Source organism: Achromobacter sp. UBA5777 (assembly GCF_002418565.1).
In the GTDB taxonomy this organism is placed as follows: domain Bacteria; phylum Pseudomonadota; class Gammaproteobacteria; order Burkholderiales; family Burkholderiaceae_B; genus Achromobacter; species Achromobacter animicus.
In genome coordinates this window covers 1-56,655 of sequence record NZ_DIEJ01000240.1, presented here as the reverse complement: position 1 = coordinate 56,655, position 56,655 = coordinate 1, and the positions used below count along the sequence as shown (strand labels likewise).

53 protein-coding genes and 2 pseudogenes (1 of these 55 only partly in view) are annotated in these 56,655 nt (G+C 66.8%); 26 read left to right on the top strand and 29 right to left on the bottom strand.

Annotated elements, in window-relative coordinates; translation table 11 throughout:
- A protein-coding gene (locus B3446_RS20285) for a LysR family transcriptional regulator (RefSeq protein ID WP_291384476.1) crosses the window boundary here: on the bottom strand, positions 1-251 show its 5' portion. 757 nt of this gene lie to the left of the window's left edge; only the first 251 of its 1,008 coding nucleotides appear in the window; it begins with the start codon at positions 249-251; the stop codon falls past the left edge of the window.
- 48 nt (positions 252-299) lie between these two features.
- Here B3446_RS20285 and B3446_RS20280 point away from each other — a divergent pair, with 48 nt between their 5' ends.
- The 3 genes from B3446_RS20280 to B3446_RS20270 are packed head-to-tail and all read left to right on the top strand — an operon-like array spanning position 300 to position 5,078.
- Entirely contained in the window at positions 300-1,280 is a 981-nt protein-coding gene (locus tag B3446_RS20280) for a Bug family tripartite tricarboxylate transporter substrate binding protein (RefSeq protein ID WP_291384474.1), read from the top strand.
- 23 nt (positions 1,281-1,303) lie between these two features.
- Entirely contained in the window at positions 1,304-3,367 is a 2,064-nt protein-coding gene (locus B3446_RS20275) for a hydantoinase/oxoprolinase family protein (protein WP_291384472.1), read from the top strand.
- Positions 3,354-5,078, top strand: coding sequence for a hydantoinase B/oxoprolinase family protein (locus tag B3446_RS20270; protein WP_291384471.1), 1,725 nt, complete (start codon positions 3,354-3,356; stop codon positions 5,076-5,078). Before B3446_RS20275 ends, B3446_RS20270 begins: the two co-directional genes overlap by 14 nt.
- 13 nt (positions 5,079-5,091) lie before the next feature.
- Here B3446_RS20270 and B3446_RS20265 read toward each other — a convergent pair whose 3' ends face one another.
- Positions 5,092-5,895 (bottom strand): GntR family transcriptional regulator, encoded by an 804-nt coding sequence (locus B3446_RS20265; RefSeq protein ID WP_291384469.1) that lies wholly within the window; start codon positions 5,893-5,895, stop codon positions 5,092-5,094.
- 185 nt (positions 5,896-6,080) lie between these two features.
- Here B3446_RS20265 and B3446_RS20260 point away from each other — a divergent pair, with 185 nt between their 5' ends.
- From B3446_RS20260 to B3446_RS20225, 8 genes and pseudogenes are all read left to right on the top strand, one after another.
- Complete coding sequence (locus B3446_RS20260; protein WP_291384467.1) at positions 6,081-7,112, top strand: ABC transporter substrate-binding protein; 1,032 nt, start codon at positions 6,081-6,083, stop codon at positions 7,110-7,112.
- Between the two features lie 47 nt (positions 7,113-7,159).
- Positions 7,160-8,227 (top strand): ABC transporter ATP-binding protein, encoded by a 1,068-nt coding sequence (locus B3446_RS20255; RefSeq protein ID WP_291384465.1) that lies wholly within the window; start codon positions 7,160-7,162, stop codon positions 8,225-8,227.
- A complete protein-coding gene (locus B3446_RS20250; RefSeq protein ID WP_191578370.1) occupies positions 8,224-9,090 on the top strand; it encodes an ABC transporter permease in 867 nt (288 codons plus the stop codon). The genes B3446_RS20255 and B3446_RS20250 overlap by 4 nt, the downstream gene beginning before the upstream one ends.
- 1 nt (position 9,091) lies before the next feature.
- The gene (locus B3446_RS20245; protein WP_291384462.1) at positions 9,092-9,892 is read left to right on the top strand and encodes an ABC transporter permease; all 801 of its coding nucleotides are present in this window, start codon (positions 9,092-9,094) and stop codon (positions 9,890-9,892) included.
- Entirely contained in the window at positions 9,892-11,049 is a 1,158-nt protein-coding gene (locus B3446_RS20240) for an NAD(P)/FAD-dependent oxidoreductase (protein WP_291384460.1), read from the top strand. Before B3446_RS20245 ends, B3446_RS20240 begins: the two co-directional genes overlap by 1 nt.
- A complete protein-coding gene (locus tag B3446_RS20235; RefSeq protein WP_056327675.1) occupies positions 11,033-11,341 on the top strand; it encodes a (2Fe-2S)-binding protein in 309 nt (102 codons plus the stop codon). The genes B3446_RS20240 and B3446_RS20235 overlap by 17 nt, the downstream gene beginning before the upstream one ends.
- Positions 11,338-12,057, top strand: a pseudogene (locus tag B3446_RS20230) (FAD-dependent oxidoreductase); the annotation flags it as partial. The gene B3446_RS20235 and the pseudogene B3446_RS20230, both read left to right, overlap by 4 nt.
- A gap of 153 nt (positions 12,058-12,210) precedes the next feature.
- On the top strand, positions 12,211-14,664 hold the full coding sequence (locus B3446_RS20225) for a TonB-dependent siderophore receptor (protein WP_291384456.1): 2,454 nt from the start codon (positions 12,211-12,213) through the stop codon (positions 14,662-14,664).
- Here the strand turns inward: B3446_RS20225 and B3446_RS20220 are convergent.
- From B3446_RS20220 to B3446_RS20190, 7 genes are all read right to left on the bottom strand, one after another.
- A complete protein-coding gene (locus tag B3446_RS20220; protein WP_291384454.1) occupies positions 14,661-15,254 on the bottom strand; it encodes a WG repeat-containing protein in 594 nt (197 codons plus the stop codon). The two genes, B3446_RS20225 and B3446_RS20220, sit on opposite strands and share 4 nt — an antisense overlap.
- 112 nt (positions 15,255-15,366) lie before the next feature.
- Positions 15,367-16,344, bottom strand: a complete 978-nt coding sequence (locus tag B3446_RS20215; RefSeq protein WP_191578025.1) for a Bug family tripartite tricarboxylate transporter substrate binding protein — start codon at positions 16,342-16,344, stop codon at positions 15,367-15,369.
- 74 nt (positions 16,345-16,418) lie between these two features.
- On the bottom strand, positions 16,419-17,660 hold the full coding sequence (gene tcuB / locus B3446_RS20210; protein ID WP_291384451.1) for a tricarballylate utilization 4Fe-4S protein TcuB: 1,242 nt from the start codon (positions 17,658-17,660) through the stop codon (positions 16,419-16,421).
- A complete protein-coding gene (gene tcuA / locus B3446_RS20205) occupies positions 17,647-19,062 on the bottom strand; it encodes an FAD-dependent tricarballylate dehydrogenase TcuA (RefSeq protein ID WP_291384449.1) in 1,416 nt (471 codons plus the stop codon). Before tcuA ends, tcuB begins: the two co-directional genes overlap by 14 nt.
- Positions 19,063-19,139: 77 nt before the next feature.
- Positions 19,140-20,066 carry a LysR family transcriptional regulator gene (locus B3446_RS20200; protein ID WP_191578027.1) on the bottom strand — a complete coding sequence of 309 codons (927 nt, stop codon included), beginning with the start codon at positions 20,064-20,066 and terminating at the stop codon, positions 19,140-19,142.
- Positions 20,067-20,069: 3 nt separating this feature from the next.
- Positions 20,070-20,768, bottom strand: coding sequence for a glutathione binding-like protein (locus tag B3446_RS20195; protein WP_175122464.1), 699 nt, complete (start codon positions 20,766-20,768; stop codon positions 20,070-20,072).
- Between the two features lie 42 nt (positions 20,769-20,810).
- Positions 20,811-21,242: a hypothetical protein gene (locus tag B3446_RS20190; protein ID WP_291384444.1), complete on the bottom strand. Its 432-nt coding sequence runs from the start codon at positions 21,240-21,242 to the stop codon at positions 20,811-20,813.
- A 225-nt stretch (positions 21,243-21,467) separates the two neighbouring features.
- On the opposite strand from B3446_RS20190, the gene B3446_RS20185 reads away from it, so the two are divergent.
- From B3446_RS20185 to B3446_RS20150, 8 genes are all read left to right on the top strand, one after another.
- Positions 21,468-22,877 (top strand): hypothetical protein, encoded by a 1,410-nt coding sequence (locus B3446_RS20185; protein ID WP_291384442.1) that lies wholly within the window; start codon positions 21,468-21,470, stop codon positions 22,875-22,877.
- A 56-nt stretch (positions 22,878-22,933) separates the two neighbouring features.
- On the top strand, positions 22,934-23,098 hold the full coding sequence (locus B3446_RS20180; RefSeq protein ID WP_291384440.1) for a hypothetical protein: 165 nt from the start codon (positions 22,934-22,936) through the stop codon (positions 23,096-23,098).
- Between the two features lie 141 nt (positions 23,099-23,239).
- Positions 23,240-24,460, top strand: coding sequence for a CaiB/BaiF CoA transferase family protein (locus B3446_RS20175; protein WP_291384438.1), 1,221 nt, complete (start codon positions 23,240-23,242; stop codon positions 24,458-24,460).
- 18 nt (positions 24,461-24,478) lie between these two features.
- Complete coding sequence (locus tag B3446_RS20170; RefSeq protein WP_291384436.1) at positions 24,479-25,276, top strand: enoyl-CoA hydratase/isomerase family protein; 798 nt, start codon at positions 24,479-24,481, stop codon at positions 25,274-25,276.
- Between the two features lie 10 nt (positions 25,277-25,286).
- The gene (locus B3446_RS20165) at positions 25,287-26,510 is read left to right on the top strand and encodes a CaiB/BaiF CoA transferase family protein (RefSeq protein ID WP_291384434.1); all 1,224 of its coding nucleotides are present in this window, start codon (positions 25,287-25,289) and stop codon (positions 26,508-26,510) included.
- Complete coding sequence (locus tag B3446_RS20160; protein ID WP_291384432.1) at positions 26,507-28,870, top strand: acyl-CoA dehydrogenase; 2,364 nt, start codon at positions 26,507-26,509, stop codon at positions 28,868-28,870. Before B3446_RS20165 ends, B3446_RS20160 begins: the two co-directional genes overlap by 4 nt.
- A gap of 236 nt (positions 28,871-29,106) precedes the next feature.
- The gene (locus B3446_RS20155) at positions 29,107-29,970 is read left to right on the top strand and encodes a Bug family tripartite tricarboxylate transporter substrate binding protein (RefSeq protein WP_291384430.1); all 864 of its coding nucleotides are present in this window, start codon (positions 29,107-29,109) and stop codon (positions 29,968-29,970) included.
- A 69-nt stretch (positions 29,971-30,039) separates the two neighbouring features.
- The gene (locus B3446_RS20150; RefSeq protein ID WP_175122457.1) at positions 30,040-31,002 is read left to right on the top strand and encodes a LysR family transcriptional regulator; all 963 of its coding nucleotides are present in this window, start codon (positions 30,040-30,042) and stop codon (positions 31,000-31,002) included.
- Between the two features lie 22 nt (positions 31,003-31,024).
- Here the strand turns inward: B3446_RS20150 and B3446_RS20145 are convergent, their stop codons facing one another.
- From B3446_RS20145 to B3446_RS20110, 8 genes are all read right to left on the bottom strand, one after another.
- Positions 31,025-31,948 carry an amidohydrolase family protein gene (locus tag B3446_RS20145; protein WP_291384427.1) on the bottom strand — a complete coding sequence of 308 codons (924 nt, stop codon included), beginning with the start codon at positions 31,946-31,948 and terminating at the stop codon, positions 31,025-31,027.
- A complete protein-coding gene (locus B3446_RS20140) occupies positions 31,945-32,556 on the bottom strand; it encodes a carboxymuconolactone decarboxylase family protein (protein WP_291384483.1) in 612 nt (203 codons plus the stop codon). Before B3446_RS20140 ends, B3446_RS20145 begins: the two co-directional genes overlap by 4 nt.
- Before the next feature lie 13 nt (positions 32,557-32,569).
- A complete protein-coding gene (locus tag B3446_RS20135; RefSeq protein WP_291384425.1) occupies positions 32,570-33,184 on the bottom strand; it encodes a glutathione S-transferase family protein in 615 nt (204 codons plus the stop codon).
- Positions 33,185-33,223: 39 nt separating this feature from the next.
- Positions 33,224-33,868, bottom strand: coding sequence for a flavin reductase family protein (locus tag B3446_RS20130; protein ID WP_191578041.1), 645 nt, complete (start codon positions 33,866-33,868; stop codon positions 33,224-33,226).
- Positions 33,869-33,905: 37 nt separating this feature from the next.
- A complete protein-coding gene (locus B3446_RS20125; protein ID WP_291384481.1) occupies positions 33,906-34,865 on the bottom strand; it encodes a tripartite tricarboxylate transporter substrate binding protein in 960 nt (319 codons plus the stop codon).
- 54 nt (positions 34,866-34,919) lie between these two features.
- The gene (locus B3446_RS20120; protein WP_175184697.1) at positions 34,920-35,900 is read right to left on the bottom strand and encodes a Bug family tripartite tricarboxylate transporter substrate binding protein; all 981 of its coding nucleotides are present in this window, start codon (positions 35,898-35,900) and stop codon (positions 34,920-34,922) included.
- Between the two features lie 155 nt (positions 35,901-36,055).
- Positions 36,056-36,583 (bottom strand): thioredoxin family protein, encoded by a 528-nt coding sequence (locus B3446_RS20115; RefSeq protein WP_191579120.1) that lies wholly within the window; start codon positions 36,581-36,583, stop codon positions 36,056-36,058.
- Between the two features lie 17 nt (positions 36,584-36,600).
- A complete protein-coding gene (locus B3446_RS20110; RefSeq protein WP_291384422.1) occupies positions 36,601-37,287 on the bottom strand; it encodes a cytochrome c biogenesis CcdA family protein in 687 nt (228 codons plus the stop codon).
- A gap of 173 nt (positions 37,288-37,460) precedes the next feature.
- Between B3446_RS20110 and B3446_RS20105 the strand changes: the two genes are divergently transcribed.
- The 3 genes from B3446_RS20105 (at position 37,461) to B3446_RS20095 (ending at position 39,723) form a co-directional block, all read left to right on the top strand.
- On the top strand, positions 37,461-37,592 hold the full coding sequence (locus tag B3446_RS20105; protein WP_291384420.1) for a hypothetical protein: 132 nt from the start codon (positions 37,461-37,463) through the stop codon (positions 37,590-37,592).
- Positions 37,593-37,660: 68 nt separating this feature from the next.
- A complete protein-coding gene (locus B3446_RS20100; RefSeq protein WP_191579118.1) occupies positions 37,661-38,401 on the top strand; it encodes a response regulator in 741 nt (246 codons plus the stop codon).
- Positions 38,398-39,723 carry a sensor histidine kinase gene (locus B3446_RS20095; RefSeq protein ID WP_291384417.1) on the top strand — a complete coding sequence of 442 codons (1,326 nt, stop codon included), beginning with the start codon at positions 38,398-38,400 and terminating at the stop codon, positions 39,721-39,723. The genes B3446_RS20100 and B3446_RS20095 overlap by 4 nt, the downstream gene beginning before the upstream one ends.
- A gap of 9 nt (positions 39,724-39,732) precedes the next feature.
- On the opposite strand, the gene B3446_RS20090 is transcribed toward B3446_RS20095, so the two are convergent.
- Positions 39,733-40,479 (bottom strand): 5'-methylthioadenosine/adenosylhomocysteine nucleosidase, encoded by a 747-nt coding sequence (locus B3446_RS20090; RefSeq protein ID WP_291384415.1) that lies wholly within the window; start codon positions 40,477-40,479, stop codon positions 39,733-39,735.
- A gap of 252 nt (positions 40,480-40,731) precedes the next feature.
- Here B3446_RS20090 and B3446_RS20085 point away from each other — a divergent pair, with 252 nt between their 5' ends.
- Together B3446_RS20085 and B3446_RS20080 are read left to right on the top strand one after the other, a co-directional pair.
- A complete protein-coding gene (locus B3446_RS20085) occupies positions 40,732-41,157 on the top strand; it encodes an organic hydroperoxide resistance protein (protein ID WP_191579115.1) in 426 nt (141 codons plus the stop codon).
- A gap of 316 nt (positions 41,158-41,473) precedes the next feature.
- Positions 41,474-42,511 (top strand): DUF2235 domain-containing protein, encoded by a 1,038-nt coding sequence (locus tag B3446_RS20080; RefSeq protein ID WP_291384413.1) that lies wholly within the window; start codon positions 41,474-41,476, stop codon positions 42,509-42,511.
- Positions 42,512-42,548: 37 nt separating this feature from the next.
- Here B3446_RS20080 and B3446_RS20075 read toward each other — a convergent pair whose 3' ends face one another.
- Positions 42,549-43,391, bottom strand: a complete 843-nt coding sequence (locus B3446_RS20075) for an IclR family transcriptional regulator (RefSeq protein WP_224776971.1) — start codon at positions 43,389-43,391, stop codon at positions 42,549-42,551.
- Positions 43,392-43,551: 160 nt separating this feature from the next.
- On the opposite strand from B3446_RS20075, the gene B3446_RS20070 reads away from it, so the two are divergent.
- Complete coding sequence (locus tag B3446_RS20070; protein ID WP_105240652.1) at positions 43,552-44,541, top strand: Bug family tripartite tricarboxylate transporter substrate binding protein; 990 nt, start codon at positions 43,552-43,554, stop codon at positions 44,539-44,541.
- A 145-nt stretch (positions 44,542-44,686) separates the two neighbouring features.
- Positions 44,687-47,038: a cytochrome P450/oxidoreductase gene (locus B3446_RS20065; protein WP_291384410.1), complete on the top strand. Its 2,352-nt coding sequence runs from the start codon at positions 44,687-44,689 to the stop codon at positions 47,036-47,038.
- Positions 47,039-47,111: 73 nt separating this feature from the next.
- On the opposite strand, the gene B3446_RS20060 is transcribed toward B3446_RS20065, so the two are convergent.
- The 10 genes and pseudogenes from B3446_RS20060 to B3446_RS20015 form a co-directional block, all read right to left on the bottom strand.
- The gene (locus B3446_RS20060) at positions 47,112-48,416 is read right to left on the bottom strand and encodes an ABC transporter substrate-binding protein (protein WP_191579112.1); all 1,305 of its coding nucleotides are present in this window, start codon (positions 48,414-48,416) and stop codon (positions 47,112-47,114) included.
- 37 nt (positions 48,417-48,453) lie between these two features.
- Positions 48,454-49,578 carry a zinc-dependent alcohol dehydrogenase family protein gene (locus tag B3446_RS20055; protein ID WP_291384407.1) on the bottom strand — a complete coding sequence of 375 codons (1,125 nt, stop codon included), beginning with the start codon at positions 49,576-49,578 and terminating at the stop codon, positions 48,454-48,456.
- A gap of 86 nt (positions 49,579-49,664) precedes the next feature.
- Positions 49,665-50,417 carry a glucose 1-dehydrogenase gene (locus B3446_RS20050; protein WP_291384405.1) on the bottom strand — a complete coding sequence of 251 codons (753 nt, stop codon included), beginning with the start codon at positions 50,415-50,417 and terminating at the stop codon, positions 49,665-49,667.
- Positions 50,418-50,444: 27 nt separating this feature from the next.
- Positions 50,445-51,881: an aldehyde dehydrogenase family protein gene (locus B3446_RS20045; protein WP_291384403.1), complete on the bottom strand. Its 1,437-nt coding sequence runs from the start codon at positions 51,879-51,881 to the stop codon at positions 50,445-50,447.
- Positions 51,882-51,900: 19 nt separating this feature from the next.
- Positions 51,901-52,557 carry an ABC transporter ATP-binding protein gene (locus tag B3446_RS20040; protein ID WP_063956832.1) on the bottom strand — a complete coding sequence of 219 codons (657 nt, stop codon included), beginning with the start codon at positions 52,555-52,557 and terminating at the stop codon, positions 51,901-51,903.
- 3 nt (positions 52,558-52,560) lie between these two features.
- A complete protein-coding gene (locus tag B3446_RS20035) occupies positions 52,561-53,301 on the bottom strand; it encodes an ABC transporter ATP-binding protein (RefSeq protein ID WP_291384400.1) in 741 nt (246 codons plus the stop codon).
- A gap of 1 nt (position 53,302) precedes the next feature.
- The gene (locus tag B3446_RS20030; RefSeq protein WP_175137852.1) at positions 53,303-54,283 is read right to left on the bottom strand and encodes a branched-chain amino acid ABC transporter permease; all 981 of its coding nucleotides are present in this window, start codon (positions 54,281-54,283) and stop codon (positions 53,303-53,305) included.
- Complete coding sequence (locus B3446_RS20025) at positions 54,283-55,188, bottom strand: branched-chain amino acid ABC transporter permease (RefSeq protein ID WP_175122436.1); 906 nt, start codon at positions 55,186-55,188, stop codon at positions 54,283-54,285. Before B3446_RS20025 ends, B3446_RS20030 begins: the two co-directional genes overlap by 1 nt.
- Before the next feature lie 247 nt (positions 55,189-55,435).
- Positions 55,436-56,014, bottom strand: coding sequence for a DUF4340 domain-containing protein (locus B3446_RS20020; protein ID WP_291384396.1), 579 nt, complete (start codon positions 56,012-56,014; stop codon positions 55,436-55,438).
- A pseudogene (locus tag B3446_RS20015) lies at positions 56,011-56,655 on the bottom strand (ABC transporter); the annotation flags it as partial. The gene B3446_RS20020 and the pseudogene B3446_RS20015, both read right to left, overlap by 4 nt.

Here is a 56,655-nt window from a genome sequence, read left to right as displayed (position 1 = left end):
CCGAACAACTGGCGAAGACGATTCATCGCCGCGCTCATCGCCGGCTGGCTGATGTTCATCGCCTCGGCCGCGCGCGACACATTGCGGCATGCCATCAGCGCATCGAAATGCACGAGCAGATTCAGGTCCGGGTTCTTCATCGCCGCGCGTCCATAAATGGCATCTATACAAATATAAACCTGTAGGACTGCTGTCATTTCCGCGCGAGGCCTAGCATGACCTCGTTGTTGCAGCGAACCAAGGTTGGACACGCATGATCCGGCCATCACGAAGTTCTATCAACAAGGGGAAACCAAGCCATGAAAACAGGGCTACTACGCAGTTGCTGTCGCATTGCCGCCGGTGCCGCGCTCTTTGCGGCCGCCGGGTCCGCCGGCGCCGCCTGGCCGGACAAGGTCATCCGCATCGTCGTGCCGTTCGCGGCCGGCGGCTCCACCGATCTGGTCGCGCGCAAGATCGCCGAAGGCCTTGGCCAGCGCCTGAACGCCAACGTCATCGTTGAAAACCGCCCCGGCGCAGGCGGCACTGTCGGCACCGAATTCGTCGCGCGCCAGCCCGCCGACGGCTACACCATCCTCATGGGGTCGGTCAGCACGCACGGCAGCGCGCCCTGCGTCTATTCCAAGCTGCCCTACGACGCCGTCAAAGATTTCACCCCCCTGACGGTCGTCGCCACCATCCCCAACGTCATGTCGGTCAACCAATCGGTTCCCGCCGCCAACCTTCAGGAGTTCGTTGCCCTCCTGAAGAAAGAGCCCGAAAAGTACTCCTTCGCGTCGAACGGCCAAGGCACCTCCAACCACCTGGCCGCCGAACTCTTCAAGACCACCGCCGGCGTATCGATGGTGCATGTGCCCTACCGCGGCTCCGGTCCCGCGCTCATCGATCTGGTCGGCGGGCAGGTCAACATGATGATGGACGTCGTCATGACCTCGTACCCCTACATCAAAGACGGCAAGATCAAGGCCCTGGCCGTCACATCGCCGCAGCGCTCGCCCATGTTGCCCGACGTGCCCACCGTCGCCGAGTCCGGCTATCCCGGCTACGAGGCCATGGTGTGGTTCGGCATGCTGGCGCCCGCCAACATGCCTGAACCGCTGCGCACCAAGCTCACCGACGGCCTTGTGCAGACCCTGCACGCGCCCGCTGTGAAGACCTATCTGGAGCAACAGGGCGCGCAGGTGTCGGACGTCGCCGGACCCGCGTTCGGCGCAATGATCAAGGACGAAATCAACAAGTGGTGCCAGGTCGTGAAGAAGGCCGGCATTCGTCTGGACTGACCTTCTTTATTGGAACAATCGATATGTATCGCATAGGGATAGACGTCGGAGGCACGTTTACCGATTTCACGATGATCGACGAGGACGCCGGCGTGGTGCACTTTCATAAAGTGCCTTCCACGCCGCACGATCCCTCCGAGGCCATCGCCACGGGCATCGGCCAGATGCTCGCGGATCACGGTGTCGCGCCATCGCAGGTCTCGCACGTGGGCCACGGCACCACGGTGGCCACCAACCTCATCATCGAACGCAAGGGCGCGCGCGTCGGGCTCATCACCACGCGCGGCTTTCGCGATGTGCTGGAGATCGGCCGCCAGACCCGTCCGCATTTGTACGACTACAGCGTCGGCAAGCCGCCCGTGGCCGTGCCGCGTGAGTTCCGCGCCGAGGTCGACGAGCGGGTGAACGCCGCGGGCGACGTGCTGACGGCGCTGGATGAAGCGCAGGTGCGCGATGCCGCGCGCCGATTTGCCAAGGCCGGCATCGAGGCCGTGACGATCTGCTTCCTGCACGCCTACCGCAACCCCGCGCATGAGCGGCGCGCGGCGCAGATCGTGCTGGAAGAAATGCCCGACGCCTACATCAGTCAATCGTCGGACGTGCTGCCCGAGTTCCGCGAGTACGAGCGCCTGTCCACCACCGTGCTCAACGCCGCGGTCGGGCCTAAGATGGCGCGCTATCTGGAACGCTTCCTGAACCGCGTGCGGGAACTGGACATCGGCCATGAGCCGCACACCATCCACTCCAACGGCGGCCTGATGTCGATCGCCACCGTGCGCCAATATCCGGTGCGCACCTGCCTGTCGGGGCCGGCGGCGGGCGTCGTCGGCGCAGCCGCCGTGGGACGCGCCATCGGCAGCCTGAACCTCGTCACGTTCGATGTGGGCGGCACCAGCACGGACGTCTCGCTGGTATGCGACGGCCGTCCGCTCTTCACGTCGCACCGCCACGTCGCCGGGTACCCGGTCAAGACGCCCATGGTAGATATCCACGTCATCGGTGCGGGCGGCGGCAGCATCGCCTGGCTGGACGACGCCGGTGCGCTGAAGGTTGGGCCGCACAGCGCGGGCGCGGTGCCCGGCCCCGTGGGCTACGGCCGCGGCGGCCAGGAACCGACCATCACGGACGCCGAGATTGCGCTGCAGCGGCTCAATCCCGTGGCCCTGCTGAACGGCCGCATGCCGGTGTATGCGGACGCCGCGCGCGACGTCATCCGCAGCCGTGTCGCCGAACCGCTGGGGCTGGACATGGAGGCGGCCGCCGAGGGCATCCTGCGCATCGCAGCGGCCAACATGAGCCGCGCGATCCGTGCGGTGTCCACCGAACGCGGCTACGACCTCTCGCGCTTCGCGTTGTATGCGTACGGCGGCGCCGGCCCGCTGCATGCGGTGGAAGTGGCCGAGGAATGCGGCATTCCCGTCGTCATCGTGCCGCAGGAGCCGGGCACGATGTGCGCGCGCGGCATCCTGCTCACGGATATCTCTTTCGACTTCGTGCAAAGCGAAATCTCGCTGGCCGATGCGGACAGCTGGCCCGCGATCTCCGCGATCTTCGACGGCCTGCGCACCCAGGCCCAGGACTGGCTGACATCCGAACGCGTCGATCCGTCGCTGCGCGTGTGCCACAGCGCCATCGATGCGCGCTACGAGGGCCAGAACTTTGAAGTGCAGGTCAGCCTGGACGACACCGGCGCGGGCGGCTACGCGGAATTCGCGCGCCGCTTCGCCCAGGCGCATGAACGGGAGTACGGCTACACCGTCGACGACCGCAAGGTGCAGATCATCAACTGCCGCATGCAGGCCGTGGGACAGGTGGTGAAAGCGCCGCTTGCGCCAAGACACGTGGGTGGCACGTTGCAGGACGCCGCCCGGGGCCAGCGCAAGGCGTACTTCGGCCCGGCGCATGGCTGGCGTGACACGCCCGTCTATGACCGTGACCGCGTGCCGACCGGGGCGCGCTTCACGGGGCCTGCGCTGCTCGAGGAAATGAGCTCGACCACGGTGGTCGGCGTGGGCCATGAGGCCAGCGTCGACGAATACGGCAACCTGATCATCCGCCTGCAAGGAGGCTCGCATGAACAAGCCTGATTCCGTTCAAACCCGCGCCCCGGACGCCACGCCCACGCTGGCTGATCCCATCGGCATGGAGGTCTTCTGCAACCGCCTGCTGTCCATCACCGAGGACATGAACAACACGTTGGTGCGTGCGTCGTTCTCGACCAACATCAAAGAGCGCAAGGACTGCTCCGTGGCGCTGTTCGACGCCGCCGGCCGGCTCGTCGCGCAAGGCACGCAGATTCCGCTGCACCTGGGGTCGCTGGACGGCGCCATGCGCGCCATCCTGCGCACGTTCCCGGGTGACCAGATCCGCGATGGCGACGTGTATATCTGCAATGACCCGTACCTGGCCGACGGCAGCCACCTGCCCGACATCAACATCATCACGCCGGTGTTCTGGGACGGCGTGTTGCGCTTCTTCGCGGCCAACATCGCGCACCATTCCGACGTGGGCGGCGCGGTGCCCGGTTCGATCGCCGGCGGCTTGAAGTCTATCTTCGAGGAAGGCATCCGCATCCCCGCCTGCCGCATCGCCCGCGCGGGTGAGACCGATGAAGACCTGCTGCGGCTCATCTGCGCCAATACCCGCGACCCGGAAGAGCGCGTGCTCGACCTGCGCGTGCAGATGGCCACCAACCGCCGCGGCGCGGCGGCGGTGCAGGGCCTGATCCGCCAGATGGGACTGGAGGCGGTGCTGCGTTCGGTGGACGACGTGATCGCCTATACGCGCAAGCGGCTCCTGAACCGCATCGCGGAATTGCGCGCTGGCAGCTATACGTTCCGCAGCGATCTGGACGACGACGGCATGGGTGGCGACCCGGTGCCCATCCAGGTGACGCTGACCGTTAGCGCCGACAATCTGCATTTCGACTTCGAAGGGTCCGGCAAACAGGCGCGCGGCGCCATGAACCTGCCGTTCAACGCCTTGCGCGCCTGCGTGTACTACGCGGTGAAGGCGCTGCTGGATCCGGACCTGGCGCCCAACGCGGGGTTGTTCGACCCCATCACGTTGTCGGCGCCCGTGGGCACCATCACCAATCCCGAACACCCGGCCGCGGTGGGCGCGCGGTCCATCACCGCGCAGAAGGTGGCCGGCGCGATTTTCGGCGCGTTCCGCGGCCTGCTGCCGCCCGAGAAGACCATGGCGTCCAGCAACGACTGCTGCCCCGCCATCGTGTTCTCGGGCCGCTGGCGCGAGCGCGCGGGCCATTTCGTGTATCTGGAAACGCTGGGCGGCGGCGCGGGCGCGCGCTTCGATGCGGACGGCATGGACGCGGTGCACGTGCACATGACCAACACGTCGAATCTGCCCGTGGAAGCGCTGGAGAACGAGTACCCGCTGCTGATGGACGAGTACGCAATGATCCAGGATTCCGGCGGTGCGGGCCGCACGCGTGGCGGCATGGCCATCGCCAAGCAGATCCGCGCCGTGGGACCGGGCATCGTGTTCTCGGCCCGTTCCGACAGCCACACCGTGGGCGTGGCGGCGGGCGTGGACGGCGGATGCGACGGGCGCCGTGCACGGCTGATCCGCAACTTCGGCACGCCGCAACAAGAGGAGCTGTTTTCCAAGACTGCGAACATCGCGCTCGAACCCGGTGAAAGCGTGCGCATCGAAACGCCTGGCGGCGGCGGCTATGGGACGCCCTCGGCGCGGCCGCGGGCGCGTGTGGCGCAGGATCTGGCCGACGGCAAGATCAGCGCCGAGGCAGCACGCGCGGACTATGGCTTGTCCGCGTGAGCCGCGCTGCGCATCAACTGACGTTGAGCGTCATCGAGTACTTCATCTTGTCGTGCGGGAACGTGGTGATGGTGGCAAGCAGCAGCACGCCGCCATCACCGTAGTAGCGGCGCGTGATGACGAAGCCCGGCGTGCCGGTGTCGACCTGGAGCTGCTTTGCGATCACCGCGCCGATGGGCGTGGCGGAGAACTCCTGGTTGACCTCGGTGATGCGATCGCCGAAGTGGTCCTCGATCAGGCGCAGCAGCGAAATCCGCGACTTCACGTCTACCCGCACGTCGGAATGCGCCGGGTCCGCGTAAATGAGCGTGCAGGCGGCGGCGACGTCGGGATCGTCCAATGTCTTGATGGAGTTGATGTGCAGCCACTGCTGGCCGGGCTCGCAGCCCAGTGTTTCCGCGAGACGTTTGGTGAGCTTGACGGTGCGCACGTCCTGCACCAGCAGCGCCGCGTTGCGGGCGTACTGCAGCAGGTCGGGGAACTGCGAGATGCGCTGCGTGAAGCGCGTGGTGGCGCGCGCCGTTTCCACGCGTGTGCCCACGCCCGGACGGCGCGACACCACGCCGGCAACGGTCAGCATGCGGATGGCTTCGCGGATCGTGTGACGGCTGGCGCCGAACTGTTCGCACAGCTCGTGTTCCGTCGGCAGCAGCGTCATCACGGGGTAGCGCCCCGAGCTGATGTCCTGCGACAGCGATTGATAGATGCTCTTGTAGCGCGGTCCGCCCGCCCCGTCGGCCGGAAGCGCCGCGCCAGGCCGGCCGCGCGCTTCCCGCTCCCCGCCGGAACTGGCAGCGCGCTCGGAAGATCGGGTCATGAGGGAAGCCTCCTTGATTGGTTTTATAGGGTTTGTCCGGACAATAACCGATTGACAAGGCAGTCTTGCCGGATCCATTATTTGTCCGGACATTCATGTACGGACAAATTGTACGGCGGACATGAAGTCGCCGGGCAACAAATCAGTCGGTTCTTGCAGTTCTCTTCCAATATTCGGGGGTTCTCATGAGCAAGGTACTTGCAGTGCTCGCGGCAGCGGCGGTAGCAGCCGGGCTGGGCGCAAACGCACAGGCGCAGCAGAAACTGGTGGTCGCCGGCTACGGCGGTTCGTTCGAAGACATCATGCGCAAGGACATCTTCCCGCCCTTCGCCAAGCAGCACGGTGTCGAACTGGACTACGTTGCCGGCAACTCCACCAACACCGTGGCGCGCCTGCAGGCGCAAAAGAGCAACCAGCAGATCGACGTCGCCATCATCGACGACGGCCCCATGTACCAGGCCATCGCGCTGGGCTTCTGCGAACCCATCAAGAACCTTCCCGCCGACGACATCTACACCACGGCGCGCTACAAGGACGACAGGGCGGTTGCCATCGGCATCGTGGCCACCGGCATCATGTACAACAAAAAGGTCTTCGACGAGAAGAAATGGGCGCCGCCCACGTCGTGGAAGGACCTGAAGGATCCCAAGTACAAGAAGCAGCTCGTCATTCCGCCGCTCAACAACACCTACGGCCTGCACACGCTGGTGGAATATGCGCGCGAAGGCGGCGGCGGCGAAAAGAAGATCGACCCCGGTTTCACCACGTTCAAGAACGAGGTCGGCCCCAACGTGCTGGTCTATGAGCCCTCGCCCGGCAAGATGACTGAACTCTTCTCCAGCGGCCAGGCCACCATCGCGGTGTGGGGCAGCGGCCGCGTCAAGGCCTTTGCCGACACGGGCTTCCCGGTGGGCTTCGTCTATCCGCAGGAAGGCGCGTATGCGCTCCTGTCGTCCGTGTGCCCGATTGCCAAGTCCAACGCCAATCCCAAGGCGCAGGCCTTTGTCGAATACCTGGTGTCGCCCGAGGTCCAGGAAAAGCTCGCCTCCGCCTACGGTTATGGCCCGGTCAACAAGAAAGCCAAGGTGGCCGACGATCCCCGCGTGCCGCTGCCCATCGGCAAGCGCGCCGCGGATCTCATCGTGATCGACTGGGACACCGTCAACCAGAACCGGGACGACTGGAACAAGCGCTGGACGCGGGAAATCGAGCGCTGACTGCGTGTGCATACGGGCGGCGCTGGCGCCGCCCACCGGGAGCATTCATGACCTATCTCGTGCTGGACCGCCTGAGCAAGCGCTACGGCGACACCACTGCCGTTGAAAACCTGAGTCTGTCCGTGAAGCAAGGCGAGTTCATCTCGCTGCTGGGGCCTTCCGGCTGCGGCAAGACCACCACGCTGCAGATGATCGCGGGCTTTGTCGAGCCGTCGGGCGGAAGCATCGTGCTGAACGGCAAGGACGTCAGCAAGGTGCCTGCCAACAAGCGCGGGCTGGGCATGGTGTTCCAGAACTACGCGCTCTTTCCGCACATGACCGCGGCCGAGAACGTGTCGTTCGGGCTGGAGATGCAACGCGTCAAGAAAGACGAGCGGCTGACCCGCGTGGCCGACGCGCTCAAGCTCGTGGGCCTGTCGCATCTGGCCGACCGGCATCCGGCGCAGATGTCGGGCGGCCAGCAGCAGCGCGTCGCGCTGGCACGCGCGCTGGTCATCCGTCCCAGCGTGCTGCTGCTGGACGAACCGCTCTCCAACCTGGACGCCAAGCTGCGCGAAGAAATGCAGCTTGAACTGCGCAGCATCCAGCGCACCGTCGGCACCACCACCATTCTCGTCACGCACGATCAGTCCGAGGCGCTGGCGCTGTCGGATCGCATCGTCGTGATGAACCAGGGCCGCGTCGAACAGGTGGCCGAACCGTTCGCCGCATACGAAGGCCCCGCCAGCCATTTCGTCGGCGGCTTTCTGGGCAAGGCCAACGTCTTCACCCCGCAGGCCGAGCAGTACGAAGGCGAGATGCGCGCCCGCATCGGCGAGGCGCATATCGGTCTGGAAGGCGCGCCTGTGCCGCAAGGCGCCGTGATCGTGCGCCCCGAAAAGATCCTGTTTTCCGAACCCGCGGCCTGTGCGTTGCCCGGCCGCATGAAGACGCGCGTGTTCCAGGGTAATCACTGGCTGTGCCAGGTGGAAACGTCGGTCGGCGAAGTCATGGTGATCCGTCAGAACGACGGGGTGCCGGTGCCCGCCGAAGGCGAACCCGTGCATCTGCGCTGGCGCGCGCAGGACATGTGCACCGTCGATCCGGCCGCTGCGCCGCAAGGTAAAGCGTCATGACCGCGCGCACCAATCCGTGGGTGCTGAGCGCACCGGCGCTGGTGGTGTACGCCACGTTCCTCGTCGTGCCGATGGCGCTGGTGTTCCTGATCAGCTTCTTCGACTTCCAGTTCTATGGCGGCATGCAGGCCACCTTTACCTGGAAGAACTACATCGAGATCTTCTCGGACGGCTACTACTACGAGATCTACGCGCGCACGTTTGGCGTCGCCGCCGCCGTGACGGTCGCGTGCCTGGTGCTGGGCACGGCCGAAGCCTACGTGCTGTCTCGCATGGCCAATCCGTGGAAGGGTCTCTTCCTCATGGTGGTGCTGGGGCCGCTGCTGATATCCGTCGTGGTCCGCACGTTGGGTTGGGCGCTGCTGTTCGGCTCGACGGGTCTGATCAACAAGGCGCTGATGGGCATCGGGCTGACCTCAACGCCCATCGATTTGATGTACAGCAACCTGGGCGTGGGCATTGCGCTGACGCACGTGCTGGTGCCCTTCATGGTGATCTCGGTGTGGGCATCCTTGCAGCGGATCAATCCGGCGACTGAGGCCGCCGCGCTGTCGCTGGGCGCCAGCCAGTTCACCGTGATCCGGCGCGTGATCGTGCCCCAGGTGATGCCGGGCATCCTGTCCGGCGCGATCATGGTGTTCGCGATGGCGGCCAGTTCCTTTGCCACGCCCGCCATCATCGGCGGCCGCCGCTTAAAGAATGTGGCCACCGCCGCGTACGACGAATTCCTGAACACGCTGAATTGGCCGTTGGGTGCGGCGCTGGCGGTGGTGCTACTGGTGGCGACCGTGGTGGTGCTGCTGTCCGCCAACCGCATCATCGAGCGCCGTTACGGCGCGGTGTTCAACCAGGCCGGAGGCTGACATGCAATTTCGCAATGGCCCCATCGGCCTCGTCTTCCACACGCTGTTCATCCTCTTCATCCTGGCGCCCATCGTCATGGTGTGCGCGGTGGCGTTCACGTCCGAAGGCTTCATCTCACTGCCGTCCGGTGGGCTGTCGCTGCGCTGGTTCCGCGCCACCCTGGACAACCCGCGCTTTGTCGATGCATTCTGGTTCAGCCTGGGTCTGGGCACGCTGTCGGCCACGCTTGCCATTGCACTGGCCGTGCCCAGCGCGCTGGCCATCGCGCGCAATCGCTTCCCGGGCCGCGAGGCGCTGGTGGCGTTCTTTCTGTCGCCGCTGATGATTCCGCACGTCGTGCTGGGCCTGGCGTTCCTGAAGTTCTTCACGACCGTGGATCTGGCCGGCACGTATTTCGGCCTGGTGGTGGCGCACGTGATCCTGGTCATGCCGTATGCGTTGCGGCTGGTGCTGGCGTCGGCGGCAGGCATCGACCCGGCCCTGGAACGCGCGGCGCAATCGCTGGGTGCGTCCAACTGGACGGCCTTCCGGCGCGTGGTGCTGCCGCTGCTGTTGCCGGGCGTGGTGAGCGGCTGGGTGATCGCGTTCATCACCAGCTTCGATGAACTGACGATGTCGATCTTCATCGCGTCGCCGTCCACCACCACGCTGCCGGTGCGCATCTTCCTGCATATCGAAGACACCATCGACCCGCTGGTCACAGCCGTGTCGGCGGTGCTGATCTACGTGACCATCATTGCCATATTCATCCTGGACCGCGCCGTCGGTCTGGAGAAGCTGTTTGTAGGAAAGGGACGCTGATGACGGACGAGAAAGAAGTGGCGCCGCGCGCGCCCGTGCACCGCGGCATTTACGATGCGGTGGTGATCGGGGGCGGGTTGGTCGGGTCGGCGGTGGCCTACGGGCTGCGGCGCGAGCTGGACCACGTGGCCGTGCTGGACGAGGGCGACGTGGCCTACCGGGCCTCGCGCGGAAACTTCGGGCTGGTGTGGGTGCAGAGCAAGGGCATGGGCCTGCCGCGCTACGGCGTGTGGACGATGACGTCGGCCAAGGGCTGGCCGCAACTTGCCGCGCTGCTGCAGGAAGAGACCGGGGTCGACGTGCATCTGGAGCAGCGCGGCGGGCTGCACGCGCTGTTAAGCGATGAAGAGGTCGAGGCGCGCACGCGATTCATGCAGACGCTGCTTGCCCAGCCCGGCATGGCGCAATACGACTGGAAGATGCTGGACCGCGCCGAAGTCGCGGATCTGGTGCCGGGCATCGGGCCCGATGTGCGCGGCGCGACGTGGACGCCGGTGGACGGCATCGCCAATCCGCTGAAGCTCTTGCGCGCGCTGCACATGAGTTTTGCACAGCGGGTTGTGGATTACCTGCCGCAGCGTCCGGCGCAGAACATCCGCCTGCGTGACGGCGTGTTCGATATCGCCACGCCCGGCGGCACGGTGCGCGCGCACAAGGTGGTGCTGGCCTCGGGCCTGTCCAACAAGCAGCTGGGCGAACAGGTGGGACTGGACGTGCCGGTGCGCCCGCAGCGCGGCCAGATCGTCGTGCTGGAGCGCACGCGCCGCATGCTGGAAACCCCCTTGTCCACGCTGCGCCAGACCGACGAAGGCACCTGGCTGATCGGGGATTCGCAGGAAGAGGCCGGCTATGTGGACAACCTGGTGGGCCTGCCGATCCTCGGCACGCTGGCCGACCGCGCGGTGCGCACGCTGCCCGCGCTGCGCGACGTGCGCGTGGTGCGAAGCTGGGCGGCGCTGCGCGTCATGTCCAAGGACGGCTTTCCCATTTATCAGCAATCCGAAACGTGTCCGGGGGCCTTCGTCGCCACCTGTCACAGCGGCGTGACGCTTGCCGCCGCACATGCGCTCAACCTGGCGCCCATGATCGCCGCCGGCAGCCTGGCCGACGACATGGCGCCCTTCTCGACCCGGAGGTTTCATGTTCAAGCGGCTTGACGAGGCGCAGCGGCAGGCGCAGGGCGCGCCGGTGCGGGTAACGGTCAATGGGGCCGAGATGCTGTGCCGTCAGGGCGACAGCGTGGCGGCGGCGCTGTTTGCGGGCGGCGTGCAGGCCTGTCGCGACACGGCGGTCAATGAGGTGCCGCGCGGACCGTACTGCATGATGGGCGTCTGCTACGACTGCCTGGTCACCATCGACGGGCAAGCGAACCAGCAGGGCTGCATGACGCCCGTGCGGGAAGGAATGAAGATCGAGCGCCAGTTGGGTGCGCGCAAGGTGCAGGCATGATCGACACGACGCAATGCGATTTGCTGGTGGTGGGCGCAGGCCCGGCGGGTCTGGCGGCGGCGACGCTGGCCGCCAATCTGGGCGTGGACACCGTGCTGCTGGACGAGCAGCCCGCGCCGGGCGGCCAGATCTACCGCGCCATCACCACCACACCCGTCACCGATCGCGGCATCCTGGGCGAAGACTACTGGCACGGCGCGACGCTGGTGCCGCCCTTCCAGCAGTCCGGCGCGCGCTACGTGCCCGGTGCGACGGTCTGGGCCGTGGCCCAACGCACGGCGCCCGAATCAGCGGAAGGCTTCGAGGTGGCGTATTCGGTAGGGGGCGAGGCGCGCATCGTGCACGCGCGCCGCCTGCTGCTGGCCACCGGCGCACAGGAGCGGCCGTTTCCGATTCCGGGCTGGACGCTGCCGGGCGTCATCACGGCGGGCGCAGCGCAGATCCTCTTGAAGTCTTCCGGCGTCGTGCCGTCCGATCGCACCGTGCTGGCCGGTTGCGGTCCGCTGCTGTATCTGGTGGCCTGGCAATACCTGAATGCAGGCGTGAAGGTGGACGCGCTGCTGGAAACCACGCCGCCCGGCCGCATGGGCCAGGCGCTGCCCAAGGTCTGGGGCTTTCTGCGTTCCCCGTACCTGGGCAAGGGGCTGAAGCTGCTGCGCGCGGTCAAGGCTGCCGTACCCATCGTCAAGGGCGTGACGGCGCTGGAAGCGCTGGGCGACACGCTGCCCATCCGGGTGCATCGCTACGGATCCTGGCTGACGCTGGTGGACGCCGCCTAAAAAAATCCGCTGGCAGTGAGGGGATTTCAGATCGGTCGCCGTCATGACTAGTGACGCAACCGAAATCCACTCACTGCTTCCCCTGCCAACATGAAATTTCCCCTGCCCCCCGGCGCCGCGCTCGTCGCCTGCGCGCTCGCCGCCTGCGTGCTGACCCGGCCGGTCCACGCCCAGGACACGACAGCCGCCGCGCAACAGGCCACTCTGGCCTACGATCTGCCCGCCGCGCCGTTGGCCGATACCCTTAGCCGCATCTCGCTGCAGAGCGGCAAACCCATTTCCGCCGGCGCCGAATTGGTGGCCGGCAAGCAGGCCTCGCCAGTGCGCGGCGTCCTGAGCGCCGAAGCGGCCGCAAGACAGGCGCTGGCCGGCACCGGACTGGAACTCGTCGTCACCCGCAGCGGCGTGCTGTCCGTGCGGCCGCTGCCGGCGGCCAGCGCGGTGACCGCGCTGGAACCTGTGGTGGTCACCGCCAACGGCGTGATTCCGCCCAGCGAAGGCACCGGCTCGTACACGATGCCCGAGTCTTCGTCCGCCACGCGCATGCGCCTGACGATGCGCGAAACGCCGCAATCGGTCAGCGTCATCACGCGCCAGCAGATGGATGACCAGGGCATCGTGAGCGTCGCGGGCGCGCTGGAACAGACGCCCGGCATCACCGTCGTCCAGGACAATTCGGAAGGCTACAGCTTCTACTCGCGCGGCTTTCAGTTGCAGAACTTCCAGTTCGACGGCCTGCCCAGCCTGTCCAGCGACGGCGGCAACGTCCGCGACAACTACAGCATCACCAACACGGTCATCTATGACCGCATTGAAATCCTGAAAGGCGCAACCGGTCTGGTGAACGGCGCAGGCTACCCGTCCGGCGTCGTCAATTTCATCCGCAAGCGCCCCACGCAGGAATTTCAAGGCAGCTTGAGCGCGGGCGCCGGCTCGTGGGACCGCTACCGCAGCGAAGTCGACCTGGGCGGCCCGCTGTCTGAGAACGGCAAGATCCGTGGCCGCGTGGTCGGCACCGCCGAGACCCGCGGCAGCTACATGGATTACGCCAGCGGCAAGGAGTACGTCGGTTACGGCATCCTGGAAGCCGACCTGACGCCGCGCACCAAGGCGTCCATCGGCGTGGACTATCAGCAGAACAATAACGACGGCACCAGCAACACGCATCTGCCGGCATTCTTCTCCGACGGATCGCGGGTCCGGTTCTCGCGTTCGACCAACCCCGCGGACAAATGGGCTTGGCGCGACCAGGACACGACCCGCGTCTTCGCGGACATCGATCACCAGTTCGACAGCGGATGGCGCATCAAGCTGGCCGCAGCGCATCGCAACTACCGTTCGCGCGAACTGATCTCCGGCATGAGCAGCGCCCTGATCGACGTGGACACGCACAACATCGATCACGGCTTCTACACGGGCGGCGCGGCGCGCTTCAACACCGATTCGCGCGAGAACACCATCGACTTCCAGGCGTCCGGTCCCTACACCCTGTTCGGCCGCCAGCATGAACTGGTGCTGGGCTACAACGCCGCGCGCACGCATTCGCAATCGAACCGCTACGACAGGAATACCGATTCGCTGATCGACGACGCCTTCAACTGGAACAACAACGCCGTCGAGCCCGACATGTACGAATGGTGGCTGACGCACAACATTCTGGTGAACCAGAAGATCCTGTACGGCGCGACCGTGCTGCGTCCCACGGATCGGCTCGGTGTCATCCTGGGCGGCCGCTGGACGGACTACGAATGGAGCCTGGACGGCAGTCTGGGCAACGGCCGCAGTTCGCATTACGCCACCACCGTCGACAACAAGTTCATCCCCTACGCGGGCATCACCTATGACCTGGACAGCCAGCACACGGTGTATGCCAGCTATACCGACGTCTTCAAGCCGCAGGCCTACAACTTCGATGCCAACGACCGCCAGCTGGATCCGCTGACCGGCAAGAGCTACGAAATCGGCGCCAAGGGCGAATACCTGGACGGCCGGTTGAACACCAGCATCGCCCTGTTCCAGCTCAAGCAGGACAACGTCGCCGAGCTGGATCCCAGCGGCGCGTCCACGCCGTCGGGCGGCACCGCCTATATCGCGATTCCGGGTGTGACCACGCGCGGCGTCGAACTCGAGGTGTCCGGCGAAGTCATGCCGGGCTGGCAGGTGAACGCGGGCTATACCTACAGCCGCTCGCGCGACCGTGACGGCAAGCGGGTCAGCACCACGCAGCCCGAACACCTTTTCAAGCTGGCCACGGCGTACCGACTGCCGGGCGACTGGCACCGCCTGACCGTCGGCGCGAACATGCTGTGGCAGAGCAATACGTATTTCTCGCAGGACATCGGCGACAACAACTATCGGTTCACGCAGGACGCCTTTGGCGTGCTGGGGCTGATGGCGGGCTATGACTTCAGCAAAGACCTGCGGCTGACCGTGAACCTGAACAACGTGCTGGACAAGCACTATTACTCGGGCATGGGCAGCTACAACTCGGTCTTTTACGGCGCGCCGCGCAACGTGTACGCGCAACTGCGCTACAAGTTCTAAGGCTGATCTAGCAGACGGGGCGCGCCGCGCGCCGCCTCCATCTCTGCCCGCAACGACATCGCATCCGGCCGCATGGGCAGCACCAGCCGCCCTTCGCGGTCGATGGCGCCCCATTCTCCGCCCGTGACGTAACTGTGTTCGCCGTCGCGCGTGCGTTCGATACGGCAACCCTTGCATACCGCGGCCAGGCCGCCCTCGAAGCGGTCGACCCAGTCGTAAGGCGTGGCCAGCACGCGGTTGAGTTGCCTGTCGTAGTAGGCCATGCCGCCTTCCCACTGGCCGCGCGTCAGGCCTTCCTCGAAATCGTCGGCGCCATTATCGAACGTGACCACGGCGACGGCACGTCCGTCGGGCCGCACCCAGTGCCACGAGCCATTGGCCGTTGCGGGTGACAGGCCATCCTTGCTGAAATCCATGCGCGCCATCACGGCGGGGCGGAATTCGACACTACCGTTCGTGGCGCGGGCGCAGTGCTGGACGTGTTCGAGGGAGCCTTCCGCTTCCTTGTCCGCAAAGAAGCATGGAAGGTCGTACTCAATGGCATGGCCTGAGGTCAGGGCCAGCGAGGTAAGCAAGGCGGCAATCAACATGCGGGGCATCCTAGCATGGCGGATTCGCGCTCATCCGCCCGTCTGACGCCCGGCAAAGCCCCTCTTTAGAAAGCACGAACGGCCAGGAGAGGCCGCGCGACCGCATTCTGCTTCAGTTTGCCGTGGCGCCCGAGTCCTTGACCGCCTTCGCCCACGCCGCGATCTCGGTCTGGATGAACTTGCCGAATTCGGCGGTGTTCACGCTGGAGGCGCGCGCGCCCTCTTCCAGCAGGCGCTGCTTGACCTCGGGCGAGGCCAGCGCGCCGGTCAACGCCTGATTCAGCTTGGCCACCACCGCGTCCGGCGTGCCGGCCGGCGCGACGATGCCATGCCACGACACCGCCTGAAAGCCCGGAAGGCCTGATTCAGCCATCGTCGGCACGTCGGGCATTGCGGACGAGCGCTCGGGCGAGGTCACGGCCAAGGCGCGCAACGTGCCCGCCTTCACGTGCGGCAGGACGCCCGGAATGGTGGTGAACATGAAGTCGATCTGGCCGCCGATCAGGTCCGTGATCGCGGGGCTGCCGCCCTTGTACGGCACATGCGTGAATTCCAGCTTCGCCTCGCTCTTGAACATTTCGCCCGCCAGGTGTCCCGGCGTGCCGGCGCCCGCCGAGCCCATGTTGGTCTTGTCGCCCTGCGAACGGATGAACGCGATCAGCTCCTGCACGTTCTTGGCCTTGACGTTGGGGCCGACCACCAGCACGTTGGGCACGGTGGCCAAAAGCGTGACCGGCGTGAAATCCTTGACCGCGTCGTACGAAATGCGGGAATACAACGACGGGTTGATGCCGTGCGTGCTGGCGGTGGCCAGCAGCAGCGTGTAGCCGTCCGGCGCGGCCGACGCCACCTGCTTGGCGGCGATGGTGCCGTTGGCGCCCCCCTTGTTGTCGATCACGATCGTCTGGCCGAGCGTCTTGGCGGCTTCGGCGGCGACGGTGCGGGCGAGGATGTCGGACGTGCCCCCCGCTGAATGCGGGACGGCCAGCGTGATCGGCTTGGCGGGAAAGGTCTGGGCGTGCGCGGCCGGCAGGGCCGGCGACAGACAGGCGGCCAGCGCGCAGCGCGCCAGCAAACGAGTGCGGAACATGGGAGTCTCCAGGGTTGTGGCCGGCTGCGGCGCCTCGAGCGGGCGCCGTCAGGCCGGCGATAAGGCCGGTCCGGTCAGTCCGAACCGAGCTGCAGCTTGTTGGGCTGGCGTTTTTCGATGGACCACTTCAAAAGCGCGGCCGAGCGGTAGATGCCATGGGCGAACTTGCCGTAGGGCAAAGTCAGGAACAACGCCATCACGACGCCAAGATGGATCGCCAGCAGCAGCGCCATCGCGCTGCCGTCGCGGCCGGCCAAGAGCGCCAAGCCCGTCGCACTGGTCAGGAACAACAGAACGATGAAGCCCCGGTCCATCGGCTTTTGCGCCGCGTCGCCCTGCAGGGGATGGCGTTTGAAATTCAGCCACAGCAAGCCGGCGGGGCCGATCAAGAGGCCGATGCCGCCCGCGGTGCCCAGCAGCACCGGCGCGCTCAGGATCGGATACGGCGCCTGCTGGTCCAGCAGATAGTGGTACAGCGTGGCGACACACGTGGCCGCGAAACACAGCATGAAGCCGTAGAACGTGAAATGGTGAAACCGCCGGCGCCATAGCGTGAAGGCGTCGTCGGCGTTGTTGCAACCCTTGCCGTGGCCGCCGTCCAGATAGCGCAGGCGCAACGCATCATGCGCCGCCTCGGCGACCGCCGCGCCCGACGCCGCCCCCGGGCTGACATTGCGCCAGAACCGCGTCACGCCCACCGCCAGCGCCAGCATCGAAAAGCCGAACACCACGCCAAACATCAGCGCCAGCGTGTTGTGCGGGAACACGGCGTAGAAATTGCCCGCCATCGGCTCATGAAAAAGACCGCCCGCCATCACCACCGCCAGCACCAGGAACAGCGCCAGACCGGCGGCCGTGGCCAGCGACAGCGCCAGGCCATTGCGCTTGTACAGCGTGCCCAGCGCGGCGGGCCACGCGTAGTCGGTGTAGGTCTGCATCCGCACCTTGGCCATGGCCTGCGGCACGTTGACGGCGAACTCGTGCGGCGGCGCGTACTGGCACGCGTGCAGACAGGCGCCGCAGTTGTGGCACAGGTTGGCCAGGTAGTTCAGGTCGGCCTTGCCGAATTCCAGGCGGCGCGTCATGGCCGGAAACACCGCGCAGAAGCCTTCGCAATAGCGGCAGGCGTTGCAGATCTGCATGACGCGCGCCACTTCGGTTTCGTCGCCGGTCAGTGTTTCGGTCAGCGGCTTGGCGCCCCGCGCGTGAAAATGCACCGGCTGCTCGGTAGGCGACGGCGCCGGCGAGGGAATGGGGCCGGACTGGCTGGTGGAAAAAGACTGCGCCTCGCGGGCCAGGGCTTCAAGCTGCTTCACGGTGTGCTCCCGCAGGGTTCTGGCCGAGCGCCGCGGCGGCGGCGCGGGTGCCGGCAATACGGCCAAAGGCCGTGCCGATGGACATGCCCACGCCCGCCGTGTATCCCTTGCCCAGCACGTTGCCGGCCATCATTTCGCCCGCGACAAAAAGGTTGTCGCTGGGCTGATCGTTGAAACGGACTGCGGCGGTGTCGTCCACCTTCAGGCCCAGATAGGTAAAGGTGATGCCGGGCCGCAGCGCATAGCCGTAGAACGGCGCGGTGTCGATGGGCCGTGCCCAGTGCGTCTTGGCGGGCGTCAGGCCTTCGGTATGGCAGTCATCCAGCGCGGTGTGGTCGAACTTGCCGACGCGGCAGGCCGCGTTGTAGTCCCCGACGGTCTTCTCGAAGGTGGCCGCATCCAGCCCCAGCTTTTGCGCCAGTTCGGACAACGTGTCGGCCTTCACGCCCGGAAACACCGGCGGCATGAAGCGGCCGATCGCCTTGGCGTCGATGATGGAATAGGCGATCTGGCCGGGCTGCATGGCCGTCAGGCGCCCCCAGATGGCATAACGCTTGGGCCAGAAGTCCTCGCCCTCGTCGTAGAAGCGCTCGGCGTCGCGGTTGACGACCACGCCCAGCGATACGCAATCGATGCGCGTGCAGATGCCGCCGTCATACAGCGGCGCGCGGGCGTCGATGGCCACGCAATGCGATTGGGAGGGGTCGCCGATGCCGTCTGCGCCGGCATCCAGCATGAATTTCAGCAGCACGCCCATGTTGAAGCGCGTGCCGCGGATCAGGAAGTTGTCGGCCGGCCATTCGCCGCGCTCGTTCTGACCCCAGGCTTCGCGCAACCATTTGCGGTTGGACTCGAAGCCCCCTGCGGCCAGCACACAGGCGCGGGCCTCTATGCGCTCGTCGCCAATGCGCGCGGCCACGAAGCGGCCGTTGTCCAGGTCCAGCGAATCGACCGGCGCGTTGTAGCGGATCTGCACGCCCAGCGCTTCGGCGCTGCGGTAATAGGCGTTGACCAGCGCCTTGCCGCCGCCCATGAAGAACGCATTGGTGCGCGCTACATGCAGCGCGCCCGACAGCGGCGGCTGGAAGTTCACGCCGTGGCGGCGCATCCAGTCTCGACAGGTGGAGGACTCGCGGATGACCAGCCGCGCCAGGTGTTCGTTGGTCAGCCCGCCCGTCACCTTGAGCAGGTCCTGCCAGTATTCTTCTTCGGGATACGCGTCGATCAGCACGTCCTGCGGCGCATCGTGCATGCAACGCAGATTGCGCGTGTGCTGGGAATTCCCGCCCCGCCATTCCTTTGGCGCCGCTTCCAGCAGCAGCACGCTGGCGCCGGCTTCGCGCGCCATCAAGGCCGCGCACAGCGCCGCATTGCCCCCACCAATCACCAAGACGTCGACCATGCCATCTTCCCCAATTCAAGGGGCAGACTCTACGCAGCGGCGCGCCGGTGCGATATCAGGCAGGCGTCAACGGGTATTCACGATTCGTGAAGGGCGACCACGGCCCACTTGCCTTCGCGGGCCAGGGTGCGGGACACGTCGGCCATGACCAGACGGGCGGCCAGCGCCGCGGGCGACAGCTCCTCGTCCGACAGGCTGGCCAGCAGGTTGGAGCGGAACAGATGCGCGTCGTCGATGCGCGCCATCTGCAACTGGCCGGGCGCGATGCGCGCGGTGGCCGAACTGGGCTGGATCGTCGCCGCGGCGCCCTGCTGCACCACGTCCATCAGCAGTGACAGACCATCGACCTCGGCCACCACCCGGGGCGTGCGGCCCAGTTGCAGGAAGGCGTTGTTGACCAGCGCGCGCAAGCCGTGGCGGCCGCTGGGCAGCACCAGCGGCAGGTCGGCAATGGCCTCCAGCCGCGTCGTGTCACCAGCCGGCAAGCCGGGCATGCCGGGCCGGGCAAAGAGGAACAGGGGCTCGTCCAGCAGCGGCATCACGCTCCAGCGGCGTGCGGATTCGGCATGGAACACGATGGCCAGGTCCAACAGGCGGCCGTTGAGCATGTCGGTCAGATGCCCGGACAGCGCTTCGACCAGATGCAGCCGGATGTCGGGATAACGCGCATTCATGGCCTGCAGAAAAGGCGCGCCCAGCACCGCCGCCGTCGTGGACGGCAGGCCGACGCTGACGTGCCCGGCCAGCCGCGCCTGTTGGGCGGCCTGGACGGCGTCATCGGCGTGGCGCAGCGCCAGTTGCGCCTGCCGGAAAAACGCCAGCCCCGCGTCCGTGGGCACCACGCCGCTGGCGCTGCGCTGCAACAGCCGCGTGGACAGTTCGCCTTCGAGACGGCTGATCTGCTGGCTGAGCGCCGACGTGACCATGCCGATCGACATGGCCGCCCGGCCGATGCTGCCGGCCTCGACCACCCGCACGAAGTAACGGAGCTGGCGCAGTTCCATCGGTCAGCCCGGAATGGTCAGACCCTTGGCGACCGCGGGCCGCGCCACGAACGCGTCCAGCACACGCGCGACGTTCTTGAACGACGAAAAGCCGACGAGGTCGCCGGCGTCATAAAAGCCCACCAGGTTGCGCACCCACGGGAAGATGGCGATGTCAGCAATGGTGTACTGGTCGCCCATCACCCAGTCGCGCCCTTCCAGGCGCTGGTCCAGTACGGCCAGCAGGCGCTTGGACTCGTCCACATAACGGTCGCGCGGGCGCTTGTCTTCATAGTCCTTGCCCGCGAACCGATGGAAAAAGCCCAGTTGGCCAAACATCGGGCCGATGCCGCCCATCTGGAACATCACCCATTGCAGCGTCTCGAAGCGACCCGCCGTGTCCGCCGGGATGAACTGGCCGGCCTTGCTGGCCAGGTAAACCAGGATCGCGCCGGACTCGAACAGGCCCAGCGGCTTGCCGTCCGGCCCGTTCGGGTCGAGGATGGCCGGGATCTTGTTGTTCGGGCTGAGCGACAGAAACTCGGGCGTGAACTGGTCCTTGGTATCGAAGGCGACCCGGTGGACTTCATAGGGCAGACCGGTCTCCTCCAGCATGATCGACGCCTTCACGCCGTTGGGCGTCGGCAGCGAATAAAGCTGGATGCGGTCGGGATGCTGGGCGGGCCACTTCTTGGTGATGGCAAAGGCGTCTAGGGAGGACATGCAGGGTATCTCCGGGGGAGGCGGGGTTGGGTGACGACAATCCTAGCGCAAAAGCCGGTGCAAACCCCACCGCAGCGCAGTTGTGGCGAGGGCAATGGGCAGGACCAGGCGCCATTGCGCCAGAAACAGTTCGCGCGTGGCCTCGCCGGGGGCCCAGGTGTTGCCGAACACTTGCGGCGAAGGCGGCGCGAGGTACAGGGCGAACAGCGCGGCGGCAAACGTCGCCACGAGGCGCCAGGAGGAGGATTGGCGCAGCTTGGCCGGGCGCTCGGCCACGATCAGCATCAGCACGCCGGCCAGGCCCGCCAGGACCGCCTGGGCGTAGAAATCGCGCGCCGAGAACATGTACGGCGCGTCGGGGACCACCCAGCCGAGGTCACCGGTCTGCAGCAAGGACGTCAGGCATGCGCCGAAAAGCGCGGCGGCAAAGGACAGGAGGGACAGGTCCAGGGTACGCAGAATGAGTTTGGACATGGGGCATTGCAGGGATGGCGAAGGCGCGAGGATGCCACACGTTGACGCGGGCGCGGGACTGTCAGCGGCGCAAAGCCGCCACGCGCATCGGATCCCGCAGCCCGCTACGCATTCGGTTTGTGATGCACAATCCGGCTCGCGCTTGCGCCGCAGCGCCCTGCCTTGGCAGGCCATCTCCCCTACCGCCGTGGCAGCTCGCCGCGCCCGGCGCCACTGGCAGTCCCCATGAAGCACCCGCAGCACCGTTCCGGACAATCCGCCTCATCCGCACTTCCCGACGCCGCATCGCGCCCAGCCTGGTTCGCATCCGCCTCGGCGTCATGCCTGGCGGCCGTGCTGGGACTGGCCGCGCCGGCCGCGCATGCAGCGGCTCCGGCAGGCACGGCGACCGCGCAGGTGTCAGACACCCCAAGCCGCACGCGCAGCCTGACGTTGACGCTGATGGATGGCAATGGCCCCGCCCCCGCGCCGCATACGCCGTACCGCGTCTTCGTAACCGGCTCGAACGACGAGATCCTCGATACCCCTTCCGGCGACGGCATCCTGCATGGCGTCACCGACGCCGAGGGCCGCACGGCGCAGATCCGGACCTCGCTGCCGCATACGGAAGACGACTTCACCCTGATCCGCCGCATCGGCGACGGGCCTTGGGGGCACTTCTTCCAGTTGCAGCGCAGCGGCAGCACCGAGCCCTTGCCTGCCTGGCCGTACATCATGACCATGCCCCAGCGCTGGGGCGAACAATGGGTGGACCTGGGCTACACCACCCGGCAGGGCGCGACGGCCTACTTCAGTCACGACGTCCCGGCGGGATCCGTGTCGCTGCATATCGATGCGGACGTCACGCGCGACAGCAAGTGCTTTGCGGAGCTGGACGCCGTCAACCGCAAGTTCGCGCAGAACGATGCGGACGGCGCCCGCGCGCTGATCGGCGCCATGCGCTGCACCCGCAGCGCGGAGCAGAAGCTGGATCTGGCGCGGTTGCTGCTGGCCGCGGGCCAGGCCGATCTGGCGCGGCACTGGCTGCTGCAGACACGGCAGCGGCCGTTTCCGGACATGTTCAAGCCGGTCGACGATGCCGACCGGCGCAAGCGGCTGGAAGTGGAACGCCTGCTCGGCATGCCCGATCTGGTGCTGGAGGATTCGAACGTCCTGCAGGCCCGGCAATCGAAAAAACGCGCCGCCGACGCAACTGACCTGGCGAACAACACCGCCTACTTCCTGGCGGACTTCCCCGACTACCTGCCGCAAGCGGAGGAACAGGCCCGCCGCTCGCTGGAGCGCGTCGGCCCGCGTCCGTACAACCAGGGCACGCTGGGCTGGATTCTGGCCCTGCGCGGTCAGACCGCTGAAGGCCTGCGCCTGATGCGTCTTGCCTACCGCGACCTGCCGCGCGACGAAGAAATCGCGGCCGAATACGGCCTGACGCTGTGGCGCAGCGGTCAAAAAGACCTGGCCGCGCGGCTGTGGGACCAAGCGCAGCGCGAATGCGTGTGGGGCGTTCGCCTGCATGCGGCGCTGCGCGAAGCAGGCTACCCGCACCCGTACTTTCATCCCGCGGATTCCGAACCGGTGAACGCGTACCGCGCGCGTTGCGCAAAACCCCGGATCAAGGCGAAGACTGCGGGCCTATAATCCGCGCATACGCTGCGAGCCACGCGCCTGCTGAGGGGCAGACGCAGGAGACCTCCATGACATCCCCCCTGAAGCGCCTGCTTACTCTCCTTGCCGCCACGCTGCTCTTGGGGGGCTGCGGCAGCGGCCCCGGCGGACCGCCGCATCCCGGCGCGGCCAACCCGTACAGTTCTGGCGGCTTCAGTGACGCCGGGCCCAATTATCCCGACACGGGACGCTGAAGCCGGAAATCCATCCTGCCCTCGGGCCCGCGCCTGACCGGCGCGGACCGAACCGCATAACAGCTTTGCGCCTGCGGGCCCCTCCCGCAGCGCCCGCCAACTCCTAGACTGCCTGCACATACCGCAGTCAAGGAGAAGGCTTTGCAGCCGCTGTTATCGAATCTCAAAGTGCTGGACCTGAGCCGCATTCTGGCCGGTCCCTGGGCCAGCCAGATCCTGGCCGACCTGGGCGCTGACGTCATCAAGGTCGAGCGGCCGGGCCAGGGCGACGACACGCGCTCCTGGGGGCCCCCGTTCCTGAAGGACGAGCAGGGCCAGGACACCAAGGACGGCGCCTACTTCATTGCCACCAACCGCGGCAAGCGCTCCATCACGCTGGACCTGCAGACGCCGGAAGGCCAGGCGCTCGTCAAGGAACTGTGCCGCGATGCGGACGTGGTGCTGGAGAACTACAAGGTCGGCACGCTGGCGCGCATGGGGCTGGATTACGACTCGCTCTCCAAGATCAATCCGCGCCTGGTGTACTGCTCTGTCACCGGATTCGGGCAGACCGGGCCGCGCGCCGCCGAACCGGCCTACGACTTCCTGATCCAGGCCATGGGCGGCCTGATGAGCGTTACCGGCGAACGGGACGACAAGCCCGGCGGCGGTCCGCAGAAGGTCGGCGTGCCGATCGTGGACCTGACCACCGGCGTGTATGCCGCGCTGGGCATCGTCGCCGCGCTGCTGCGCCGCGCGCAGACCGGCCAGGGCGAATACATCGACGTCGCGATGCTGGACGTGCAGGTCGGCCTGCTGGCCAATCAGGCAATGAACTTCCTGTTGGGCAACAAGGTGCCCCGCCGCACCGGCACCGCGCATCCCAACATCCAGCCGCAACGCACCTTCGCGTGCGCCGATGGCGACATCGTGATCGTGGTGGGCAACGACGGGCAGTTCGCCACGCTGTGCGACATGCTGGGTCAGCCCGCGCTGGCGCAGGACCCGCGTTACATCACCAACAGCCAGCGCGTGCGCAATCAGGACTCCCTGGATCCCATCCTGGACGCCATTTTCCTGACCCAGCCGCGCGCTCACTGGCTGGCGGCGCTGAAAAAGGCCGGTGTGCCGGCAGGCTCCATCAATACCGTTCCCGAAGTCTTCGAAGACCCGCAGGTCGTGCATCGCGCCATGCTGCGGCGTCTGCCGCATCCGGCCGCGGGCTCGGTGCCGCAGGTGATGAACCCGCTGCGCTTTGGCAGCGCCGCGCTGCGCGCCGACGCCGCGCCGCCGCTGCTGGGCCAGCACACCGCCGACGTGCTGGCGGAGCTGGGCCTGTCCGCCGAACAGATCCAGGACTACCGCGACCGCAAGATCATCTGAACAAAAAAGGAGAGAGACATGAGCATGCCGGAGAACCTGGCTGGCCCCTACCGCGCGCTGGAAGTCACGATCGCCGACGGCGTCGCCACCATCCTGCTGGCCAATCCGCCCGTGAACGCGCTCAGCACCGACATGATGAACGAACTGTCGTGGGTGCTGGACCGCATTTCGGAGACGCCCGAGGTGCGGGCGGTGGTGCTGTCGGGCCAGGGCAAGATCTTCTGCGCGGGCGCCGATCTGAAGAGCCGCGGTGAAACGATCAAGGGGCCGGGCGACCTGCCGCAGCATTCCCGTCGCACGCGGGAGTGCTTTCATGCCATCCGTGAATGCGCCAAGCCCGTGGTGGGCGCGATCAACGGCGCGGCGCTGGGTGCGGGGCTGGCCATCGTGGCCTCTTGCGACATCCTGATCGCCGCGTCCACCGCCGTCGTGGGACTGCCGGAGATCAATGTCGGACTGCTGGGCGGTGGCCGCCATGGCATGCGGCTCTTCAGTCACTCCCGCCTGCGCCGGATGATGCTGACCGGCCTGCGGGTCGACGGCGACGAGCTTTATCGCCTGGGCATCGTCGAAGCCGCCGTGCCCGCCGATGCATTGATTGACCGCGCCATGGAACTGGCACGCGAGCTGGCCTCCAAGAGTCCGCTGGCGACCGTGCTGGCCAAGCAAACCCTCAATGCCATCGAAGACATGAGCCTGCGCGACGGCTACCGCTACGAGCAGGACATGACGGCGGCCATCGCCAAGACCGAGGACGCGCAGGAGGCGCGCCGCGCGTTCCTGGAAAAGCGCGCGCCGGTGTTCCAGGGCAAATAAGGGAGCCGACATGACCAGTGCATTGGAAGGCGTGAAGGTCCTGGACCTGAGCCGGGTTTTTTCCGGGCCGTGGGCCGCGCAGATGCTGGCCGACTTCGGCGCCGAGGTCATCAAGGTGGAGCGCCCCGGCCGCGGCGACGACGTGCGGCACCAGGGCTATCCCATGCCGGACCGCGACGGCAAGCCCAGCCGGGAAACCTCGTCGTTCGTCGCGATGAACCGCGGCAAGAAATCCGTGACGCTCGATATCTCGCGGCCCGAAGGCCAGGCGCTGGTGCGCCAGCTTGCGCAGAACGCAGACATCGTCATCGAGAACTTCAAGGCGGGCGACCTGAAGCGCTACGGTCTGGACTACGCCTCGCTGTCGGCCCTGAACCCGCGGCTGGTGTATTGCTCCATCACCGGCTTCGGCCAGACCGGCCCCTATAGCCACCTGCCCGGCTACGATCCGATCTTCCAGTCCATGAGCGGCCTGATGAGCGTGACGGGCGTGCCGGACGGCGAGCCGGGCGCCGGGCCGGTCAAGGCGGGTTATTCCGTCTCCGACCTGACCGCGGGCTTCTACGCGGTGTCGGCCATTCTTGCCGCGCTGCGGCACCGCGACCAGATCTCCGGCGTGGGTCAGCACATCGACCTGGCGCTGCTGGACGCGCAGATCGCGGCCATCTCGCACATCGGCATGAACTATCTGGCCAGCGGTCAGCTGCCCGCCCGCATGGGCTCGGCCTCGCAGATCACCGCGCCGTTCCGCGCCTTCGAATGCCGGGACGGACACCTGATGGTCGCCGTGGGCAACGACTCGCAATTCCGCAGCTTCTGCCAGGTCACCGGTTTGCCCGCGCTGGCCGACGACCCACGCTTTGACACCAATCCAAAGCGTGCGGCGGCGCAGGCCGATCTGTCGCGGCTGATCGAGCCGGCGATGCGGGCGCGAACCGTCGCGGACTGGAACCAGGCCCTGGCGGCCGCCAACGTACCCTGCGGCCCCATCTACACCATGGATCAGGTGTTCGAGGACCCGCAGGTGCGCCATCGGCAGGTGCTGGGCAGCGTGGAACATCCCGCGCTGGGCAGCATGCCGATCGTCCGCAACCCGATTCACTTTTCCGCCACGCCGATCGCTGCCGGTCTGCCCCCGCCCATGCTGGGCGAGCACACGGCCGACATCCTGCGCGCCGAACTTGGCCTGTCCGCCGAAGCAATCGAGCGCCTGCATGCCGAGGGCATCGTATGAGCGCCGCCGACCACGAACTGATCGAAGAAATCCGCGACAGCGCGCGCGACTTCCTGCAACGCCGCGACCAGCGGCAGCGCAAGCGCCGCACCCCGGGCGGCGAGCGCGCGTACTGGCAGGAAATTGCCGCCGTCGGCTGGCTGGGCATGAGCGTGCCCGAAGCGCTGGGCGGTTTGGGACTGGGCTGGCACGCGATGGCCGCCGTGCTGGAAGAAGCGGGCCGCGCCCAGTTGCCCGAACCGCTTGTCGGGGCGGGTGTGCTGAGCACGGCGCTGCTGGCGCGCATCAATCCGGCAGGCGATGCCGCCGTTCGGGACGCGTTGCTGCAAGCCTTGTGCGCCGGTGAAAAAAGGGTTGGCCTTGCCTGGCAGGAAACCGAAGGACAGCTCGAAGCCGGCGAATCCGCCGGAGCGTTTGGCGTCACGGTCACCGCGCGCGAAGGCGCCTATGTGCTGAACGGCGAAAAGCGCCACGTCGTCCCCGGGGCAGACGTGGATGGCTGGCTCGTCACGGCCGATGGTGAAACGGGGTCTGCGCTGTTCTATCTGCCGGCCGGCACGCCCGGCGTCACGGTGCAGACGCACGAACGCGCGGACGGCTCGCCGGCCTGCCATCTGACAATCGAGTCCGCGGTGGTTGGCGGCGAGGCGCTGCTGGCGCGCGAGAGCGTGCTGGACGCCGTTGACGAGGCGCTGGACTACGGCCGCCTGATGCAGTCCGCGGAACTGGTGGGCGTCGCGCGGCAAGTGCTGGCCGATTCGGTCGCCTACTTGAACACGCGCAAGCAGTTCGGCCAGACGCTCTCGTCGTTCCAGGCGCTGCAGCACCGCCTGGTCGACGCGACCCTGCAGGTCGAGCTGGCGTCCAACAGTCTGCTTGACGCACTGAACGCCATTGCCGCGGCGCCGGACGACGTCAAGGCCCGCAAGGCGGCGGCCAGCCGGGTCAAGGCCCGTGCAGCGCGCGCCGGCATCGACGCGGCGCGGCTGGCCATCCAGCTGCACGGCGCCATCGGCTACACCGACGAATGCGACGTCAGTCTGTATTTCCGCAGCGCCCTGCATCTGGCCGCCTGGCTGGGCAACGCCACGGCGCATCGCCAGCGATACGGCGTGCTCGCAGCGGATCCCGCGCCGGAGGCGGACGATGCCGCCGACGATGCGCAGGAAGACGCGTCAGCCAGCATCGACACCACCGAATTTCCCCGCGAGGCGGACTGGAACGCCATGCCGGAAGCGGCGTTCCGCAAGCTGCTGCGCCGCTTCTTCCGTGCGCATTACCCCGATCACCTGCGACACGTGCCGTGGCGGCTGCATTGGGATGAGATCAAGGCGTGGTACTTCACCTTGTCGCGTCAGGGCTGGATCGCGCCGTCGTGGCCGCGCGAGCATGGCGGCATGGCGCTGTCTCCCGCCCGGCAGATCGCGTTCATCGAAGAAGCCGAACGCTACGGCGTGGCGCGCGCGCCGGACCAGGGCCTGGTCATGCTCGGCCCCATCCTTATCCGCCACGGCACCGACGCGCAGCGCGCGCGGTTTCTGCCGGGCATCCTGTCCGGCGAGGCGGTGTGGGCGCAGGGCTACTCGGAACCCGACGCGGGATCGGATCTGGCCTCGCTGCGCTGCGAGGCGGTGATCGATGGCGACGAACTGGTCGTCACCGGCCAGAAGACCTGGTCCACGCTGGCGCAAGACGCGACGCACATGTTCATGCTGGTGCGCACCGACAAGACCGTCAAGAAGCAGGCAGGCATCAGTTTCCTGCTGGTCGATCTGAACAGCCCGGGCGTCAGCCGCCGGCCGATCCGCACGCTGTCGGGTCACGAGGAGTTCTGCGAGGTCTTCTTCGACCAGGTTCGCGTGCCGCGCGGCAACGTGGTCGGCGAACTGAACGCGGGCTGGGGCATCGCCAAGGCCCTGCTAGGCTTCGAGCGGCTGTTCAGCGGCAGCCCCAAGCACGCAAGCCACGCCCTGCAACAGATCTTCAGTCTGGCGCGCCAGCGCGGCCTGCTGGCCGATCCGGCGTTCGCCGACCGGCTGTCCGAGTTGCGGCTGGACAGCGCCGACCTGACCGCGATGTACCGCGTGTTTGCGGACATGGCCAAAGCCGGACTTCCGCTGCCGCCGGAACTGTCGCTCCTGAAGATCTGGGCCACCGAAACCCACGAGCGGCTGGGCGCCCTGCTGATCCAGATCGCCGAAGAATATGGCGGCGCGGCAATGCGCCTGAGCTATGGCGGCGGCGGCGTGCAGGCGCTGGCGCCCTACACCAACGCCCTGGCGGCCACCATCTTCAGCGGCACCAACGAGATCCAGCGCAACATCTACGCCAAGCAGGTCCTGGGCCTGCAAGGCGCCTGACAACGACAACGCGCCGGCCCGAGCCGGCGCATCCGGAGAGAGACACATGAAGAAAGCAACCGCATTGACGGTGGCGGCAATGATCCTGGGCGGCGTCGCCGCCGCGCCCGCCGCGGNNCCCCCCCCCCCCACCCCCCACCCCCCCCCCCCCCCCCTTCCCCCCGGGGGGGGGGGCCCCCCCCGCGCCCGCCGCGCTCGCAGCCCAGCCCTGGCCGAGCCAGCCGATCCGGCTGATCGTGCCCTACCCGCCCGGCGGCTCGGTGGACAATCTGGCGCGCCTGCTCGCGCCGTCTCTGGGCGAGCGCCTCGGGCAAACCATCGTCATCGAGAACAAGGCCGGCGCCAGCGGCACCATCGGTGTCGATGCCACCGTGCGCGCCACGCCCGACGGCAATACCTTCGGCTTCGGCGTGCCGGGCGCGATCACCGGGTTGCCTCACGTCATGAAGGTGCCGTACGACGTGTCCAAGATCCAATACGTGTCGCTGGTCGCGCGCATTCCCCAGGTCATCATGGTCAATCCGTCGCTGCCGGACACCACCCTGGCCGCCTTTGTCGACAGCGCCAAGAAGCAGCCCGGCAAGTACAACTATGGCTCGGCCGGCAACGTGACGACGCCGCACCTGGGCGGCGAACTGCTCAAGCAGCAGACCGGCATCGACATCATGCACGTGCCCTACAAGGGCGCCGCGCCCGCAGTCACCGCGCTGCTGTCCAACGAGGTGCAGATGTTCCCCGGCGACGCGTCCGCCGCGCTGGGCTTCATCAAGGCGGGCAAGCTGCGCGCGCTGGCCGTGGCCAGCCCGGAACGCTTCGAGGGCCTGCCCGACGTGCCCACCACCAAGGAGGCCGGCTTTCCCGGCATCATCGTGGAATCCAACTACGGCGTCATCGCGCCCACCGGCACGCCCAAGGACATCGTCGACAAGATGTCCGACGCGATCGCAAAATCCCTGGCCGACCCGGTCCTGCGGCAGAAGATGATCGACCAGGGCGCCATCCCCGTCGCGACCACGCCTGACGCCTACCGCACGCTGATGGAAACGGAATCGAAGAAGTGGGGCGAGGTCATCAAGCGCGGCAAGCTGGGCCTGCAATAACGCCATGCCCGCGCGCTTTTGCCGTACGCTTATGCCGATTCCCACGACTGCCGACCTGCGCCATCGACCATGCCATCAGCAAAAGCCACGGGCCTGAGCCTGGACCTGACCGCCGACCTTCATAAATGGCGGGCCTTCCTGGCCATCGCGGAACTGGGCAGCATCACGCGCGCGGCGCTGTACCTGGACCAGGACCAGTCGGTGCTGAGCCGCCGCATCAATGCGCTCGAGCGCGAGTGCAATGCGCGGCTCTTCAACCGCACCGGGCGCGGCGTGAACCTGTCCGAAGTGGGCGAGCGCCTGTTCCCGCTGGTGCAGACGCTGCTGGGCGACGCCGAACGCCTGGAAATGGAACTGAACGGCGAGGCGCGCGAGCCTGCCGGCGAGGTCACGCTGGGACTGTTGCCTTCAACCGCGCACCCGCTCATCCGCAGGCTGTTTTCCCGGCTGCGCGAGCAATTCCCGAAGGTGCATCTCAAGATCCTCGAAGGCTCCAGCGGCCAGATCGAGGAATGGCTGACCGACAGCCGCGTGGACATCGCCATTCTTTACCGCTACGGCGACAAATGCCCACCGGGCGAACAGGCGCTGGCCTCCGTGGACTCGTACCTGGTCGGCGCTGCGGGCGACGCGCGCACGCAGGCGGGCGAGATCACCTTCGACAAGCTCGATGGCCTGCCCTTCATCCTGCCGGGCGCGCCCAACGGCTTGCGCAACGCGCTGGACGGTCTGGCGCGGGCGCGCAAGATCGCCATCTCCCCGCTGATCGAGGCCGACTCCCTGCCGTTGATGAAGTCCATCGTCGAACACGAAAAGATGTACACCGTGCTGCCGCTGCACGCGGTATGGCAGGAGGTGCAGGAAGGCCGCCTCAGCATTGCCGCGCTGCGCGATCCAACGATGAGCCGCATCGTCTCCATGGCGTTCTCGCGCTCGAAGGGGCCGGGCCGCACGGTCATGGAGGTGGCCTCCCAGATCCAGACGCTGGTGCGCGAGATCGGCGGCGAAGGCGTCTGGCACGCCAGCCCGTAAACCCGGACCGGCGCGCCGGCGCTTACTTGAACCCGTACAGGCGCGCGGGGTTGTCGACCCACACCTTCCTGCGCAACGCGTCGTTGCCCAGCCATTCGTGCGCCAGGTCGACCAGCGCATCCGCCGACGGCGCCGCCGCCCCCATCCGCACAAAGGGCCAATCCGATCCCCACAACACCTGGTCCGGATTGGCGCGGGTAAAGGCGTCGTGAATCCCGCGCGCGTTTTCGTAGTCAGGCGCGGCGCCCACCCGGCATACGGTCAGCTTCATCCAGATCCGCCCATCGGCCAGCAGGCCGTGCAGCAACTGGAACACCGGGTCCGCGGCGCCGCGCGCGGGCACGAGGCTGCCCAGGTGGTCGATGACCAGCGGCAGATCCAGCTTGGCCAGCGCAGGCAGATGGCGCAGGTAGGTATCGCACGGCGCCCAGAGCTGCGCGTGCAGGCCGAACCGCTTCATGCGCGGCGCAAGCGCCGCCACCTGTTCGAATCCCACGCTGCCGGCAAACAGGTTGCCCGCCGGATCGCGCGCCTCGACAAAGCGCAGGCCGCGCACGCCGCCGTCGTAAAGGGCCTGCAATTGCGCATCGGTGGCCGTGGGATCCGCCACGGCAATTCCGCGCAGACGCTCTCCGCCCTGCGCCACGGCGGCCAGCAACGCGTCCGGATTCGTCCCGTACGGCGCCGGTTGCACCAGCACGCCCCGCGCAGCGCCCAGCGTGTCCAGCATGCGCAGATAGCGTTCGGCCGGCGCGTCCGGCGCGGCGTACGACGACGGATGCTGCAAGGGAAAGCGTTCGTAGGGCCCGAAGACGTGGCAATGCGTATCGCACGCCCCCGCCGGCAGCGGGTGGCGGGGAGTCACGGGCATGCGCGGCGTCTCCACGCTGTCCGGCACGTAGGCGCGCGCCTGCACGCCGGGGTTGGGATTGCCGGCGGCGCTCATGATGCGCTCCCGGCCAGCGGCGCGAGGCGGCTGAGCGCCGGCGCCCCCTCCTGCGCCGGCGTATCGAGCGGCGGCGGCGCGTCGTCGGGCATCGGGATCTCGTGCGCGTTCAGCGTCATGGACACCATCGTGTAGTAGCCGATCACTGCGGTCAGTTCCACCACGCCAACGGCGGCCCAGCGCTCGACCGCTTGCGCATACAACACCGGTTCGACCTGCCCGGTCTCCTGGAGCTGCCGCGCGAACTCATAGACGATTTCGTCGTCGCGGTTGTCGAATACGGGCGTCGCGCGGGCCCGGATCGCGTCCAGCACGGCATCCGAGATGCCCGCGGCCCGGGCGGCTTGCGCATGGATATGCCACTCGATCTGGCTGTTCCAGCGGCGCGCCGTCACCACGATGGCAAGCTCGCTGACGCGTGGCGGCAGGCTGGTGCCAAAGCGCAGCAGCGCCCCCAACGCCTGCCAGCGATCGGCCAGATCAGGATTGTGCAGCGCGGCGCGCAGGGGACCGACGAGGCGGCCGCGCGGACCGGAGACGATCTTTTCGTACACGCCCTTTTGCGCATCGGTCATGGTGGCGGGATCGGGCAGCGGGATACGGCTCATCATCGTCCTCATTTCACGGGGTTTCGTCGGGTTGCGTGCGCATCACTGACGGCCGGGCGGCGAACCGCGCGTGCCACGCCGCAAGCGCCGGGTGGCCGTCGCGCCAGGCAATGTCCGGAAAACGATAGTCCATGTACGACAGCGCGCAACCGATGGCGATCAGGCCCAGGTCGAAGCCGCTGGCCTGCAGCGCCGGCGCTTCGGCTTCCAGCGCGGCAAGCACCGCGCGGGTTTTCAGCGCAAAGGCGTCGAGCCACGCGGGGGTCTGGCGCACGGCGGGCTTGTTGCGCTCCTGCCGGAACAACAGCAGCGCGTCCAGGAAGCCGTCTCCCAGCGCCTGCCGGCGTTCGGCGAGCAGGCGCGCGCGGGGGTCGGCGGGCAACAGGCCCGCGCCGGTAAGCGCATCCAGATAGGCGCAGATGACGCGCGAGTCGTACAACGCCGTGCCGTCTTCCAGCACCAGCGTCGGCAGCTTGATGAGCGGGTTGTCCGGCACGAGGTCCAGATTGGGCTTGTCCATCGCAACCGGCGTGCGCACCAGCGTCACGCGATCCGCGATGCCCGCCTCGTCAAGGACGATCATCACCTTGCGCACGAAGGGCGATCGTGGCGACCAATGCAGTTTCATCGATAGGCTCCCAGAAGGTTCAAGGTCTTGCGCCGGCATTCAATGCCCCTGCGCGGGCCGCACGGCGGGATCGTTGGCCGCGTCGGGCGTGCGCATCTGAAAAAGATCGCTGGTGTGCGCGTACCAGCCCGCACCGTGCATGCGGCCCAGCAGGCGCAGCGCGGGCGTGTCCACATAGAACTTGCCCGCATCGAGCAAGGCATCGTCGCGCAGGTATAGCGCCACCACCCGCGCCAGCACGATCACGCGCTGCGGCGCCGCATCCAGCACCTGCCACACCTCGCACTCCAGCGCGGCCGGACTCTGCGCGATGCGCGGCGGCGCCACGATCAGGGACGGTTCGGTTGCCAGCCCGGCGCGCGCCAGTTCGTCGATGCCGGCGTCGTAGTCCAGGCTGGTGTGATTCATCTGTTCGGCCAGCTCCGCGGACACCAGGTTGATCACGAACTGCCGCGTCTGCAGGATGTTGCGCGAGGTGTCCTTCAATTGCCCGGCGCGCGGTCCGATGCCCAGCGCGACGATGGGCGGGTCGCTGCTGACCACGTTGAAGAACGAGAACGGCGCGGCATTGCGCACGCCCGCTTCCGACTGACTGACCACCCAGGCGATGGGCCGGGGCACGACCACGCTGGAGAGCAGCTTGAAGGCGTCGGCCGAGGCCAGCTTGCTGAAGTCGAAGTTCATGGTGCGGGCGCCTTTCGCGGCGCAGGAAAGTGGGGGGTCATTTGGCCAGCAGCCCCAGTGTGCCCAGCAGACGCTGCATGTCGGCGCGGTCCTTCCGGACGTAGGCGCCGGCATCCTGGGGAGACAGCGCCATCAACTCTATCGCCTGGTCCTGCATGATGCGGCGGTAGTCGGGATCGTCGTTCACGCTTCGGACGGTCTCGCTCAGCTTCTGCACGATGTCCCGCGGCGTGCCGGCAGGCGCGGCCAGGCTGTACCAGGTGGCGGCCTGCGCCCCTTTCACCCCGGCCTCGTCCAGCGTGGGCACGTCGGGCAACAGCGGCGAGCGCTTGTCGGCCGCATACGCCAACGGCACCAGCCGGCCCTGGCGGATGAACGGCAGGCTGGCGGACAGGTTCAACATGGCCAGGTCGATCTGCCCGCCCACCGCATCGTTGATCGCGAGCGACGCGCCGGCATAGGGAATGTGATTGAGCTGCACGTGCGCGGCCTGCTGGAACAGTTCCGCGCCCAGGTGCGTGGCGCCTCCGACGCCCGCCGACCCGTAGCTGAGCTTGCCGGGTTCCGCCTTGGCGCGGGCGATCAGGTCGGGCACCGTTGTGATGCCACGCGACGGGTTGACGACCAGCATGATGGGCTGCACCGCCACCACCGAGCAGAACTCGAAGCCCTGGATGCCGTCGTACATCGTCTTCTGCATCAGCGGCGTCACGACGTGACCGGCCGACGTGCCGAGCAGCAGCGTGTAGCCGTCCGGCTTGGCGCGGGCAACGAAGCCCGTTCCGATGGATGCGCCGCCGCCAGGCTTGTTCTCGACCACGACCGGCTGGCCCAGGCGCTTTTCCAGCGCGCGCGCCAGGCTGCGCGCCACCACGTCGGCCGGCCCCCCGGCAGCGTACGGGTTGATCAACGTGATGGGATGGTCAGGGTACGCAGCGGCGGCCGGGGCGGATGCGAAGGACAGTGCGGCAGCCGCCGCCAGCAAAGCTCGGATCATCGAAGGCATGGTCGTTCCATTGGTTGGAGATGCGATGGCCAGGCGGGCCGGCGCTCAGTCCGCGCGCGCGCCGGACGCGTCGATGATGCGCGCCCACTTCTGCGTGTCGGCGCGGATGCGTTCGGAGAATTCCTCGGGGGTGCTGTACGTGGTCTGAATGCCGTAGCCCGCCATGCGCTCGACCATCTGCGGCGCCGTCATCACGGTTTTGATGTCCGCGTTGAGCCGATCGATGATGGCGCGCGGCGTGCCCGCCGGCGCCAGCACGCCTGACCACAGGCTGACTTCGTAGTCCTCGAAACCCGGCGTCTCCGAGATCGACGGCACGTCGGGCAACGCCGCCAGGCGCTTGCGGCTCGTCACGCCCAAGGCCTTGACCTTGCCGTCCTTGACCTGCTCCACGAAATTGGACGAGGTGTCGATCATCATCGAAATGCGGCCGGCCATGAAGTCGTTGATCGCCCCGGACGTGCCCTTGTACGGAATGTGGCGGATATCCACGCCCGCCGTGGACTTGAACATCTCGCCGGCCAGATGGCTGGTCGTGCCGTTGCCCGAAGAACTGAAGGTCAGCTCGCCGGGCTGGCGGCGGGCAAGCTCGGCAAGCTCTGTCACGGAGTTCACCTTCAGCGCCGGGTTCACTACCAGCAGATTGGCGGTCAGGTTGGTCAGCGAGACCGGCGCAAAGCTCTTTTGCGGGTCATAGCGCAGCTTGGCGTACAGCGACGGATTGATAGTCAGCACGCCCATCGTCGAATACAGCAGGGTGTAGCCGTCCGGCGCGGCGGTCGCCACCGCCTCGGCCCCGATCGAGCCCCCCGCCCCGCCCCGGTTTTCCACCACCACGGACTGGCCCAGCTTCTCGCCCAGCCCTTGCGCCAGCGCCCGAGCCATCAGGTCGGTGGCCCCGCCGGCCGGAAAGGGAACGACCAGCCGAAGGGGCCGGTCGGGATAGGAACCCGCGGCCCCAGCCGCGGAAAACAGACCCGCGCCGAGCAAAAGCCCGGCCGCGGTCAGCGCGCTAACGATCTTCATGCTGTCTCCAAACTTCGTTCTTGTGTTTGCAGCATGGTAGGCGCGGGGCGGGGCCGGGGCTATGCGCGGGATCGCATATCTGGTTTGCGCGGGGTTTGGCGGGGGGGAGTTGGCCCGGATTTGCGCCGGGCCTTGGTCCGGACCTAGGTCCGGGCTCAGCCAGGTTGGGCCAGCAGCCGCTGGATCTCCGCCTCGGTTTCCTTGTACCGGCCTTCGCCGAAGTGGCTATAGACCACCTTGCCCTGCTTGTCGATCAGGTAGGCCGCGGGCCAATACTGGTTGCGGTAGGCGGTCCAGGTGGCGTAGCGATTGTCCTGCGCGACCGGATAGGTGATGCCGAAGCGTTGCAGCGCCTTTTCCACATTCGGCGTCGACCGTTCAAACGGAAACTCCGGCGTGTGCACGCCCACGACGACCAGGCCCTGATCCTTGTACTTCTGATACCAGCTCGTGACGTAAGGCAGCGTGCGGATGCAGTTGATGCAGGTGTAGGTCCAGAAATCCACCAGCACGACCTTGCCGCGCAGCGATTCCATCGTCAGCGGCTCGCTGTTGAGCCATTTCTCGATGCCGGTGAATTCCGGCGCCGGGAGTGCGGTGGCCGGCGCGGCCTGCGCGGCGCCCTGCATCAGGCAGGCGCCGATCAGCGCGCCCAGGGCAATCTTCTTGAACGTGGCAAACATGGTTATCTCCTTGAGGGTCAGGCGAAGAGGTTGGTGATCCAGGCATAGGCCAGGACGTCGTACTGGAAGTAAATGGCGATGGCGGTCAGGACGAGCAGCACACCGAAGCCCTGCTGCAAGCGCTGCGTGTAGCGCGACAGGCCGCGCACCCGGGTGGCGATAGCCTGGCCGCCGTAGGCAATCACCAGCATCGGGACGCCGGCGCCGATGGCGAACACCAGCAGCAGCGTGCTGGACTGCACGAGGTCCTGCGCCTTGGCCGCCAGCACCAGGATCGAAGCGAGCACCGGACCCGCGCACGGCGTCCACACGGCGCCCAGCGACAGACCCAGCACAAAGCCGCCCGCATTGCCGCCGCCCGTGCCGCCCGCCGCCGCCAGGCGCTGCAGCGGGCCGCCGACGCGGGCGATCAGCCGGTCGTAAGGGTCGGGCCAGATTCGCACCAGGCCGAACAGCGCCAGGAGGACGATCGAGGTCGACCGCACGGCTTCGTGCACGTGTTCATTCAGGTTGGAAATCAGGCTGAGGGCGATGCCCAGTCCGGCGAACGCCAGCACGAAGCCCGACACGACGAACAAGGGGCGCAGGCGGCCGGAACGTTCCAGCGACGTGCCCAGCAGCACGGGCAAAAGGGGCAGCACGCAGGGAGACGCAATGGTCAGCATGCCGGCAAGCAACGCGATGGGGGTGTTGATGAGGTCCATGGGGGTCGTCCTTTGGAAAGTGACCCCATTGCACCCGCGGCACGTATCCGGCATGTGCCGGATCGGCGGATTTTTTCAAGCGCGTGTATCCGCCGCCAGGGCGTATACAGTACGACACACTCCGCGGGCGGCCCGGCGCTATAAACCGATCACACCCCGCACCGGAGTCCCTCATGAAACGCTTTCTTGCCGTCCTGCTGCTGCTCTTTGGCGGCTTCACCGCCGAGGCTGCCAAGCCCTTTCACTGCCAGCTGATTTCCAACAGCCGTCCTCGCCGCGATCCCCTCCCCCCGGGCGAGCGCTAGGCCTATAGAATTCCGGAACGCCGCCGGCGCGCCGGGCGCGCCATCACCCACCAAGAAGGCACCCGCAGATGGACCACATAGACCACGTCATGATCGTGGACGACGATCGCGAGATCCGCGAACTGGCCGGCGGCTTCCTGCGCAAGAACGGCCTGACAGTCACGCTGGCGGCCGACGGACGGCAGATGCGGCAACTGCTTGAGAACCTGACGGTCGACCTGATCGTGCTGGACATCATGATGCCCGGCGACGATGGCCTGGTGCTGTGCCGCGAACTGCGCAGCGGCAAGCACCGCCGCATCCCGATCCTGATGCTGACCGCGCGCAGCGATGACATGGACCGCGTGCTGGGCCTGGAGATGGGCGCGGACGATTACCTGGTCAAGCCGTTCGTGGCGCGCGAACTGCTGGCGCGCATCAAGGCCATCCTGCGCCGCACGCGCATGCTGCCGCCCAACTTTCAGGTGACCGAGCCGGGCCGCGAGATCGCCTTCGGCAACTGGCGGCTGGACACCACCGCGCGGCACCTGCTGGACGCCGAGGGCACCATCGTGGCGCTCAGCGGCGCGGAGTACCGGCTGCTGCGCGTCTTCCTGGACCACCCGCAGCGCGTGCTGAACCGTGACCAGCTCTTGAACCTGACGCAGGGCCGCGACGCCGACTTCTTCGGGCGGTCGATCGACCTGTTGGTCAGCCGCCTGCGCCAGCGTCTGCGCGAAGATGCGCGCGAACCCCTGTACATCAAGACCGTGCGCAGCGAAGGCTACGTTTTCTCTGCCGCGGTCGAAGTCTCGGAAGGCGGACAGTGACCACCACCGCGCCCCGCCGCCCCGCCTGGCCCCGCACGCTGGTCGCGCGGCTGTTCCTGATCTTCGTGGCGGGACTGATCCTGGCTTATGGCCTGTCGTTCGCCTCGTTGTTCTACGAACGCTACAGCGCCACGCGCAACATGATGCTGGGCGACCTGGAACGCGACGTCGCCATCGCCATGGACATCCTGGACCGCCTGCCCGCCGCCGAGCGCGCCGCCTGGCTGCCGCGCCTGTCCAGCAACAACCGCCAATATCTGCTGGGCGACGGCAAGGCCGACCAGCCGCTGTCTCTGGACGCCGCGCGCACCGCCGCGCAGTCGATCGAGGCCGCGCTGGGGCCGGAGCGTCCCGTCACGGTCCGAGCCATGGCTGATGATCCGCGCCACATCCAGGCGCGTGTCGTGCTGTCCGACGGCCAGCCCGCGATTCTAGATATTGAATTGCTGCGGATGCGGCCCGCGCCGTGGCTGTTCGGCGTACTGGGCGTGCAGTTGCTGCTGCTGGCCGGCTGTGCCTGGCTGGCCGTGCGACTGGCCGTGCGTCCGCTGACCCGCCTGGCCCGCGCCGCCGAGGAACTGGATCCCGACCACAAAAGCCCGCTGCTCGACGAGGCGGGCCCGGCCGAAGTCGCGCACGCCGCCGTCGCCTTCAATGCCATGCAGGACCGCATCGCCGCGCATCTGGCCGAACGCATGCAGATGTTGGGCGCCATCTCTCACGACCTGCAGACGCCCATCACCCGCATGAAACTGCGCACGGAGTTCATGGATGCGTCCACCGACCGCGACAAGCTGGCGCAGGACCTGAACGAAGTGGAACGGCTGGTGCGCGAAGGCATCGACTATGCGCGCAGCGCGCACGGCAAGACCGAGCAGCCCGCGCGGATCGACCTGAATGCCTTTCTGGACAGTCTGGTTTGCGACTACCAGGACACGGGCAAGGACGTGTCCCTGTCGGGCGATACCGTGCCCCCACTGTTGACGCGTCCCCATGCATTGCGGCGCATCCTGGGCAATCTCATCGACAACGCGCTGAAGTTCGCGGGCGCCGCCGAAGTGCGTGTGGCGGCGCGGGACGACGCGACGCTATCCATCCAGGTGCTGGATCGCGGCCCGGGCATCCCGGAAGACGAACTGGACGCGGTGCTGCAACCGTTTTACCGGCTGGAAAGCTCCCGCAATCGGGACACAGGCGGGACGGGCCTGGGCCTGGCGATCGCGCATCAGCTTGCAGAGGCGCTGGGCGGCAGGCTGATCCTGACCAATCGCGAAGGCGGCGGCCTGTCGGCGGAAGTCAGGATCGCGCCGCTGGCTGCGTAGGTTGGATCGTCAGGCGTCGCGCAGCGCGCCCGACTGCAGCAGCGGCTTCAGGATGCCGGCGGTGTACAGCCGCGCCAGGTTCACCAGGAAGTCCGTGAAGTCCGTCTTGGCCGCGTGATCGGCACTGTCGGAGATCACGCGCATCACGGCAAACGGCACGCCGAATTCGTGGCATACCTGCGCCATCGCCGCGCCTTCCATTTCCAGGCACAGGGCATCGGGCAGGCGCTGGCGCAGCTCGTGCGCCAGATCGTTGTCGTTGACGAAGATATCGCCGGTCGCGATCAGGCCGTGGTGAACGTGCGGCTGGGCGGCCGCGCCCGGTAAACCGCCCTTGGCCGCGAAGTCACGTGCGCTATCCAGCAGCAATGCACTCAGCGCGGCATCGGCGTCGAAGCGCTCGCGCCCCAGCAGCGGGATTTCGTGGCGGCCGAACAAGGGCCGCGCGTCCATGTCGTGCTGCATCAAGGCATCCGCCACGACGATGTCGCCGACGCGCACCTGCGGATGCAGCCCGCCCGCCAGGCCCGTGAACAGCACGCGCGACACGCCGAACTCCTGGATGACGATGGACGCCGTCGCCGCCGCGGCCACCTTGCCGATACGGCTGAGCGCAATCACGCAAGGCGTGCCCCACAGCGTGCCCACCTGAAAATCGCGCATGGCGATGCGGCGCGTCTCCGCGCCGGGGTCCATGGCCGCCAGCAGGTCGGCGATTTCTTCGTGCAGCGCGCCCAGGATGGCGAGACGTCCCATGATGTGTGCTTTTCCGTGATCGTTGCTTGATCGTTGCGTAATGCGGCCAGTGCCGCCAGCGCGCAACATACTCCAATGCCGCCGCGCCCGCCAATGACGGCGGTTTGTATCGCAGCGTATCTGGACCGGCCCTGGATACGCGGTGATGCCATCCCGCCCCGGCGCCGACACATGACCGATACAGCCGCTTGATGCAATGCAGGCTCTCAACCCCCGGCACGGCCACGCCGCGCCGACCCACCTGGAGTCATCATGGCCAAGCAACTCGAGCAGGTTCTCTACACCGCCCACACCCACACCACCGCCGGCCGCGAAGGCGCGGGACGCAGCAGCGACGGCGCGCTGGACGTGACGCTGAGCACGCCCGGATCCGGCAAGCCCGGCACCAATCCCGAACAGCTTTTTGGCGTGGGCTACTCGGCCTGCTTCATGGGCGCGATCAAGCGCGCCGGCGCCACTCACAACATCACCGTGCCGCGCGAGATCGCCATTGACGCCAGCGTGTCGCTGGGCAAGGTCGACAACGGCGCCAACTTCGCGCTCGGCGTCACGCTGGCCGTGTCACTGCCGGGATTGACCGGCGAGCAGAAGCAATTGCTGGTCGAATCGGCGCACCAGTTGTGCCCTTACTCGCGCGCAATTCGCGACAACATCGACGTGCAATTCCAGATCGTCTGAAGCGGGGATCGACCCTGTTTGCAACGGCGGCCTTCGGGCCGCTTTTTTTCGTCTCCTGGATACCATCCACGGACGATCTGGACGGCTCCTGATGCTGTAGTAAAGGCGTACTCTTGAAAGCGGTACGCCGCGCAAACGCCGCCAGCACGCCATGTCGCGCACGCGGGGCTAGGCACAAAGGCGGTGTACGAACATGCAGCAGGGAAACCCCGCGCCCTGCCTCGGACACGCCGCGTGCTAGCTTGCCTCACGCAGGCGTTGTCCCAGCCGGCAGCATAGGTATCGCAAGCCTTTATCTGTGTGTGGGGAGACGATCATGGTGAAGAACCTCGCCGTATTCTTCGACGGTACGTGGAACGAACCCAACGACCGCACCAACGTCTACGAGCTCTACAAAGCCGCGCCCGAGACCAGCACGCAGGAAACGCTCTACATCGAGGGCGTGGGGACGCAAGGCCAGGGCCTGTGGTCCGCCATCGACAAATTCATGGGCGGCGCGTTCGGCGCGGGCCTGTCGGCCAACATCCGCGAAGGCTACCGGTGGCTCTGTCAGCGCCACGAGCCCGGCGACCGCATCTTCCTCTTCGGTTTCAGCCGCGGCGCGTATTCCGCGCGCAGCCTCGCGGGCATGGTGCGCAAATGCGGTCTGCTCAACGAGCCCACCGACAACAATGTCTCCGAGGCCTACGCGCTCTACCGCGACGACTGCACCCCATCGTCCCTGGAAGCCGCCGCCTTCCGCGACCGGTTTTCGCGCGACACCGACCTGCACTTCGTCGGCGTGTGGGACACCGTCGGCAGCCTGGGCATCCCCGTCGGCGGCGTGTCATTTCCCGGCTTCTCCAGCTTCTACAACTTCCACGACACGGAACTGAGCAACCACGTCCTGAACGCGTACCACGCCATCGCCACCAACGAATACCGCGAGCCGTACTTCCCGACGCTGTGGACCCGGCGCGCCGGCTCACCGCCACGGCCGGCGCATCTGCCCGTGGAACAGCGCTGGTTCATCGGCGCGCATTCGGATGTGGGCGGCGGGTATCAGGATGGAAGCTTGCAGACGCTGCCGGCGGCATGGCTGCAGGAAAAGGCGCGGCAGGCGGGACTGGAGACAGGGACGGTGCAGCGGATCTCGACCGATTATGAACAGTGCGAACCGCATGATTCGTACAAGGAGTTCACGGAGAAAGTGCCGATTCCGGTGAAGCGGCGGCCCAGGGTGTGGGATCGGGAGACGGTGTTGAACCTGACGATCGATGATCGGTTGCTCGGGAGGTTCGAGCGGAACCAGGCGTTTTTGAAGGAGTATCCGGATTTCAGGGATGCGTTGGGGAAGCTGGAGGTGGGGCGGTAGATTCACGCGTCTGACACAGTGTCGGTTCTGCGCGGGGTCACCCCGCCACATACCCCAACGCCACGCTGGCCGCCAGCGCCTCCCGCTTTACCGCAGCCACCACCGCCCCGCCCTCGGACACATCAAACCCGCCCGTCGCGCCCAGCGCGGTCAATACCGCGCAGACCCGGCCGGTATGGTCATACAGCGGCGCGGACACGGCGCTGATGCCGCGCAGATTGGTGTCTTTCACGGTGGCGCACCCCGCCGCCCGAACATCGCGGCGCAAGACGCCGATGGGGTCATCCCGATCCAGCAGCGCGCGCTGCTCGGCCGGTGCGCCGGCCAGTTCGGCTTCCGCCAGCGCCCGCACCGGCGCCTCGTCCAGCAATCCAAGAAATGCCCGCCCCGTCGCCGACCACAGCATCGACAGCACCGACCCCACGCGCACGTTCACGGTGACCGGCAGGCCGGGCTCCTCGAATCGCACAATGGTCGGACCCTTGTTGCCCATGACGGCGATAAAGCACGTGACGGCCAGGCTTTCGCGCAGGCGCACGAGCGCGGGTTCGCCGATGCGTAGGGGGTCGGCCTGGCGCATGGCGGCTACCCCTACGTAAAGCGCTTCCAGGCCCAGGTGATATTGCTGCGTCGCCACTTCCTGGTCGACCAGCCCTTCGGCGATGAGGCTCATCAGGTAGCGGTGGACCTTGGCGGGGCTTTCGCCGACGTGGGCCGCCAAGGCCGTGAGGCTGGCGCGACCGCCCAGGCGTGCAAGCCCTTTCAGCACCGACATGCCGGTTTCCGCCGCCTGGACCCGCTGGCGTCGCTCGCGCGGCCGGGCGGCCGGATCCTGGGCGGAGTCGAGGTCGGATTCAGGCGGCAAGGCGGCTTTGCTCATAGGGAAATACAGCTCCGGGGCAGACGCTCGCCGGCAAACGAGGGACCGAAAGCCTGGAGCGGCACTAAGGTTAACCCTTCTTCAAAAATTACGCATTGCGTATATGCTTTACGCAAACAAGGAATGCACTTTTGACATTCCACATCGAGGAGACTTGTCCATGCGCAGTGTTAAACACCACATCCTGGCCGGCCTGATGGCCCTGCCCCTGCTGGCTTGTGCCAGCGCGTCCGCGCAGCAGGCGGCTGCCGATTACCCGTCCAAGCCCGTACGCTGGATCGTGCCGTACGCCGCGGGCGGCGGGTCGGATTTCCTGGCGCGCAGCATCGGGCAGGGATTGACCGGGCGCCTGCACCAGCCGGTGGTGATCGAGAACAAGCCGGGCGGCAACACGGCGATTGCGGCGTCGGAAACGGCGCGCGCCCCGGCCGACGGCTACACGATGCTGTCGGCCGACAACGGCACGCTGGTGTTCAACCCGGCGCTCTACAAGAAGCTGTCGTACGACCCGGCGAAGGATCTGGCGCCCGTCACGCTGATGGGACGGTTTCCGATGATTCTCGTGGTCGGACCGGCCATGAAAGTCAACTCAGCCAAGGAATTCCTGGCGGAAGCCAAGGCGCGCAAGGAAGGGCTGGATTACGCGTCGGCCGGCGCCGGCAGTCCGCACCACCTGGCAATGGAATTGCTGAAGGTTGAAGCGGGACTGACCCTGACGCACGTGCCCTACCGCGGCGCGTCGCCCGCGCTGGCGGACGTGGCCGGCGGGCAGGTGCCCGCGATGATGGTGGACCTGGCCGCTGGCGCCGGATTCATCAACGGCGGCAAGGTGAAGGCGCTGGCGGTCGCCAATCCGACCCGGCTGCCGCAACTGCCCGACGTGCCGACCTTTGCCGAAATCGGCCTGAAGAACGTGGAAGCTGCGGCGCAGGTTGGCGTGGTGGTGCCGGCTGCGACGCCCAAGCCCGTGATCGACGCGCTGAACAAGCAGGTGGTCGCGACCATCAATGACCCGGCCACGCGCCAGCGCTTGGTGGAATTCGGCATCGAGCCGATCGGCAACACGCCCGCGCAGTATGCCGAGATGTTGACGGCCGAACGTGCCCGTTGGCAGAAGCTGATCAAGGATCTGGGCATCACGCTGGACTGAGCATTACGCTGGACCGAGCATCAAGCTCGGTTGCATCACGCTGAACCCGCATCACCGGCCCGCCGCATGCCGTATGCCGCACGCCATATGCCGCGCGCCATATGCCCCGCGGCGGGCCAGCAAGACGAACACACGGAACGACCTCATGAACCAAGCATTCGCCACCTCGCGCCCCTCGGGCTGTCCCATCGTCCACACCGCGTTGGCCGCGGCGCAGAGCCCGACGGGCTGTCCGGTCAGCCCGCGCGCCGCCGCGTTCGATCCCTTTGGCGACGGCTACCAGCAAGACCCGCCGGAATACGTGCGCTGGGCGCGCGACCAGGAGCCGGTGTTCTACAGCCCGCAACTAGGCTACTGGGTCGTGACGCGTTACGACGACATCAAGGCGATCTTCCGCGACAACATCACCTTCAGCCCGTCCATCGCGCTGGAGAAGATCACGCCGACGGGGCCGGAGGCCAACGCGGTGCTGGCGTCGTACGGCTACGCCATGAACCGCACGCTGGTGAACGAAGACGAGCCCGCGCACATGCCGCGCCGCCGCGTGCTGATGGACCCGTTCACGCCTGAAGAATTGAAGCATCATGAACCGATGGTGCGCCGCCTGACGCGCGAATACGTGGACCGCTTCATCGACGACGGCCGCGCCGACCTTGTCGACCAGATGCTGTGGGAAGTGCCGCTGACGGTGGCGCTGCATTTCCTGGGCGTTCCAGAAGAAGACATGGACCTGCTGCGCCAGTATTCCATCGCACACACGGTGAACACCTGGGGCCGGCCCAAGCCCGAGGAGCAGGTTGCCGTCGCCCACGCGGTTGGCAATTTCTGGCAGTTGGCCGGGAAGATCCTGGACAAGATGCGGCAGGACCCGTCCGGCCCCGGCTGGATGCAATACGGCCTGCGCAAGCAGCAGACGCATCCGGAGGTGGTCACCGATTCATATCTGCATTCGATGATGATGGCCGGCATCGTGGCGGCGCACGAGACCACCGCCAACGCGTCGGCCAACGCAATTAAGCTGCTGCTGCAGCACCCGCAGGCCTGGCGCGAGATCTGCGAGGATCCGAACCTGATCCCGAACGCGGTCGAGGAATGCCTGCGGCACAACGGCTCGGTCGCGGCCTGGCGGCGGCTGGCGACGCGCGACGTGGAGATCGCGGGCGTGGCGATTCCGGCCGGCTCCAAGCTGCTGATCGTGACCTCGTCGGCCAACCATGACGAGGGCCAGTTCGAAGACGCCGACCTCTTCGACATCCGCCGTGAAAACGCCAGCGATCAGCTCACCTTCGGGTATGGCTCGCACCAGTGCATGGGCAAGAATCTGGCGCGCATGGAGATGCAGATCTTCCTGGAAGAACTGACGCGCCGCCTGCCCCATCTGAAGCTGGCGGAACAGGCTTTCACGTATGTGCCCAATACCTCGTTCCGCGGCCCCGAACATCTGTGGGTGGAATGGGATCCGGCGCAGAATCCGGAACGTGTGAATCCTTCGCTGCTGGAGGGCAGGCACCCCGTGCGCATTGGCGAGCCGTCCTCACACGCCATCACCCGGCCGGTCGTGGTGCACAGCGCAAAACGGGCGGCCGACGGCATCGTGCGGCTGCGCCTGGTATCGCCGGACGGCAAGCCCCTGCCCCGCTGGTCGCCCGGATCGCACATCGATGTGGAATGCGGCGATACCGGCCTGTCACGTCAGTACTCGCTGTGCGGCGATCCGGCCGAGACCGGCGTCTTTGAAATTGCCGTGCTGCACGAGGCAAATGGCCGCGGCGGTTCCGCCTGGATGCACGCGAACGCCACGCCGGGCGCGCGCCTGCGCATTCGTGGACCACGCAATCACTTCCGTCTGGACGAATCGGCCTCAAAACTCATCCTGATCGCGGGCGGCATCGGCATCACGCCCATCAGCGCCATGGCGCGGCGTGCGCGGGAGCTGGGGCTGGACTACGAACTGCATTACAGCGGTCGCTCGCGCGCTTGCATGGCGCTGGCGGACGAACTGGCGTCGCTGCACGGGGATCGCCTGCATCTGCACGTGAAGGACGAGGGCAGCCGCGCGGACTATGCCGCCCTGCTCGCCGAGCCGCGCGCCGGCACGCAGGTGTATGCGTGCGGTCCGCAGGGTCTGCTGGATGCGCTGGCTGGCTGCTGCGCGGCATGGCCGGAAGATACGCTGCGGGTGGAGCACTTCCATTCCACGCTGGGGACGCTGGACCCGTCGAAGGAACAGGCCTTTGAGGTGGTGCTGAAGGATTCGGGGATTGTCCTCAATGTGCCTGCGGACCAGACGCTGCTGACGGCATTGCGCGGCGCCAACATCGACGTGCAGAGCGATTGCGAGGAAGGGTTGTGCGGATCGTGCGAGGTGCGCGTGCTGGAAGGCGACATCGACCATCGCGACGTGGTGCTGACGCGCGCGGAACGCGAGGCGAACAACAAGATGATGGCCTGCTGCTCGCGATCATGCGGGGGCAAGAAGGTGGTGCTGGAGCTGTAGCAAAAAAATGCCCCGGCGCGCACGCCGGGGCTATCCCTGCACCACACACTGCTGCTTGCGCTGTCCGTCCCGATCAGTTCGGGAACACCTTGATCTGATCGCTCTTCAACACCTCGGGCGTCAGGCTCTTTTCGATCCACGCCATCGACGTATCCGTCACCCCGGGCGTGACCAGTTCAGCCGGCACGATGGTGATATCGGCCAGGACCTTGAACGGGTACTTGTCGCTCTTCTTGGTCACGCCGAACAGCTGCGCTTCCAACGCCTGGCCATCGGCGCGGTGCATCTGGATCTCGCGACCATAGCCCTTGAAGCTGACGTCGTGCATCGCGGCTGCCACCTGTTCAGGCGTCGGCCAATTGCCCCCGTTGTCCTTGATGGCCTTCTCGTAGCCGGCCTTCAGGCCGTTGATGCCTTGCACCATGTGATAGACCGAGTAGATCGGATAGGCGCCGGTCTTGTCGTGGAATTTCTTCACGAAGGCCTGGTGCTTGGGATCGTCCTTGGTTTCCGGATGCAGGAAGTAATGGTCGCCACGCGCGCCGACCAGGACGCCTTCCGGCAGGGCGTTGCCCAGCCGCTCGAGCGAGCTTTCGGCCAGCGACAGCACGAAGGTGGAGTTCTTGAACAGGTTGCGCTGCGAGGCCTGGCGCACGAAGTTGTCCAGGTCGCCGCCCCACGACGTCGAGACGATCACATCCGGACGCAGCGCCTGCAGACGGCTGATTTCGGTGGAGAAATCGGCGGCGCCGAATTTGGGGAACATCTCGGCGACGACCTTGACGTCGGGCTTGAACTTCTTGAGCGCGGCCAGGAAGATGTCGCGCGAATCGCGGCCCCAGGCGTAGTCCTGGTTGACGATGGCGATGGTCTTGAAGTCGGGCTTCACCTTCATCAGATACAGCACCTGCGCGACCATCTCGGTGGTGGCGTTGGCCTGCGTGCGCACGACGTACTTGTACTTCTTGCCTTCCAGCGCCTTTTCCGTGCCGCAGTCCCACAGCACGTTCAGCACCTTCAGGTCCTCGGCCACGGGCGCGACGATGTTGCAGTGGCCGCTGGAAATGGCCGACAGCATCACGCGCGTGCCGCCTTCGGCCAGGCGCCGGTACTCGGAAAGCAGCTTCTCGCCGCCGCCGCCTTCGTCGATGTAGCTGGGCACGATCTTCACGCCGTCGATGCCGCCATTGGCGTTGATCTCTTCGATCAGGATGTCGGCCGCGTCGCGGGCAGGCACGCCGAACACGGACGCCGAGCCCGACAGGAAGGTCGAGATACCGACGTTCAGTTCCTTGGGCTTGTCGGCGGCGATGGCCAGCGTGGCCAGGCCCGACAGCAGGGTGGCGCCCAGGAGGGCCGCCAGTCTTGAGGTCTTCATGGTGTTGTCTCCAGTGTTGTTGATCGGGTCTGTGCCCTTAGAAAACGATGGCGTCGCGCAGGCTGCCGCCGGTGGCGAGGTGATCGAACCCCTCGTTGATCTGGTCCAGCGAAAACGATTGGCCCATCATCCGGTCCACCGGCAGACGGCCGGCCTTGTACAGGTCGATGTAGCGGCTGATGTCGATGGCGGGTACACCCGAGCCCAGGTAGCTGCCCCGGATCTCGCGCTCTTCGCCCACCATCTGCGACAGCGACAGCGGGAAGCTGAACTTGGGGTTGGGCAGGCCGGACGTCACCGTGGCGCCGCCCCGGCGCGTGAGCTTGTAGGCGGTCTCGAAGGCCGGCACGGCGCCGGCCATGTCAAAACCGAAGTCCACGCGGCCGCCGGCCAGATCCATGAGGTCGTCGTCGGTCTTGATCTGCTTCGGGTTGACGAGGTGCGTGGCGCCCAGCTCTTTGGCCAGAGCCAGTTTCTCGTCACTGAGGTCGATGGCCACGACGCGGCGCGCGCCGGCAGCAACGGCGGCCAACAGTGCGCTCAATCCCACGCCGCCCAGCCCCACGATCGCGGCGGTGTCGCCCACCTTGATGCGCGCTCGGTTGATGACGGCGCCGGCGCCAGTCAGCACGGCGCAGCCGAACAGCGCGGCCTCGCGGTGGGACAGTTCGACGTTCACCTTGACGCACGAGCGCCGCGACACCACGGCGTATTCCGCGAAGCAGGACACGCCGGTGTGATGGTTGATGTATTCGTCGCCGATGTGCAGGCGGCGCTCGCCGCCCAGCAGCGTGCCCTTCGTGTTGGCGACCGCGCCGGGCTCGCACAAGGCGGGCCGGCCTTCCATGCAGGGATTGCAGCAGCCGCAACTGGGCACGAACACCATGGCGACGTGATCGCCGGCCTTCAGGTCCGAAACGCCCGGCCCGGTTTCGACGACTTCGCCGGATGACTCATGCCCCAGCACGATGGGCACGCCACGCGGCCGGTCGCCGTTGATGACGGACAGGTCCGAATGGCAAAGTCCCGCTGCACGGATTCTGACCAGCACCTCGCCGAACCCGGGCGGGTCCAGCTCGATATCCGCGATGGTCAGGGGCCGGGTCTGCGCGTACGGTCCGTCGACCCCCACTTGCCGCAATAACGCCGCTTTGATTTTCATGCGTCTTCATCCACAGAAGTGATCCGGACCGCGGGCGGTCGCGGCATCCGGCATGTCGCGACCCCGCGACATGCCGGCGTCCAAACCTATACCGTGCGTCCGCCGTCGACGGGAAACTCCACGCCGGTGATGAACTCGGCCGCATCGCTGGCCAGGAACAGCGCGGCCGCGGCCACGTCGGAGGGCTGGCAGAAGCGGCCGAGCGGAATGGTCGACACGAACTTCGCGCGGTTCTCGGGGGTGTCCGGCAAGCCCATGAAGAGTTCGAACATGCCGGTCACGCCCATGACCGGGCAGATGGCGTTGACGCGAATGCCCTCTCCGCCCAGTTCCACGGCCATCGACTTGGACAGCACATTGACCGCGCCCTTGGACGCGTTGTACCAACTGAGGCCCGGACGCGGACGGATGCCGGCCGTGGAACCAATGTTCAGGATCACGCCGCGCTTCTGCTTGCGCATGACGGGCACGACGGCCTGCGCCATGTGATAGATCGACTTCACGTTGATGTCGAACATGCGGTCGAAGGTGGCCTCGTCCACGTCCAGCATCGGCTGGTTCTTGTGGGTGATGGCGGCGTTGTTGACCACGATGTCCACGGCGCCGAATTTGTCGAGTGCGGCGCGCACCACGTTGTCGATGTCGGCGCGGCTGGACACGTTGGCCTTCACGGCCAGCGCGGCGTCGCCGACTTCAGCAGCCACGCGGTCGGCGGCCTCTTTGTTGATGTCCGCGATCACGACCTTGGCGCCTTCCTTGGCGTACAGCTTGACGATGCCCTCGCCGAAACCGTTTCCCCCGCCCGTGACGATCGCAACCTTGCCTTGCAACTGGCTCATTTTCTGTCTCCGTATGATGCGCGGCGATCACTCGCCATAGAACTGAATCAGGGTCTTGGTCGTGCTCATCTCTTCCAGCGCGATGAAGCCTTTTTCCCGGCCGTGCCCGCTCTTCTTGACGCCGCCGAACGGCAGCTCGACGCCGCCGCCCGCGCCGAAGCCGTTGATGTAGACCTGCCCGCACTTGATGCCGCGCGCCACGCGCTGCTGGCGTCCGCCGTTTTCGGTCCACACCGCGCCCAACAGGCCGTAATCGGTCGCGTTGGCCAGGCGGATGGCTTCGGCCTCGTCCGCAAAGGGCAGCGCGACCAGCACGGGGCCGAAGATCTCCTGTGTCAGCAGGTCGCTGTCATGGCTGGTGGCGGCAAAGAGCGTGGGTTTGACGAAGAATCCGCCCTGCGGAACGCCGTCGGCGATGCCGCCTTCGGCCGCGACCTGAAGGCCTTCAGAGAGGCCCTTGGCGATGTAGCGGTTGACGCGGTCGTACTGCGCCTTGTTGACGACGGGGCCGCAGGTCAGGTCCATGTCCGGCGTGCCCGCGCGCACCTTCGAGAACTCCTCGCCCAGCGCCTTCATGAAGTCGTCGTAGATGCGCTTTTGCACCAGCAGCCGGCTTCCCGCCGTGCAGGTCTGGCCGGTGTTGTGGACGATGCCCTTGACGATGGCGGGAATGGCGAGCTTGTAGTTGGCGTCGTCAAATACGATGTGCGCCGACTTGCCGCCCAGTTCCAGCACGCACTTGACCGCATTGAGCGCGGCGGCCTGCTGAACCAGCACGCCGACTTCGTTCGAGCCGGTGAAGGTGATGAAGTTGATGCCGGGATGGCGCGACAGCGCGGCGCCGGCCTCTTCGCCCAGGCCCGTCACGATGTTCAGCGCGCCCGGCGGAAAGCCCACTTCCAGCGCCAGTTCGGCCACCCGGATGATCGACAGGCAGGCGTCCTCGGCGGGCTTGACCACAGCCGCGTTGCCCATGGCAAGCGCCGGCGCCACGCTGCGGCCGAACATCTGCGCGGGGTAGTTCCACGGAATGATGTGCGCGGTGACGCCCAGCGGTTCGCGGATGAGCTGCACCGAGTAGTCTTTCTGAAACGGGATGGTCTGGCCGTGCACCTTGTCGGCAGCGCCGCCGTAGAACTCGAAGTAACGGGCCAGCACGGTGATGTCGCCGCGCGCGGTGGACATGGGCTTGCCGGTGTCGCGTGATTCCAGCTGGGCCAGTTCCTCGTGATGCGCCAGCACGCTTTCGCCCAGGCGCATCAGCAGGCGGCCGCGTTCCAGCGCGGTCATGTCGCCCCATGCGCCCTCCAGCGCGTCGCGGGCGGCCTGCACCGCCGCGTTCACGTCGGCCTGCTGGCCGCGCGGGATGGTGGTGAACACCGCGCCGTCTACGGGGGAAACGACCTCGATCGTGCGCCCGTCCTGGGCGTCGACCTGACGGCCGCCGATAATCATCTGCGTCATGGGAATGTCTCCGTGGGTATCAGTTCAGCGTGATCGAGCCGCGCTCGATCGTCCATATCTGGTCGGGAATGTCGCCCAGCAACTTCACGTTGGATTCGGTGATGACCACGCACAGGTCGGGCTGCATTTCCTTGAGCCGGCCCAGCGCCTCGGTGTAGTCGCGCGCCAGCTTGGGCGCGAGCCCCTGGAAGGGTTCATCCAGCATCAAAAGCCGGGTGCCGACCATGACGGCCCGCGCCAGCGCCACCATCTTGCCCTGCCCGCCCGACAGCGCGGAGCCGGACCGCTTGAGCATGGGCTCCAGCTGCGGCACCACCTTCAGCACGGTGTCCATGCGGGCCTGGATCTCCGCCTTGGACTGGCCCTGCACTTCGCACGGCAGGTGCAGGTTTTCCTCGACGGTCATGGTTGGGAAGATGACGCGATCCTCGGGCGCGTAGCCCACCTTCATGGCCGCGCGCTTGTGGCCGGGCAGCGACGTCAGGTCGGTGCCGTCGAACGCGATCTTGCCGGAGCGGATGCGCGTCAGGCCCATGATGGTGCGCAAGAGCGTGGTCTTGCCCGCGCCGTTGCGCCCGACGATGCCGATGGTGCGCGACGCTTCAAAGTTGGCGCTGACGTCGCGCAGGATGCGATTGCCCGCCAGGTCGACGTTGATGGCCGATAGGTTCAACATGGTTCAGGCCCCCAGCACTTCGCTTCTGATCTGCGGATTGTTCAAGACTTCCTCGGGCGAGCCGTCGGCGGCCACCTTACCGGCGATCCACGCCGCCACGCGGGTGGCGTAGCGCGACACGATGTCCACATCGTGCTCGACGAACCAGCTCGTCACGCGGCGCTCGTCCAGCGCGTGCATCACGGTCGCCATCAGCGCGAACTTGTCTTCCGACGCGACGCCGCTGGTGGGCTCGTCCATGATCAGCAGCTTGGGCTGCAACGCCAGCGCCATCGCCACGTCCAGCAGCTTGCGCTTGCCTTCGGGCAGCTCGATGCAGGCTTCGTCGGCGTCGGGCAAGAGGCCCACCAGATCCAGCGTGGCGTCCACCTCGCGCGCGTCGATGGTGCTTTCCAGCGACCGGAACCAGCTCAGTTCCTTGTTTCGTCGCGCGGCCGCGATCTGCACGCACTGGCGCACGGTGTGCTCGGTAAACAGTTGCGGCAGCTGGAACGAGCGCCCCATGCCCAGCCGCACGATCTTGCGCGGGGCCATGGCGGTAACGTCCTTGCCGTCGAAGTAGACCTTGCCCTTGGCGGGCGTCAGGTACCCCGTGCAGATATTGATGAAGGTGGTCTTGCCCGCGCCGTTCTGGCCGATCACCGCCAGCCGTTCGCCTTCGTGCAGTTCGAAGTTGATGTTGTCGGCGGCCACCACGCCGCCAAAGGCCAGGTACAGGTCGGTGGTTTGAATGAGGGGTTTCATGTCAGTTCCTTGCCGCGACCTGCACGGGCGCCTGCGCGCGCCGCTGCGCACGTTCACGCGACTTGATGCGCTTGGTGATCTGGCCCACGAAGCCCGTGGGGAACATGAAGATGACCAGGATCAACGTGAGGCCCAACAGGAACTGCCAAAGACCGGGGAAGTAGGCGGCGGACACGAGCTTCACGGATTCGAAGCCCACCGCGCCAAGGAACGCGCCGGCGGCATGGCCGGCCCCGCCCAGGATGGTGATGAAGACGAATTCGCCCGAGCGCAGCCACGAGCCGATTTCCGGCGTGACCAGCCCTTGCATCAGCGCAAGGATCGCGCCCGAGAACCCGACCACCACCGCCGACAGCAGATAGCCCTTCCACATGATGAAGTACGCGGAAAACCCCAGGTATTCGATGCGCGTTTCGTTGGTCTTGATGGCCGACAGCGCCTGGCCGCTGCCCGAGCGGAAGTAACGCTGCACCCACCACGCCAGCACCAGCGACAAGACCAGCGTCAGCACCAGCAGCGCGCGTTCGAAGGATTCGCGCTCCATCACGATGCCGGCCATGGTCGGGCGCACGATGCGCATGCCATCGGAGCCGCCGGTCAGCGTGTAGAGCTTACCCAGCAGCGCGAACAGCACCATGCTGAGCGCCAGGTTCAACATGCCAAAGAAGATGCCGCGGTAACGCACCACGAACAGGCCAATGACGACGGCGGCGACAAAACTGGCGACGACGCCGGCCAGGATCAGCACCAGCGCATCCAGGCCGGGCATGGCTTTGGCCAGGAATGCCACGGTGTACGCCGAGATGCAGGCAAACATGGCATGGCCGAACGAGATCTGGCCGGCGCGCGCCATTACCGACACGCCCAGCGCGGCAATCGCGTAGGTCAGGCCAATGACGATGGGCGTGATGGTCCAGGAATAGGTGTAGCCAAGAAACAGCGTGAACAACGCGGCCAGCAGGCTGAGGACAGGGACTTTCATCAGATCGTCCTCGCTTGAGCAACGGTGAACAGGCCGTGCGGGCGGATGATCAGCACCAGCACCATGATGATGTAGGGCACGGCGACTTCCAGCTCCGGCGCCGCATACACGGCGATGGCGCGGATGATGCCGATGAGCAGCGCGGCGATCAGCGCGCCGGTGATCTGGCCCAGCCCCGCGGTGGCGACCACCGCGAACGACAGCACCGTCATGTCGGTGCCGGCGCCCGGCACCAGCGAGGTCGTGGGCGAAGCCAGCGCGCCGCCCAACGCGCCCAGGATGGTCGCGATCACGAAGGTGACGTACCCGATCTTCTTGGCGTTGATGCCGAGCGACGTGGCGACTTCGCGGTGGTGCGTGGTGGCCACCGTCTGTTTGCCGAGCTTGGTGTGGCGCAGGAAGAACTCCAGGCACACGTAGGCCAGCAGCGCCGTGGCCGGCACCACGACAAGCTGATATGTCGTGTAGGTGATGTCGCCGATCTCGATGTTGCCCAGCCGGTTGACGACTTCGCTGGCGCTGTAGGGTTGCGCGCCCCACAGCATGCGCTGGATGTCTTCCAGCATCAGGAAGGCGCCGAAGGTGAGCAGCAGCTTGAGGATGGGGTCGTAGTTCTGGGCGCGGCGGATCAGGACGAATTCCATGATGCTGCCCAGCAGCAGCCCGACGGCAATGGCCGCCACGAACAGGGCCGCGAAAAGAAGAATGGGGGAGTCGGTCTTGGGCGCCACGAACATGACGAGGCTGGCCGCGGCATAGCCGCCAAAGGCGTAGAACGCGCCGTGGGCGACGTTCAGTATCCCCATCACACCGAACACCAGGGTTAACCCCATCGACACCAGGAATAGCAGACTGGCGTATGCCACGCCGTCCACCAAGGCGAGAGGCAGTAGATCCAAGGTCAAGCGTCTTCTCCCAATACGCTGAGCACGGACGCGACGAACCGTCAGGATCGCGCGGCGTGCGGGCTTGCGCCCCGGGCGCGCCCGGCGCGCCCTTGTCTCGTTATCAACCTTTCCGTGCTGTCCCGCGCATGGCTGCGCAAGGCGCCGGAAGGCCCTTTTATGGCAGGCTTACCGGCCCGTCCCGCTATGGCTTGGGCCCGTCCGCCGTCCTATGTTTGCGAAGTATAGGTAGGGGTTTATCGGCGACCTATTTATCTTTGTGCAAGGCGGGTTTAACAAGCGATGGAGTGGCGGCGGCCGCCCCAAGCACCGCCAGCGGCGCCCGGGTTTGATAGTCCGGGATAATCCGGATCTGCGCCTCATCCGGCAAGCGTACATAACGGCCTAATCCATCTGGCGCCAGCGCGCCGACGTCCAGCGTTGCCAAGGCCGCGCCGGCGGCATCGCGCACGTCGATGCGCAGTTGCGGCGGCGCAAGGCCATAGGTTTCTCCATCCTGCGGGGTCAGGGTGCGATCGCTGCGGGTCTGCGAGAACAGCGCGATGAAGTCGGCCACATCAAAGCCTGCTGCGGCGCCCGATGGCGTGGCGGTCCAGCCCTGCGGGCCGCGCGCCAGGCGAACCGATCCGTCGGGACCCGCCAGCGTCACCTGCGCAGCCATGCCGGGTTCCCAGGCGTAGAGCCGCGCGGGCTTGCCGCGATCGTCGTGCAGATGCGTGTGGCCGTCGTGATGCGCCGGCGATTCGGCGGCCTCGTGCCATTGCCACGCCGACAGCAAGATGCCCGCCGCCAGCAGCGCCGGCCAGAGCGCCGCGCGCGCGTTCACCGCCGCCTCCACCACAGCAGCAGTCCCGTCAGCAGCGCAAGCAGCGGCAAGGCCACCGTGCTGGTCCAGAACACCGCGCGCATCTGGCGGTTGGTCAGTTCCACGCGGCGGTTCTCGTAATGCCGGGGCCGAATGGTCAACAGCGCGTCCTCGCCCGCCAGCAGCGTGACAGCGTTGGTGAACAGCGCGCCGTTGCCCAGCGTGGCGAAATGCCGGTTGATGGCGAAATCGCTGTCGCCCGCGACCAGCAGCGTGGGATGCGCCCCGCCGTCTGCATTGGCCGCCTGCGCATTGCGCGTGGCCAGCGCCATCAGCGTGTAGCGCGAGGGTGGCTGGCCGGGCACCTGCGCGTCGGCGGAGGTCTGCGCCAGCGGCGTCACCACCACGCCGGGGGGTAAGGCGTCGCCCGCCGGTTCCAAACCGGCTGCACCCGGAAAGAAGCTGAGCGGCAGGCCGCGCGTCATCTTGTGGCGCGTGTAGTCGCTGACGGCCGGACTGCCGGGATCGTTGCGATAGTGGCTGCCCGCATCGGCCAGCGCACCCGGCGCCAGCGCGATGCCGAAGTCGGACAGCAGGCCGTCCAGGCCGTGCCGCGTGTCGGGCTCCAGCAGCAACAGCGTCTTGCCGCCCGCGCCGGTCCA

Bases quoted from the DNA above. Each gene is read 5' to 3' on its own strand.
- B3446_RS20280 (WP_291384474.1), top strand. From the start codon at position 300: ATGAAAACAGGGCTACTACGCAGTTGCTGTCGCATTGCCGCCGGTGCC.
- B3446_RS20275 (WP_291384472.1), top strand. From the start codon at position 1,304: ATGTATCGCATAGGGATAGACGTCGGAGGCACGTTTACCGATTTCACG.
- B3446_RS20270 (WP_291384471.1), top strand. From the start codon at position 3,354: ATGAACAAGCCTGATTCCGTTCAAACCCGCGCCCCGGACGCCACGCCC.
- B3446_RS20265 (WP_291384469.1), bottom strand. From the start codon at position 5,895: ATGACCCGATCTTCCGAGCGCGCTGCCAGTTCCGGCGGGGAGCGGGAA.
- B3446_RS20260 (WP_291384467.1), top strand. From the start codon at position 6,081: ATGAGCAAGGTACTTGCAGTGCTCGCGGCAGCGGCGGTAGCAGCCGGG.
- B3446_RS20255 (WP_291384465.1), top strand. From the start codon at position 7,160: ATGACCTATCTCGTGCTGGACCGCCTGAGCAAGCGCTACGGCGACACC.
- B3446_RS20250 (WP_191578370.1), top strand. From the start codon at position 8,224: ATGACCGCGCGCACCAATCCGTGGGTGCTGAGCGCACCGGCGCTGGTG.
- B3446_RS20245 (WP_291384462.1), top strand. From the start codon at position 9,092: ATGCAATTTCGCAATGGCCCCATCGGCCTCGTCTTCCACACGCTGTTC.
- B3446_RS20240 (WP_291384460.1), top strand. From the start codon at position 9,892: ATGACGGACGAGAAAGAAGTGGCGCCGCGCGCGCCCGTGCACCGCGGC.
- B3446_RS20235 (WP_056327675.1), top strand. From the start codon at position 11,033: ATGTTCAAGCGGCTTGACGAGGCGCAGCGGCAGGCGCAGGGCGCGCCG.
- B3446_RS20225 (WP_291384456.1), top strand. From the start codon at position 12,211: ATGAAATTTCCCCTGCCCCCCGGCGCCGCGCTCGTCGCCTGCGCGCTC.
- B3446_RS20220 (WP_291384454.1), bottom strand. From the start codon at position 15,254: ATGTTGATTGCCGCCTTGCTTACCTCGCTGGCCCTGACCTCAGGCCAT.
- B3446_RS20215 (WP_191578025.1), bottom strand. From the start codon at position 16,344: ATGTTCCGCACTCGTTTGCTGGCGCGCTGCGCGCTGGCCGCCTGTCTG.
- tcuA (WP_291384449.1), bottom strand. From the start codon at position 19,062: ATGGTCGACGTCTTGGTGATTGGTGGGGGCAATGCGGCGCTGTGCGCG.
- B3446_RS20200 (WP_191578027.1), bottom strand. From the start codon at position 20,066: ATGGAACTGCGCCAGCTCCGTTACTTCGTGCGGGTGGTCGAGGCCGGC.
- B3446_RS20195 (WP_175122464.1), bottom strand. From the start codon at position 20,768: ATGTCCTCCCTAGACGCCTTTGCCATCACCAAGAAGTGGCCCGCCCAG.
- B3446_RS20190 (WP_291384444.1), bottom strand. From the start codon at position 21,242: ATGTCCAAACTCATTCTGCGTACCCTGGACCTGTCCCTCCTGTCCTTT.
- B3446_RS20185 (WP_291384442.1), top strand. From the start codon at position 21,468: ATGAAGCACCCGCAGCACCGTTCCGGACAATCCGCCTCATCCGCACTT.
- B3446_RS20180 (WP_291384440.1), top strand. From the start codon at position 22,934: ATGACATCCCCCCTGAAGCGCCTGCTTACTCTCCTTGCCGCCACGCTG.
- B3446_RS20170 (WP_291384436.1), top strand. From the start codon at position 24,479: ATGAGCATGCCGGAGAACCTGGCTGGCCCCTACCGCGCGCTGGAAGTC.
- B3446_RS20165 (WP_291384434.1), top strand. From the start codon at position 25,287: ATGACCAGTGCATTGGAAGGCGTGAAGGTCCTGGACCTGAGCCGGGTT.
- B3446_RS20160 (WP_291384432.1), top strand. From the start codon at position 26,507: ATGAGCGCCGCCGACCACGAACTGATCGAAGAAATCCGCGACAGCGCG.
- B3446_RS20150 (WP_175122457.1), top strand. From the start codon at position 30,040: ATGCCATCAGCAAAAGCCACGGGCCTGAGCCTGGACCTGACCGCCGAC.
- B3446_RS20145 (WP_291384427.1), bottom strand. From the start codon at position 31,948: ATGAGCGCCGCCGGCAATCCCAACCCCGGCGTGCAGGCGCGCGCCTAC.
- B3446_RS20140 (WP_291384483.1), bottom strand. From the start codon at position 32,556: ATGAGCCGTATCCCGCTGCCCGATCCCGCCACCATGACCGATGCGCAA.
- B3446_RS20135 (WP_291384425.1), bottom strand. From the start codon at position 33,184: ATGAAACTGCATTGGTCGCCACGATCGCCCTTCGTGCGCAAGGTGATG.
- B3446_RS20130 (WP_191578041.1), bottom strand. From the start codon at position 33,868: ATGAACTTCGACTTCAGCAAGCTGGCCTCGGCCGACGCCTTCAAGCTG.
- B3446_RS20125 (WP_291384481.1), bottom strand. From the start codon at position 34,865: ATGATCCGAGCTTTGCTGGCGGCGGCTGCCGCACTGTCCTTCGCATCC.
- B3446_RS20120 (WP_175184697.1), bottom strand. From the start codon at position 35,900: ATGAAGATCGTTAGCGCGCTGACCGCGGCCGGGCTTTTGCTCGGCGCG.
- B3446_RS20115 (WP_191579120.1), bottom strand. From the start codon at position 36,583: ATGTTTGCCACGTTCAAGAAGATTGCCCTGGGCGCGCTGATCGGCGCC.
- B3446_RS20110 (WP_291384422.1), bottom strand. From the start codon at position 37,287: ATGGACCTCATCAACACCCCCATCGCGTTGCTTGCCGGCATGCTGACC.
- B3446_RS20105 (WP_291384420.1), top strand. From the start codon at position 37,461: ATGAAACGCTTTCTTGCCGTCCTGCTGCTGCTCTTTGGCGGCTTCACC.
- B3446_RS20100 (WP_191579118.1), top strand. From the start codon at position 37,661: ATGGACCACATAGACCACGTCATGATCGTGGACGACGATCGCGAGATC.
- B3446_RS20090 (WP_291384415.1), bottom strand. From the start codon at position 40,479: ATGGGACGTCTCGCCATCCTGGGCGCGCTGCACGAAGAAATCGCCGAC.
- B3446_RS20085 (WP_191579115.1), top strand. From the start codon at position 40,732: ATGGCCAAGCAACTCGAGCAGGTTCTCTACACCGCCCACACCCACACC.
- B3446_RS20080 (WP_291384413.1), top strand. From the start codon at position 41,474: ATGGTGAAGAACCTCGCCGTATTCTTCGACGGTACGTGGAACGAACCC.
- B3446_RS20075 (WP_224776971.1), bottom strand. From the start codon at position 43,391: ATGAGCAAAGCCGCCTTGCCGCCTGAATCCGACCTCGACTCCGCCCAG.
- B3446_RS20070 (WP_105240652.1), top strand. From the start codon at position 43,552: ATGCGCAGTGTTAAACACCACATCCTGGCCGGCCTGATGGCCCTGCCC.
- B3446_RS20065 (WP_291384410.1), top strand. From the start codon at position 44,687: ATGAACCAAGCATTCGCCACCTCGCGCCCCTCGGGCTGTCCCATCGTC.
- B3446_RS20060 (WP_191579112.1), bottom strand. From the start codon at position 48,416: ATGAAGACCTCAAGACTGGCGGCCCTCCTGGGCGCCACCCTGCTGTCG.
- B3446_RS20055 (WP_291384407.1), bottom strand. From the start codon at position 49,578: ATGAAAATCAAAGCGGCGTTATTGCGGCAAGTGGGGGTCGACGGACCG.
- B3446_RS20050 (WP_291384405.1), bottom strand. From the start codon at position 50,417: ATGAGCCAGTTGCAAGGCAAGGTTGCGATCGTCACGGGCGGGGGAAAC.
- B3446_RS20045 (WP_291384403.1), bottom strand. From the start codon at position 51,881: ATGACGCAGATGATTATCGGCGGCCGTCAGGTCGACGCCCAGGACGGG.
- B3446_RS20040 (WP_063956832.1), bottom strand. From the start codon at position 52,557: ATGTTGAACCTATCGGCCATCAACGTCGACCTGGCGGGCAATCGCATC.
- B3446_RS20035 (WP_291384400.1), bottom strand. From the start codon at position 53,301: ATGAAACCCCTCATTCAAACCACCGACCTGTACCTGGCCTTTGGCGGC.
- B3446_RS20030 (WP_175137852.1), bottom strand. From the start codon at position 54,283: ATGAAAGTCCCTGTCCTCAGCCTGCTGGCCGCGTTGTTCACGCTGTTT.